The 55301-nt window shown below is 71.7% G+C and carries 59 protein-coding genes (2 of these 59 running past the window's edge); 17 read left to right on the plus strand and 42 right to left on the minus strand.

Annotated features, from left to right (window positions below):
* Positions 1–414: the 3' portion of a PH domain-containing protein gene (locus FHP06_RS06915; RefSeq protein WP_147685201.1), read on the plus strand. It extends 912 nt beyond the left edge of the window; only the last 414 of its 1326 coding nucleotides appear in the window; its start codon lies off the left edge, out of view; it ends in the stop codon at positions 412–414.
* Between the two features lie 5 nt (positions 415–419).
* A complete protein-coding gene (locus FHP06_RS06920) occupies positions 420–908 on the plus strand; it encodes an SRPBCC family protein (protein ID WP_147685202.1) in 489 nt (162 codons plus the stop codon).
* On the opposite strand, the gene dusB is transcribed toward FHP06_RS06920, so the two are convergent.
* From dusB to FHP06_RS06935, 3 genes are read right to left on the minus strand one after another with little or no spacing between them, the layout of a single operon-like run.
* A complete protein-coding gene (gene dusB, locus FHP06_RS06925) occupies positions 905–2095 on the minus strand; it encodes a tRNA dihydrouridine synthase DusB (RefSeq protein WP_147685204.1) in 1191 nt (396 codons plus the stop codon). The genes FHP06_RS06920 and dusB overlap by 4 nt on opposite strands.
* 40 nt (positions 2096–2135) lie before the next feature.
* On the minus strand, positions 2136–2513 hold the full coding sequence (locus tag FHP06_RS06930; protein WP_147685206.1) for a VOC family protein: 378 nt from the start codon (positions 2511–2513) through the stop codon (positions 2136–2138).
* A 5-nt stretch (positions 2514–2518) separates the two neighbouring features.
* A complete protein-coding gene (locus tag FHP06_RS06935) occupies positions 2519–3928 on the minus strand; it encodes an MFS transporter (RefSeq protein WP_147685208.1) in 1410 nt (469 codons plus the stop codon).
* 117 nt (positions 3929–4045) lie between these two features.
* On the opposite strand from FHP06_RS06935, the gene FHP06_RS06940 reads away from it, so the two are divergent.
* Complete coding sequence (locus FHP06_RS06940) at positions 4046–4672, plus strand: TetR/AcrR family transcriptional regulator (RefSeq protein ID WP_147685210.1); 627 nt, start codon at positions 4046–4048, stop codon at positions 4670–4672.
* Positions 4673–4675: 3 nt separating this feature from the next.
* On the opposite strand, the gene FHP06_RS06945 is transcribed toward FHP06_RS06940, so the two are convergent.
* The 6 genes from FHP06_RS06945 to FHP06_RS06970 all read right to left on the minus strand — a co-directional run bounded on the left by FHP06_RS06945 (position 4676) and on the right by FHP06_RS06970 (position 10204).
* Entirely contained in the window at positions 4676–5290 is a 615-nt protein-coding gene (locus FHP06_RS06945) for a response regulator transcription factor (RefSeq protein WP_147685212.1), read from the minus strand.
* A complete protein-coding gene (locus FHP06_RS06950; RefSeq protein ID WP_222706401.1) occupies positions 5287–6396 on the minus strand; it encodes a sensor histidine kinase in 1110 nt (369 codons plus the stop codon). The genes FHP06_RS06945 and FHP06_RS06950 overlap by 4 nt, the downstream gene beginning before the upstream one ends.
* A 17-nt stretch (positions 6397–6413) precedes the next feature.
* On the minus strand, positions 6414–7205 hold the full coding sequence (locus FHP06_RS06955; protein WP_147685214.1) for an ABC transporter permease: 792 nt from the start codon (positions 7203–7205) through the stop codon (positions 6414–6416).
* Positions 7202–8113, minus strand: coding sequence for an ABC transporter ATP-binding protein (locus tag FHP06_RS06960; protein ID WP_147685216.1), 912 nt, complete (start codon positions 8111–8113; stop codon positions 7202–7204). The genes FHP06_RS06955 and FHP06_RS06960 overlap by 4 nt, the downstream gene beginning before the upstream one ends.
* A gap of 86 nt (positions 8114–8199) precedes the next feature.
* A complete protein-coding gene (locus FHP06_RS06965) occupies positions 8200–8793 on the minus strand; it encodes a hypothetical protein (protein WP_147685218.1) in 594 nt (197 codons plus the stop codon).
* 25 nt (positions 8794–8818) lie between these two features.
* Positions 8819–10204, minus strand: a complete 1386-nt coding sequence (locus tag FHP06_RS06970; protein WP_147685220.1) for a glycine--tRNA ligase — start codon at positions 10202–10204, stop codon at positions 8819–8821.
* Between the two features lie 85 nt (positions 10205–10289).
* Between FHP06_RS06970 and FHP06_RS06975 the strand changes: the two genes are divergently transcribed.
* The 5 genes from FHP06_RS06975 to FHP06_RS06995 are packed head-to-tail and all read left to right on the plus strand — an operon-like array spanning position 10290 to position 13588.
* On the plus strand, positions 10290–11135 hold the full coding sequence (locus FHP06_RS06975) for a metal ABC transporter substrate-binding protein (protein ID WP_222706402.1): 846 nt from the start codon (positions 10290–10292) through the stop codon (positions 11133–11135).
* Complete coding sequence (locus FHP06_RS06980; protein ID WP_147685223.1) at positions 11132–11914, plus strand: metal ABC transporter ATP-binding protein; 783 nt, start codon at positions 11132–11134, stop codon at positions 11912–11914. Before FHP06_RS06975 ends, FHP06_RS06980 begins: the two co-directional genes overlap by 4 nt.
* The gene (locus FHP06_RS06985; protein ID WP_147685225.1) at positions 11914–12750 is read left to right on the plus strand and encodes a metal ABC transporter permease; all 837 of its coding nucleotides are present in this window, start codon (positions 11914–11916) and stop codon (positions 12748–12750) included. Before FHP06_RS06980 ends, FHP06_RS06985 begins: the two co-directional genes overlap by 1 nt.
* 8 nt (positions 12751–12758) lie before the next feature.
* The gene (locus FHP06_RS06990) at positions 12759–13148 is read left to right on the plus strand and encodes a Fur family transcriptional regulator (protein ID WP_147685227.1); all 390 of its coding nucleotides are present in this window, start codon (positions 12759–12761) and stop codon (positions 13146–13148) included.
* Positions 13145–13588: a GNAT family N-acetyltransferase gene (locus tag FHP06_RS06995; RefSeq protein WP_147685229.1), complete on the plus strand. Its 444-nt coding sequence runs from the start codon at positions 13145–13147 to the stop codon at positions 13586–13588. Before FHP06_RS06990 ends, FHP06_RS06995 begins: the two co-directional genes overlap by 4 nt.
* A 55-nt stretch (positions 13589–13643) precedes the next feature.
* On the opposite strand, the gene FHP06_RS07000 is transcribed toward FHP06_RS06995, so the two are convergent.
* Entirely contained in the window at positions 13644–14402 is a 759-nt protein-coding gene (locus tag FHP06_RS07000) for a hypothetical protein (protein WP_147685231.1), read from the minus strand.
* An 18-nt stretch (positions 14403–14420) separates the two neighbouring features.
* Positions 14421–16004, minus strand: a complete 1584-nt coding sequence (cimA, locus tag FHP06_RS07005; protein WP_147685233.1) for a citramalate synthase — start codon at positions 16002–16004, stop codon at positions 14421–14423.
* Between the two features lie 176 nt (positions 16005–16180).
* On the opposite strand from cimA, the gene FHP06_RS07010 reads away from it, so the two are divergent.
* Positions 16181–16885 (plus strand): hypothetical protein, encoded by a 705-nt coding sequence (locus tag FHP06_RS07010; protein WP_147685235.1) that lies wholly within the window; start codon positions 16181–16183, stop codon positions 16883–16885.
* Here the strand turns inward: FHP06_RS07010 and aspA are convergent.
* The 3 genes from aspA to FHP06_RS07025 form a co-directional block, all read right to left on the minus strand.
* A complete protein-coding gene (gene aspA, locus FHP06_RS07015; protein ID WP_147685237.1) occupies positions 16876–18285 on the minus strand; it encodes an aspartate ammonia-lyase in 1410 nt (469 codons plus the stop codon). The genes FHP06_RS07010 and aspA overlap by 10 nt on opposite strands.
* A 63-nt stretch (positions 18286–18348) precedes the next feature.
* Positions 18349–19452 carry a branched-chain amino acid aminotransferase gene (locus FHP06_RS07020; protein ID WP_147685239.1) on the minus strand — a complete coding sequence of 368 codons (1104 nt, stop codon included), beginning with the start codon at positions 19450–19452 and terminating at the stop codon, positions 18349–18351.
* A gap of 43 nt (positions 19453–19495) precedes the next feature.
* Positions 19496–20566 (minus strand): 3-isopropylmalate dehydrogenase, encoded by a 1071-nt coding sequence (locus tag FHP06_RS07025; protein ID WP_147685241.1) that lies wholly within the window; start codon positions 20564–20566, stop codon positions 19496–19498.
* A 494-nt stretch (positions 20567–21060) separates the two neighbouring features.
* On the opposite strand from FHP06_RS07025, the gene FHP06_RS07030 reads away from it, so the two are divergent.
* Positions 21061–21624, plus strand: coding sequence for an O-methyltransferase (locus FHP06_RS07030; RefSeq protein WP_147685243.1), 564 nt, complete (start codon positions 21061–21063; stop codon positions 21622–21624).
* Here FHP06_RS07030 and yczE read toward each other — a convergent pair.
* Both yczE and FHP06_RS15950 read right to left on the minus strand, forming a co-directional pair.
* Complete coding sequence (gene yczE / locus FHP06_RS07035; RefSeq protein WP_147685245.1) at positions 21605–22267, minus strand: membrane protein YczE; 663 nt, start codon at positions 22265–22267, stop codon at positions 21605–21607. The two genes, FHP06_RS07030 and yczE, sit on opposite strands and share 20 nt — an antisense overlap.
* Positions 22267–22416 carry a hypothetical protein gene (locus tag FHP06_RS15950; RefSeq protein WP_187271826.1) on the minus strand — a complete coding sequence of 50 codons (150 nt, stop codon included), beginning with the start codon at positions 22414–22416 and terminating at the stop codon, positions 22267–22269. Before FHP06_RS15950 ends, yczE begins: the two co-directional genes overlap by 1 nt.
* A 60-nt stretch (positions 22417–22476) precedes the next feature.
* Between FHP06_RS15950 and yczR the strand changes: the two genes are divergently transcribed.
* The gene (gene yczR / locus FHP06_RS07040) at positions 22477–23904 is read left to right on the plus strand and encodes a MocR-like transcription factor YczR (protein WP_147685247.1); all 1428 of its coding nucleotides are present in this window, start codon (positions 22477–22479) and stop codon (positions 23902–23904) included.
* Here the strand turns inward: yczR and FHP06_RS07045 are convergent.
* The 11 genes from FHP06_RS07045 to FHP06_RS07095 all read right to left on the minus strand — a co-directional run bounded on the left by FHP06_RS07045 (position 23894) and on the right by FHP06_RS07095 (position 34593).
* Positions 23894–24667 carry a putative protein N(5)-glutamine methyltransferase gene (locus tag FHP06_RS07045; RefSeq protein ID WP_147685249.1) on the minus strand — a complete coding sequence of 258 codons (774 nt, stop codon included), beginning with the start codon at positions 24665–24667 and terminating at the stop codon, positions 23894–23896. The genes yczR and FHP06_RS07045 overlap by 11 nt on opposite strands.
* The gene (ilvC, locus tag FHP06_RS07050; RefSeq protein WP_147685251.1) at positions 24654–25682 is read right to left on the minus strand and encodes a ketol-acid reductoisomerase; all 1029 of its coding nucleotides are present in this window, start codon (positions 25680–25682) and stop codon (positions 24654–24656) included. Before ilvC ends, FHP06_RS07045 begins: the two co-directional genes overlap by 14 nt.
* A 13-nt stretch (positions 25683–25695) precedes the next feature.
* Positions 25696–26235 (minus strand): acetolactate synthase small subunit, encoded by a 540-nt coding sequence (ilvN, locus tag FHP06_RS07055; RefSeq protein WP_147685253.1) that lies wholly within the window; start codon positions 26233–26235, stop codon positions 25696–25698.
* On the minus strand, positions 26232–28034 hold the full coding sequence (locus FHP06_RS07060; RefSeq protein ID WP_407921280.1) for an acetolactate synthase large subunit: 1803 nt from the start codon (positions 28032–28034) through the stop codon (positions 26232–26234). The genes ilvN and FHP06_RS07060 overlap by 4 nt, the downstream gene beginning before the upstream one ends.
* A 160-nt stretch (positions 28035–28194) precedes the next feature.
* Positions 28195–30042, minus strand: a complete 1848-nt coding sequence (locus FHP06_RS07065; protein ID WP_147685257.1) for a hypothetical protein — start codon at positions 30040–30042, stop codon at positions 28195–28197.
* A gap of 39 nt (positions 30043–30081) precedes the next feature.
* Positions 30082–30498, minus strand: coding sequence for a hypothetical protein (locus FHP06_RS07070; RefSeq protein ID WP_147685259.1), 417 nt, complete (start codon positions 30496–30498; stop codon positions 30082–30084).
* Positions 30495–30869, minus strand: coding sequence for a cupin domain-containing protein (locus FHP06_RS07075; protein WP_147685260.1), 375 nt, complete (start codon positions 30867–30869; stop codon positions 30495–30497). Before FHP06_RS07075 ends, FHP06_RS07070 begins: the two co-directional genes overlap by 4 nt.
* A 71-nt stretch (positions 30870–30940) precedes the next feature.
* On the minus strand, positions 30941–31444 hold the full coding sequence (locus FHP06_RS07080) for an OsmC family protein (RefSeq protein ID WP_147685262.1): 504 nt from the start codon (positions 31442–31444) through the stop codon (positions 30941–30943).
* A gap of 44 nt (positions 31445–31488) precedes the next feature.
* Entirely contained in the window at positions 31489–33183 is a 1695-nt protein-coding gene (ilvD, locus tag FHP06_RS07085; protein WP_147685264.1) for a dihydroxy-acid dehydratase, read from the minus strand.
* Between the two features lie 34 nt (positions 33184–33217).
* The gene (locus tag FHP06_RS07090) at positions 33218–33928 is read right to left on the minus strand and encodes a hypothetical protein (RefSeq protein WP_147685266.1); all 711 of its coding nucleotides are present in this window, start codon (positions 33926–33928) and stop codon (positions 33218–33220) included.
* Entirely contained in the window at positions 33925–34593 is a 669-nt protein-coding gene (locus FHP06_RS07095; protein ID WP_230973455.1) for a SatD family protein, read from the minus strand. Before FHP06_RS07095 ends, FHP06_RS07090 begins: the two co-directional genes overlap by 4 nt.
* A 91-nt stretch (positions 34594–34684) precedes the next feature.
* Here FHP06_RS07095 and FHP06_RS07100 point away from each other — a divergent pair, with 91 nt between their 5' ends.
* Genes FHP06_RS07100 through FHP06_RS07110 form a run of 3 tightly spaced genes read left to right on the plus strand, consistent with a single transcriptional unit; the run spans position 34685 to position 37423 of the window.
* Positions 34685–35536, plus strand: coding sequence for an ATP-grasp domain-containing protein (locus FHP06_RS07100; RefSeq protein WP_147685269.1), 852 nt, complete (start codon positions 34685–34687; stop codon positions 35534–35536).
* 53 nt (positions 35537–35589) lie between these two features.
* A complete protein-coding gene (locus tag FHP06_RS07105; protein ID WP_187271827.1) occupies positions 35590–36480 on the plus strand; it encodes an alpha/beta fold hydrolase in 891 nt (296 codons plus the stop codon).
* Positions 36481–36511: 31 nt separating this feature from the next.
* Positions 36512–37423 carry a DUF5995 family protein gene (locus FHP06_RS07110; protein ID WP_147685273.1) on the plus strand — a complete coding sequence of 304 codons (912 nt, stop codon included), beginning with the start codon at positions 36512–36514 and terminating at the stop codon, positions 37421–37423.
* A gap of 3 nt (positions 37424–37426) precedes the next feature.
* Here the strand turns inward: FHP06_RS07110 and gatB are convergent, their stop codons facing one another.
* From gatB to gatC, 3 genes are read right to left on the minus strand one after another with little or no spacing between them, the layout of a single operon-like run.
* The gene (gatB, locus tag FHP06_RS07115) at positions 37427–38932 is read right to left on the minus strand and encodes an Asp-tRNA(Asn)/Glu-tRNA(Gln) amidotransferase subunit GatB (RefSeq protein ID WP_147685275.1); all 1506 of its coding nucleotides are present in this window, start codon (positions 38930–38932) and stop codon (positions 37427–37429) included.
* A complete protein-coding gene (gatA, locus tag FHP06_RS07120) occupies positions 38929–40437 on the minus strand; it encodes an Asp-tRNA(Asn)/Glu-tRNA(Gln) amidotransferase subunit GatA (RefSeq protein ID WP_147685276.1) in 1509 nt (502 codons plus the stop codon). The genes gatB and gatA overlap by 4 nt, the downstream gene beginning before the upstream one ends.
* Positions 40434–40745 carry an Asp-tRNA(Asn)/Glu-tRNA(Gln) amidotransferase subunit GatC gene (gene gatC, locus FHP06_RS07125; RefSeq protein ID WP_147685278.1) on the minus strand — a complete coding sequence of 104 codons (312 nt, stop codon included), beginning with the start codon at positions 40743–40745 and terminating at the stop codon, positions 40434–40436. Before gatC ends, gatA begins: the two co-directional genes overlap by 4 nt.
* A gap of 62 nt (positions 40746–40807) precedes the next feature.
* On the opposite strand from gatC, the gene FHP06_RS07130 reads away from it, so the two are divergent.
* Together FHP06_RS07130 and FHP06_RS07135 are read left to right on the plus strand one after the other, a co-directional pair.
* Entirely contained in the window at positions 40808–41557 is a 750-nt protein-coding gene (locus FHP06_RS07130) for a cutinase family protein (RefSeq protein WP_187271828.1), read from the plus strand.
* A 23-nt stretch (positions 41558–41580) separates the two neighbouring features.
* Positions 41581–42414: an alpha/beta fold hydrolase gene (locus FHP06_RS07135; RefSeq protein WP_147685282.1), complete on the plus strand. Its 834-nt coding sequence runs from the start codon at positions 41581–41583 to the stop codon at positions 42412–42414.
* Here the strand turns inward: FHP06_RS07135 and FHP06_RS07140 are convergent.
* Both FHP06_RS07140 and ligA read right to left on the minus strand, forming a co-directional pair.
* A complete protein-coding gene (locus tag FHP06_RS07140) occupies positions 42392–42952 on the minus strand; it encodes a dihydrofolate reductase family protein (protein WP_147685284.1) in 561 nt (186 codons plus the stop codon). The genes FHP06_RS07135 and FHP06_RS07140 overlap by 23 nt on opposite strands.
* 29 nt (positions 42953–42981) lie before the next feature.
* Entirely contained in the window at positions 42982–45093 is a 2112-nt protein-coding gene (ligA, locus tag FHP06_RS07145) for an NAD-dependent DNA ligase LigA (RefSeq protein ID WP_147685286.1), read from the minus strand.
* Positions 45094–45150: 57 nt separating this feature from the next.
* Here ligA and FHP06_RS15955 point away from each other — a divergent pair, with 57 nt between their 5' ends.
* Positions 45151–45327 carry a hypothetical protein gene (locus tag FHP06_RS15955; RefSeq protein ID WP_187271829.1) on the plus strand — a complete coding sequence of 59 codons (177 nt, stop codon included), beginning with the start codon at positions 45151–45153 and terminating at the stop codon, positions 45325–45327.
* On the opposite strand, the gene FHP06_RS07150 is transcribed toward FHP06_RS15955, so the two are convergent.
* The 10 genes in view from FHP06_RS07150 to FHP06_RS07195 are tightly spaced (at most 29 nt apart) and all read right to left on the minus strand, a layout consistent with a single transcriptional unit that may run on beyond the window.
* Positions 45296–46255, minus strand: coding sequence for a uroporphyrinogen decarboxylase/cobalamine-independent methonine synthase family protein (locus FHP06_RS07150; protein ID WP_230973436.1), 960 nt, complete (start codon positions 46253–46255; stop codon positions 45296–45298). The genes FHP06_RS15955 and FHP06_RS07150 overlap by 32 nt on opposite strands.
* Positions 46252–47349, minus strand: coding sequence for a tRNA 2-thiouridine(34) synthase MnmA (gene mnmA / locus FHP06_RS07155; protein WP_147685288.1), 1098 nt, complete (start codon positions 47347–47349; stop codon positions 46252–46254). Before mnmA ends, FHP06_RS07150 begins: the two co-directional genes overlap by 4 nt.
* On the minus strand, positions 47346–48551 hold the full coding sequence (locus FHP06_RS07160) for a cysteine desulfurase family protein (protein WP_147685290.1): 1206 nt from the start codon (positions 48549–48551) through the stop codon (positions 47346–47348). Before FHP06_RS07160 ends, mnmA begins: the two co-directional genes overlap by 4 nt.
* 16 nt (positions 48552–48567) lie before the next feature.
* Positions 48568–49812 (minus strand): ankyrin repeat domain-containing protein, encoded by a 1245-nt coding sequence (locus tag FHP06_RS07165; protein WP_147685292.1) that lies wholly within the window; start codon positions 49810–49812, stop codon positions 48568–48570.
* Positions 49809–50441, minus strand: a complete 633-nt coding sequence (locus FHP06_RS07170) for a GntR family transcriptional regulator (RefSeq protein WP_187271830.1) — start codon at positions 50439–50441, stop codon at positions 49809–49811. The genes FHP06_RS07165 and FHP06_RS07170 overlap by 4 nt, the downstream gene beginning before the upstream one ends.
* A gap of 29 nt (positions 50442–50470) precedes the next feature.
* Positions 50471–51577 (minus strand): cysteine desulfurase family protein, encoded by a 1107-nt coding sequence (locus tag FHP06_RS07175; RefSeq protein WP_147685295.1) that lies wholly within the window; start codon positions 51575–51577, stop codon positions 50471–50473.
* The gene (gene nadC, locus FHP06_RS07180; RefSeq protein ID WP_147685297.1) at positions 51574–52422 is read right to left on the minus strand and encodes a carboxylating nicotinate-nucleotide diphosphorylase; all 849 of its coding nucleotides are present in this window, start codon (positions 52420–52422) and stop codon (positions 51574–51576) included. Before nadC ends, FHP06_RS07175 begins: the two co-directional genes overlap by 4 nt.
* Positions 52419–53951, minus strand: coding sequence for an L-aspartate oxidase (nadB, locus tag FHP06_RS07185; RefSeq protein WP_147685299.1), 1533 nt, complete (start codon positions 53949–53951; stop codon positions 52419–52421). Before nadB ends, nadC begins: the two co-directional genes overlap by 4 nt.
* The gene (gene nadA, locus FHP06_RS07190) at positions 53948–55210 is read right to left on the minus strand and encodes a quinolinate synthase NadA (RefSeq protein WP_147685301.1); all 1263 of its coding nucleotides are present in this window, start codon (positions 55208–55210) and stop codon (positions 53948–53950) included. Before nadA ends, nadB begins: the two co-directional genes overlap by 4 nt.
* On the minus strand, positions 55207–55301 hold the 3' portion of the coding sequence (locus tag FHP06_RS07195) for an NUDIX hydrolase (RefSeq protein WP_147685303.1). Its footprint extends 580 nt past the window's final position; 95 of the gene's 675 nt are visible here — the last part of the coding sequence; the start codon falls outside the window, past its right edge; its stop codon occupies positions 55207–55209. Before FHP06_RS07195 ends, nadA begins: the two co-directional genes overlap by 4 nt.

Consider the following 55301-nt stretch of genomic DNA (forward strand, 5'->3'; position numbering starts at 1 on the left):
GACATCAGCTCCACGCTGCTGCCCATCGCGGACCCTGCGCTCGCCGCGGCGGTGCTCGAGGAGATGGTGCCCGGGGCACGGGCGGACGCCGACGACCCGGTGCGGGTGCCGCGCCGCTCCTGGCCGTTCGCGCCGATCGGCTGGCGCTACCGCTGGGTGACCGCCGACGGCGTCGCGTTCGTGGCCCGGTCCGGCTGGCTGACCCGGACCACCGACGTCGTCCCGCACGCCCGCACGCAGTCGGTGGAGCTGCGGCAAGGTCCCCTGCAGCGCCGGCTCGGGGTGGCGACGATCGAGGTGCACACGCCCAAGGGGCCGGTCGATGCCGACGGCCCGCACCTGGACGCGCCCCGGGCCCGGGAGCTGGCCTTCGCCCAGCTCGAGCACGCCCGCCGGGCCCGCCTGCCACACTGACGCGCATGGTCCGCAGGCTCCGCAAGGGCGACACCGCGACGAGCAGCATCGAGGTCGACCGTCCGCCGGAGGACGTGTGGGCGCTGGTGGGCGATCCGCTGCGATATCCCGAGCTGAGTCCCGAGACGTTCCGCGTGAGCTGGCTCCGCGGCGCGACGGCCCCCGTAGTCGGGGCCCGGTTCCGGGGGTGGAACCGGAAGCGCGCCGCCGTCTGGGCGACCACCTGTCACGTCGACGCCTACGAGCCGGGGCGGATGCTGTCGTTCACCCCGGTGACCGCCGGTAGCCTCACCCGGTGGACCTGGCAGGTCGAGCCTGGTGCCGCCCCGGGCGCGACGCGGCTCACCGAGACGGTCGAGCTCGCGAAGGACATGCCGGTGCTCCTCGTCGGGTACGAGCTGCTCGTGATGGGCGACAGCGACCGCCTTGCCGCGCTGCAGGACAACGTGGCCACGAGCGTCGCCCGGGTGAAGGAGCACCTGGAGGCGGGCTAACCGCCGCTGGTGGCGTCCTCGGCGTCGGCGGAGAGCGGCGCGGCCAGCTCGCGGGACCCGAGCCACCCGTCGGGCAGCACGACCTTGCGCGGTGAGCCCTGCCGTCCGCGCGGGGTGCCGAGCTGGTCGACCGGGTACGGCTCGCTCGGGTCGAGCTCGTCGAGCAACGCGTCGAGGGCGGCGTAGGACGAGACCGTGCCCAGGCGCGAGCGCACGGACGGGCCGGCGCGGAACCCCTTGAGGTACCAGGCGACGTGCTTGCGGAACTCGACGCAACCGCGCTCCTCGCCCAGCCAGTCGCCGAGGAGGACAGCGTGCCGTCGCATGATCGTCGAGACCTCACCCAGCGTGGGAAGAGTCCTTTCGACAGGCTCAAGGACCGATCCTTGAGCCTGTCGAAAGGACTCCGCGAGGTCGCGGAAGAGCCAGGGGCGCCCGAGGCAGCCGCGGCCGACGACGACGCCGTCGCAGCCGGTCTCCTCGACCATGCGGATCGCGTCGGCGGCCTCCCAGATGTCGCCGTTGCCGAGCACGGGGATACCGACGGCGGCCTTGAGCTCGCCGATCGCGGACCAGTCGGCGGAGCCGGAGTAGTGCTGGGCCGCGGTCCGGCCGTGCAGCGCGATCGCCGCGCAGCCGGCGTCCTCCGCGATGTGGCCGGCGTCGAGGTAGGTGAGGTGGTCGTCGTCGATGCCTTTCCGGGTCTTCATCGTCACCGGCACGCCGTAGGGCTCGGCCGCCTCCACCGCGGCGGTGAGGATCTCGCCGAGCAGGGTGGCCTTCCACGGCAGCGCCGCTCCTCCGCCCTTGCGCGTGACCTTGGGGACCGGGCAGCCGAAGTTCAGGTCGACGTGCGCGACGCCGTGGTCGGCACAGAGGATCTCGACCGCCTTGCCGATGTAGACGGGGTCGATGCCGTACAGCTGCACCGAGCGCACGGACTCGTCGTCGGCGAACGTCAGCATCGACAGGCTCGTGCGGTCGCCCTCCACGATGCCGCGCGACGTGATCATCTCGCAGACGTAGAGTCCAGCCGGTCCTGAATCAGCCGCCCGGGGCCCGGCACCCCCGCCGTGCTCCGCGCACAGCTGGCGGAACGCGACGTTCGTGACGCCCGCCATCGGCGCGAGCACGACCGGCACGGGGACCTGGAGGTCACCGAGGCGCAGCGGCTGGGTCACGGGCATCTCCCCAGTGTCCCAGCCGCCCCGTCACCGACAAAAACGATCACCCTCCGTAGGGCACCGTGATGATCTCCAGGTTGTGGCCGTCCGGGTCGTCCCAGTAGAGGCCGCGACCCCCGTCGTTCGTGTTGACCTCGTTCGGGATCCGGTGGAACGGGTCAGCCCAGTAGGGCAGGCCGCGCGCGACGATCCGCGCGTGGATGGCGTCGAACTCGTCGTCGGAGACCATGAACGCGTAGTGCTGCGGGTGCACGCGGCCGTGGTCGTCGGCGTAGTCGAGCGAGACGCCGTTGGCGACCTCGACGACCACGAACGGGCCGTAGGTGGCCGGCTCGGGCAGGCCCAGGATGTCGACCAGGAACTGCGCCGAGGCGTGCTTGTCCGTGGACCGGACGATCGTGTGGTTCAGGGTGACGCTCATGGTGCTCATTCTCCCTTGGTGATCAGGGCGGCGGCGGCGGTCGCCGCAGCCACCAGCAGGACGGCGGCGCAGGTGGTGGCGGTCGCGAAACCCTCGACGACGGCCGCGGCACCCACCCCGGCCGACGCGGTGACCGAGACCGCGACGCTGTTCAGCACCGCCGTGCCGACCGAGCCGCCGACCTGCATGAAGGTGTTCGCGGTGGCCGCCGCGACGCCCGCGTACCGCATGTCGATGGCGCTGGTCGCGACGCTGATGGCGGGCGTGAAGACGCAGCCCATGCCGATGCCGAGCAGCACCTCTGCCGGCAGGATCCTGGCGAGGTAGCTGCTCTCCGGGCTGAGACCGGACAGCAGGAACAGGCCGGTCGCGGCGACGAGCAGGCCGGGCACGACCAGCGTGCGCGGCGCGACCTTCGGCAGCAACCGGCTGCCCAACCCGAAGGATCCGACCGACACCGCCACGGACAGGGGCAGGAACGCCAGACCGGTCCGCACCGGGCTCCAGCCGAGGACCGCCTGGAAGTGGTAGGTCAGCATCAGGAACATCCCGAACGACCCGACGACCGCGCAGGCGACCGACAGGTAGGCGCCGATCCGGGCGCGGTCGGTGAGGATGAACAGCGGCAGCAGCGGCTGGGCCATCCGGGCCTGGCGCGCCAGGAAGGCCGCCACGCCGGCAAGACCTCCGACGATCGGCAGGACGACCGAGATCGACGCCCAGCCGTCCGCGGCCTGGGCGCAGCCGAACACGATCGCCGCGAGGCCGCCGGTGACCAGCGCACCGGACAGCACGTCGATCCCGCCGCCCTGCTGGCCGTCGCCCTTCGGCAGCACCCGGCTGCCGACGGCGAACGCGGCGAACGCGATCGCGACGTTGATGTACAGGCACCAGCGCCAGCCGGCGTACTCGGTCATCGCTCCCCCGACCAGGAGACCGACCGCCGCGCCGGACGACGCGACCGCGCCGTAGACGCCGAAGGCCTTGGCGCGCTCCTTGCCGTCCGTGAAGGTAACGGCGATCAGCGAGAGCGCCGTGGGCGCGAGGACCGCTGCGAACGCACCCTGGAGGGCCCGGCCGGCGATCAGCAGCCCGAGGCTCGGGGCGGCGCCGGCGAGCGCCGACGCTCCGGCGAACCCGGCGAGGCCGACGAGGAAGCTGCGACGCCGGCCGAACCGATCGGCCACGCGTCCGCCGAGCAGCAGCAGGCCGGCGACCGAGCAGGTGTAGGCGGTGACGACCCAGGCGCGCTCGGCGTCGGAGAAGTCGAGCGCCGACTGCGCCGACGGCAGGGCGATGTTCACGACGGTCGCGTCCAGCGCGACCATCAGCTGGGCCACGGCGATGACGACCAGCGCGGTCCAGCGGCTGTCGCGTGCCGGTGGAGCGTCCTGGGTCTCGAGCTGGGTGTTCATGATGACTCCCGATGATCTGATGTGGAGGATTTCTCTCCGTTTCACCGTAGGCACGCCGCGGACGTGCCGTCAAGGGATACGGAGGAATTTTCTCCGGTTGTTTGCTAGCCTCGAGTCATGAGCTCTCCGGACGGCCTCCGTTCCGACGCCCGCCGCAACCGCCACCAGGTGCTCGACGCCGCACGCCGGGTCGTACTGCAGCACGGCCCGACCGTCGCGCTGGACGAGATCGCGAAGGAGGCCGGCGTCGGCATCGGCACCCTCTACCGCCGCTTCGGCGACCGCGACGGCCTGTTCAAGGCGCTCGTCCTCGACGCGCTCGCGCAGGCGCAGGAGGCCGCCGAGAAGGCCGACGCCGACCACGAGGTCGGCTTCGACGCCATCGAGGCATACGCGCTCGCCGCCCTCGACCTCCGGACGTCGGCCCTGATCCCGATGCTCATGGACCGCCTCGACCTGCACGACGCCGAGCTCGGGCCGCAGCGAGAGACGGGCGCCGCCGTGCTCCAGGGTCTGATCGACCGGGCCCACGAGGACGGGTCGCTCCCCCGCACCGTGACGTTCGCCGACCTCGGCACGCTGCTCGTCCGCCTGTCCCGGCCGCTCCCCGGCGCCGTGCCCGCCGAGGCCGACGCCGACCTGGCCCGCCGTCAGCTCCGCCTGGCGCTGCTGGGGATGCGCCATGCCGACGAGAGCACGCTCGACCGCGTCGGCATGAGCCGCGAGGAGCTCAGCAGCGACTGACGCTCAGCGCGGGACGAGCCAGCCGTTGTCGACGGCCACCCGCACCGCCTCGGCGCGCGTCCGGGCGCCGGTCTTCCCGATCGCATTCGACAGGTGGTTGCGCACGGTCCCCTCGGACAGGACCAGCTCGCGGGCGATGTCGGCCACCGTCCCGCCGTCGCTGGCGGCGCGCAGCACGTCCGTCTCACGCTCGGTCAGCGGCGACGCCCCCTGGGTCAGCGACTCTGCCGCCAGTGCGGGGTCGACGACGCGGAGCCCGCTGTGCACCCGCCGCACGGCGTCGGCCAGCTGGCGCGCGGGCGTGTCCTTGACGACGAAGCCGCTCGCCCCGGCCTCCATCGCTTGCTTGAGGTAGCCGGGGCGCCCGAACGTGGTGACCATCAGGACGCGGCAGGCCGGCACCCGGGCGACCACCTCGCGGGCGGCGCTGAGACCGTCGAGGCCCGGCATCTCCACGTCCAGCAGGGCGACGTCGGGCCGGTGCTCGAGGACTGCGGGCAGCACCTCGTCGCCGCGGGCGACCTCGGCCACGACCTCCAGGTCGTCCTCGAGCTGCAGCAGCGCCGCGAGGGCTCCGCGGACGAGGGCCTGGTCGTCGGCCAGCAGCAACCGGATCACAGCGGCACCTCGACGGTGAGCTCGAAGCCGCGCCCGTCTCGACCCGGGCCGGTGATGACCGTGGCCCCGACCAGTCGGGCACGCTGCCGCAGGCCCTCGAGTCCGCTGCCGTCACCCTCGGTGACCGGTCCGACCCCGTCGTCGCGCACGATCACGCTGATCGCGTCGACCTCGACCTCGCACCACGAGGCGCCGCTGTGCCGGATGACGTTCGTGACGCCCTCGCGCACCGTCCAGGCGTAGAGCTCGCGCCACCGCGACGGCACCTCGTCCGCGACGGTCGGCAGATGTGGCTCGATCCCGGCGGACTCCAGGGCGGAGCGGGCCGATGCGATCTCGCCGGGCAACGAGATGCCGCGGATCCCCTGCGCCGTCGCGCGGACGTCGGCGAGGGCATCACGCGACAGGCGTTGCAGGTCGTCGATCTCGGCCCGGGCGCGCTCGGGGTCGACGTCCATCATCCGGCCGGCGAGCTCGGCCTTCACCGAGATGACGGTGAGCGAGTGGCCGAGGATGTCGTGCAGGTCGCGGGCGATGCGGGAGCGCTCGTCCTCGACCGCCATCTCCGACAGCTCTCGCTCGGCGGCGATCAGCCGGGCGTTGCGCTGCCAGGCGAGGCGGAAGGAGAACGTCGCCGCGGTGGCGAGCACGACGGCGAAGTTGTTGCCGTGGGTCTCCCACCCGTCGACCGTCAGTCCGGTCACGGTCGTGACCACGAACATCGCGAAGGCCACGGCGAGCCCGTGCCACTGCGGCAGGATCGACGTCGCGAGGGCGGCCACGAAGACCAGGCAGGTCAGCGACTGGTCCTGTGCTCCAGGAACGACGGCGACCCAGGCGACCAGCGTCGTCAGCACCAGCGTCCAGGCGAGGACGTAGTGGTGCTCGATGTGGATCGTCCGGATCAGGCTCAACCCGTACAGGTAGGTCAGGAGCAGCAGGACGAGGCCCGCGATGCCGAGGTCCTGGCGCCAGCCGCCGGCGTCGAGGACGGCACCGAGCGGGCTGCCCAGGAACACCAGCCAGATCCCGGCCCCGAGGAGCCGTCCCCAGCGGAACGGCTCCTCGGCGGTCGGCAGCATGACCAGGCTTGCGGGGCTCCTCACCGGCCCGAGCGTAGTCATCAGACCCGCTGGGTGTCCTTGCTCATCCGCCAGGCGGCCCCGGCGGCGAACAGGGCCAGCCAGACGACCACGTTCACCACAGCGATCGCGAGGTTCCCCTGGTCGGTGTCGATGGGCCAGCGCGCGATGACCCCGACGCCATACGCCGGGCTGAGCTTGGCGATCGACGCGAACACGTCGCTCATCTCGCTGAGGGGCAGGAACAGGCCGCCGGCGAAGGACAGCAGCGCGAGCACCGGACCCAGCACCTGCATGACGTTCTCGCTCGGCAGCAGGTACCCGACGAACAGGCCCAGCGCGGCGAACACCGCGCTGCACAGCCAGCCGAGCAGCGCGCACAGGACGAGCCGCCAGGTCGGGGCGTCGGCACCGAAGAACTGGCCGATGACCATGACCACGATGATCGCGACGGCAGCCATCGACATCGCGACCGCCGTCTTGATCGCGACGTAGGCGACGGGGTGCAGCGGGGTGAGCCGCAGCTGACGGCTCCAGCCCAGCGCCCGCTCCGTGGCGACCATCGCACCGCCCGACGTGGTCGCGATCATGGCGCCGTAGACCGCCATGCTCACCATGATGTACGCGGTCACGTTGCCGTGGCTGGTGGCCTGCGTCTTGTAGTCGCCGTCCGTGCCGAACAGCAGGAAGAACGCGCTCGGCATGATCAGGGTGAAGATCACGGCGCGGCGGTTGCGCAGCAGTCGCTGCAGCTCCAGCCGCAGGAACGGCCAGGAGAAGCCGCCCAGGGGCGGGGTCCGGCGAGCGAGGCCGGCGGTGGTGGTCGTGCTCATGCGTGGGCTCCTTCGGGCTCGGGATCCCCGGTGAGCGCCATGAAGGCGTCCTCGAGGTTGCGCGACGTGACCTCGAGGTCGCGGGCGTCGGTGTGGTTCAGCAGGTAGCGGGCGACGGCGTCGCTGTCGGACCCGTGGACGATGACGGAGTCGCCGCGGACGTCGACCGAGTCGACGCCGGGGACGGTGGTGATGGCCTCGACGTCCGGGGCACGGAGCGTCGCGCGGACGGTGCGGCCGGCGGCCAGCGACTTGATCTCGGCGGCCGTGCCGTCGGCGACGACGCGGCCGCGGCGTACCAGGACGATCCGGTCAGCGTAGGCGTCGGCCTCCTCGAGGTAGTGCGTGGCGAACACGGTGGTCCGGCCCCGCGCAGCGTCGGTCCGGATGGCGTCCCAGAAGTCGCGGCGGCCCTGCACGTCCATGCCCGTGGTGGGCTCGTCGAGGATCAGCAGGTCCGGGTCCGGCACGAGGGCGAGCGCGAACCGCAGCCGCTGCTGCTGCCCACCGGACGCCTTGCCGACCAGCCGGTCCGCGACGTCGGCGATGCCCGCGCGCTCCAGGACTTCGTCGACCGACCGGGCCGGCCGGAACAGCGAGGCGGTCAGCTCGACCGTCTCGCGGACGGTGAAGTCCTTCAGCAGGCCGCCGGTCTGCATGACCGCCGAGACGCGGCCGAGCGCCACGGCGCGTCGCGCGTCGCCGCCGAACACCTTCACGGTCCCCGACGTCGGATGCGAGAGGCCGAGCAGCATGTCGATCGTGGTGGTCTTGCCGGCCCCGTTCGGGCCCAGGAACGCGACGACCTCACCGGGGTTGATCCGCAGGTCGAGACCGTCGACGGCCCGGACCGGGCCGAACGTCTTCGTGATGCCGTCGAGCTCGACGGCCGCAGTGGATTCGATCATGACGCCAGCCTGTCCGCGACGGACGGCCGAGACCTCGGCCCTGCGTCACGACCTGGCCATGACACCTGTCACGGCCGGGCCGGCGGTCAGGGGCGCCAGTGGATGGCGTCGGCCTCCGAGCCGGTCTGCAGGTCCACCGTGCTGAGGGTCTCGCCCTTCGGCAGCAGGAAGATCATGCAGAGCTGCGCCGTCGCACCCTTGAGGAAGCTCTTGGGCAGCGCCGACGACGGGCACGGCTTGAACGTGCCGACCAGCTCGTTCGGCGGGTAGACCGTGTTCGACGCCGTGTGGGCGAGCACCGGGAGCGTGACGCCGCCGAGGCCCGCCGGTCCCTCGTTCCGCACCGCGACGTCGACGTAGTACGGGGTGGACGCCCGGCCGGCCGCGTCGAGGGAGAAGAACCGGAAGTCCTTCATCGTGCCCTTCCGCACCGCCTTGACGCGGACGGTGATCGCGCTGGCCGCGTCGTCGACCTCGTACACGACGCTGGCGGACTCGCCGGCCTTGACCGTGCTGCCCGCCGCCGTCAGCGTGACGCCCGCGGGCACGTCGAAGCCCTTGGGCACGTCCGCCTTCGGCTCGTCGTCGCCGCCGCTCCCCGACGAGCACCCGGCCACGAGCAGGGCCGCGGCCAGGGCGGCTGCGACGAGCGGACGACGGGAGCTCGGTACGGGCTTCACGCGCCGATTGTCACCCACGGGCGTGTCAGCACCCGGGGAGACGCGCCGCGAGCCACTCACGGACCTGGGCGAGCGAGACGCGCTCCTGGGCCATCGAGTCGCGGTCGCGGATCGTGACGGCCTGGTCGTCGAGGGTGTCGAAGTCGACCGTGATGCAGAACGGCGTGCCGATCTCGTCCTGGCGGCGGTAGCGCTTGCCGATGGCCCCGGCGTCGTCGAAGTCGACGTTCCAGAACCCGCGCAGCTCGGCGGCCAGGTCGCGCGCGGCGGGCGAGAGCTTCTCGTTGCGCGACAGTGGCAGCACGGCCGCCTTGCACGGCGCGAGCCGCGGGTCGAGCCGCAGCACGACGCGCGTGTCGACGCCGCCCTTGGTGTTGGGGGCCTCGTCCTCGGCGTACGCGTCGACGAGGAACGCCATCATCGACCGGTTCACGCCGGCTGCCGGCTCGATCACGTACGGCGTGTAGCGCTCGCCGCTGGCCTGGTCGAAGTACGACAGGTCCTGCCCGGAGTGCTTGCTGTGCGTGGTCAGGTCGAAGTCGGTGCGGTTGGCGATGCCCTCGAGCTCGCCCCACTCCGAACCGGCGAACTGGAAGCGGTACTCGATGTCGACCGTGCGCTTGGAGTAGTGCGAGAGCTTCTCCTGCGGGTGCTCGTACAGTCGCAGGTTCTCCGCGTCGATGCCCAGGCCGGTGTACCAGGCCATCCGGGTGTCGATCCAGGTCTGGTGCCACTCCTCGTCGGTGCCGGGCTCGACGAAGAACTCCATCTCCATCTGCTCGAACTCGCGGGTGCGGAAGATGAAGTTGCCCGGCGTGATCTCGTTGCGGAAGCTCTTGCCGATCTGGCCGATGCCGAACGGCGGCTTCTTGCGCGACGTGGTGAGCACCTGGGCGAAGTTGATGAAGATGCCCTGCGCGGTCTCGGGGCGCAGGTAGTGCAGCCCCTCCTCGGACTCGACCGGGCCGAGGTACGTCTTCAGCAGGCCGTTGAACATGCGCGGCTCGGTCCACTGCCCCTTGGTGCCGCAGTGCGGGCACGCGATCAGCGTCATCTCGACGGCGTCGGGGTCGTCCAGGCCCTTCTTCTCGGCGAACTCCTCCTGCAGGTGGTCCTGCCGGAAGCGGCGGTGACAGCTCTGGCACTCCACCAGCGGGTCGACGAACGCGGCCAGGTGGCCGGACGCCTCCCACACCGGGGTGGGCAGGATGACCGAGGAGTCGAGGCCGACGACGTCGTCACGGCCCTGCACCATCGAGCGCCACCACTGCCGCTTGATGTTGTCCTTGAGCTCCACGCCGAGCGGCCCGTAGTCCCACGCGGACTTGGTACCGCCGTAGATCTCCCCGCACTGGTAGACGAACCCTCGCCGCTTGGCGAGGGAGATGACGGTGTCGGTGCGTGAAGCCATTCCTCAACTCTATCGACGGACGCAGGCGCTCCTCGCGCCGGAACCGAGTTGACAACGGTTCCCATCTTTGATGAGAATCATTCCCATGAAGGTCTTGGCCCTGCTGCTCCTCGCCCCGCTCCTGGTCGCCTGCGGCGGGAGCGACTCGGGCACCATCCGCGTGGAGACGGCCTTCTACCCCTTCGCCTACGTCGCCGAGCAGGTCGGCGGCGCGGACGTGGAGGTCGACAGCCTCACCTCCCCCGGCGTCGAGCCGCACGACCTCGAGCTGCGGCCCAAGCAGGTCGGGGCCGTGCAGACCGCCGACCTCGTCGTCTACCAGCGCCACTTCCAGGCCGCCGTCGACGACGCGGTAGACCAGGCGGGTCGCAAGCCGGGAACGACGATCGACGTCGCGAAGCTCGTCGACGCCCGCGACCCGCACACCTGGCTCGACCCGGCCACGATGGTGGCCCTCACGGCGGCGGTGCGCGACCGGCTCGTCGAGCTCGACCCCGACCACGCGGCGACGTACCGCGCGAACGCGGACAAGCTGACCGCCGCCCTGATGACGCTCGACCACGACCTGCGTGCCGGCCTCGCACACTGCGAGCGGGACACGATCGTCACCAGCCACGAGGCGTTCGGACACCTGGCGAAGCGGTACGGGCTGACGCAGGTGCCGATCGCCGGAGTCGACCCGTCGGCGGAGCCCTCACCGGCTCAGCTGGCGTCCATCAGCCGCCTCGTCGAGAAGCAGCACGTGACCACGATCTTCACCGAGGAGCTGGTGAGCCCGGCGATCGCGGATGCCATCGCCCGGGAGACCGGCGCGCACACGGCTACGCTCGACCCGATCGAGGGCCTGTCCGACGACACCAGCGACCAGACGTACCTGACGCTGATGCGCCAGAACCTCGAGGCGATCCGGAAGGCGAACGCCTGCTCATGACCCAGCCCACCTCGTCCGACCAGCCGGTGCTGCGCGTCACCGGCGCCACGGTCACGCTCGACGGTCGCCGGGTGCTCACCGGCGTCGACCTCGACGTGGCTCCGGGCGAGTTCGTGACGCTGCTCGGCGCGAACGGCTCGGGGAAGTCCACCCTCGTGCGCGCCGCGGTGGGCCTGGTGCCGCTCGACTCCGGCTCGGTCGAGCTGTTCGGCACCCCGCTCGCCCGGTTCCGGGACCGTCGCCGGATCGGGTACGTGCCGCAGCGCTCCCGCGCCGTCGCCGGCGTGCCGGCCACCGTCCACGAGGTCGTCATGAGCGGACGGCTCCCCCGCCGTCCCTACCTGGGGTTCGGCGGCCGGGCCGACCGCGAGGCCGTCGAGGCGGCCGTCGACCGCGTCGGTCTCGGCGACCGGCTCCGGTCGTCGCTCGCCGACCTCTCCGGCGGCCAGCAGCAGCGCGTCCTCATCGCACGGGCGCTCGTCACCGGCGCCGACCTGCTCGTCATGGACGAGCCGACCGCCGGCGTCGACCACCGTCACCAGGAGTCGCTGGCCGAGCTCCTCGGCGACCTGTCCCGCGACGGCGTCTCGGTGCTCCTCGTGGCGCACGAGCTCGGCCCCATGCGCGTCCTGATCGACCGCGCCGTCGTCCTGCACGACGGCGTGGTCCGGTACGACGGGCCGGTCTCCGGCGTCACCGGCGAGGAGCACGAGCACGTGCACCACCACGCCACCCGGGAGACGCGCATCGACGTGCCCGGCGCCGAGGGGGTGTGGTGATGCTCGAGCTGCTCGACTTCGACTTCATGCGGCGCGCGCTCGTGGCCGCCACGTTCACCGGTCTGGCCGCGCCGGCGATCGGCACGTTCCTCGTGCAGCGCCGGCTGGCCCTGCTCGGCGACGGCATCGGGCACGTCGCCCTGACCGGCGTCGCCCTCGGCCTGCTCACCGGCGTCACGCCGCTGATCACCGCCGTCCTCGTGGCGGGGCTTGGCGCGATCGTCATCGAGCTGCTCCGGATGTACGGCCGCACCAGTGGCGACGTCGCGCTCGCGATGCTCTTCTACGGCGGGATCGCCGGCGGCGTGTTGCTCACCAACCTCGCCGGCGACAGTGCCGCCACGCTCAACCGCTACCTCTTCGGCTCCATCACCACCGTCTCGACCGCCGACCTGTGGCTCATCGGCGGGCTCGGGATCGTCGTGATCGCGATCGCCACCGTTCTGTCGCCCCAGCTCTTCGCGGTCTGCCAGGACGAGGACCACGCCCGCGTGAGCGGCGTGCCGGTTCGCGCCTACAGCATCCTGATCGCCGTGATGGCCGCCGTGACCATCACGGTGGCCATGCGCACCGTGGGTCTCCTCCTGGTGTCCGCGCTGATGGTGGTCCCGGTCGCCGCGGCGCAGCAGCTGACCCGCAGCTTCCGCACCACGCACGTCGCCGCGATGCTCATCGGCCTGCTGGCGGCGCTCGGCGGCGTCGTCACCAGCTACGAGATCGACGCCCAGCCGGGGCCCACCATCGTCCTGCTGGCCCTCGCCGGATTCGGGGTGGCCGCCCTGGTCGGCGCCCTGGTCCGCCGCCGCCCGGCCCTGATCACCCCGGAATCGACGTAGGAGGAGCCATGGTCGAGACCGCCCGCAACACCCGCCAACGCCGAGCCGTCGGAGCCATCCTCGACGACCTCGACGGGTTCGCCAGCGCGCAGGAGATCCACGACATCCTGGTCCGGCGCGGCGACAAGGTCGGCCTGTCCACCGTCTACCGCAACTTGCAGTACCTGGTCGACGCGGCCGAGGTCGACTCGCTGCGCGGCGACGACGGCGAGGTCCTCTACCGCCGCTGCAGCGCCGGTCATCACCATCACCTGGTGTGCCGCGACTGCGGCCGCACCGTCGAGGTCGAGGGGCCGGCCGTGGAGAAGTGGGCCGATCGCGTGGCCGCCGAGCACGGCTTCTCCGACGTCGCCCACACGCTCGAGGTCTTCGGGACGTGCAGCGAGTGCGGCGCATGAGCGACGTCCGCCGCGTCGACGGCGACCGGCTCACCGCCCAGGACGTCTACGACATCTGGAAGATCCGGGACGCCGTGTTCAGCGTCGAGCAGCGGTGCGAGGTCGAGGACGTCGACGGCAAGGACCTGCTGCCCGAGACGACGCACTTCTGGACCGAGGACGAGGACGGGCCCACGAGCTACCTCCGTGTCTACGTCGCCGACGACGGTGAGCGACGCATCGGCCGGGTCTGCACGCGCCGCGACCAGCGCGGCCGCGGTCTGTCCACCGCTCTGATGGAGGAGGTCCATCGGCTCTGGGGCGACGGCCGCCTCGGCCTGAACGCCCAGGCGTATCTCGAGCGCTGGTACGAGGGCTTCGGCTACGAGCGGTGCGGCGAGAACTTCATGGAGGCCGGGATCCCCCACGTCCCCATGCGCCGCCGACTTCCCGAAATGTGACGCTCACGGCGTCATTCGGCTCGGATGACGCCTTGAGCGTCACATTTCGCGGAGACTAGGTCGTGCGCTCCCCCGCGACGCGGTCGACGGCCTCCGCGAGGTCCGCGTCGACCTTGATCGCGTAGTTCTTGACCGCCTGGAGGGCGGCGTCGTACTCGTCGCCGTAGTCGAACTCGTAGGACTTCCCGTCCTCGGCGCGGTCGGCCATCACCCCGACCTGGCCGATCGCGAACGTGATCGCTCCGTCGACCTTGACCGCGACGTCCTCCGCGCCCTTGGGCACCTTCGTGCTCCGGAACGCGTCCCGGGCGCGGACGAGCTCGGGGATCACCTCGGTGCGCAGCGGCGCGCTCTCGAACACGAGGAATCCCGCCAGCGCGGCCGGGTCCTTGTGGAGTGCCGCGTCCGCCGCCTTCACGAACGGTTCCGCCGCGATGGACCGGCCCAACGCCTTGCTGAGCCGCCGGTACGGGTCCAGCACGGTCTTGCTCGCCTTCAGCGCCTCGCGGTAGGTGCGCGACCGGCTGGCGCCCTCTGGGGGCGGGCCGAGCCGTGGCGGGTCCTTCAGGGCGGCGTCGACGAACCGCTTGAGGTCAGCGGGCTTCCGCTTCTTCCCGTCGGTCATGACACGCCGGATCTTCAGCTGGAAGTCGGCGACGTCGCTGAAGTAGGTGGCGCCGACCCGCTCGGCCTCCTTGAGCTGGTCGGACCGGTCCTGACGCTCGGTGAGCAGCACGGTCCCGGCCGCCGCGACCACTGCCAGGAGGATGAGCGACGGCAGCACCACCATCGTCCTGCGGAACGGTCCGCTCACCCGAGCATCGTAGGGCGGTCAGACGGTCTGCGGCGTCACCGCGTGCAGCCGGAGACCGTACGTGACGGCGTCGACCAGCGCCTGCCACGACGCCTCGATGATGTTCGGGCCGACGCCGACGGTGACCCAGGAGTCCTTGCCGTCCGTGGTCTCGATCAGCACGCGCGTGATGGCGTCGGTGCCGTGCCCCTGGTCGAGGATCCGCACGCGGAAGTCGATCAGGTGGAACCGGGCGACGTCCGGGTAGAGCTGCTCGATGGCCTGTCGCAGTGCGTGGTCGAGCGCGTTCACCGGGCCGTTGCCCTCGCCGATGACGGCGAGCCGCTGTCCGCCGGCCCGCAGCTTCACGGTGGCCTCGGAGATCGCGTCGAGCGAGCCCGGAAGAGATTCCGCCAGGACCCGCCAGGACTCGATGTCGAAGTACTGCGGGCGGGTGCCCATCTCCTCGGCGAGCAGCAGCTCGAACGACGCGTCGGCCGCCTCGAACGTGTAGCCCTGCTGCTCCATCGACTTCACCCGGTCGGTGAGGCGGGCGAGCCGCTCCGGGTCGCCGGTCAGGTCGTAGCCCAGCTCCTTGCCCTTGAGCTCGATCGTGGCGCGGCCCGCCATCTCCGAGACCAGCAGGCGCATGTCGTTGCCCACGAGCGCGGGATCGATGTGCTGGTACAGGTTCGGGTCGACCCGGATCGCACTCGCGTGCAGGCCGGCCTTGTGCGCGAACGACGAGACGCCGGTGTACGGCTGGCGGGCCGACGGCGGGTAGTTGGTGATCTCCGAGATGGCGTGCGAGATGCGCGTGGCCTCGGCCAGGCGGCCCTCGGGCAGCACGGACATGCCGAGCTTGAGCTCGAGGTTGGCGACGGACGTCACGAGGTCGGCGTTGCCGGTCCGCTCGCCGTAGCCGTTGATGCAGCCCTGGAGGTGCGTCGCGCCGGCCAGCACGGCGGCCATCGAGTTGGCGACGGCGCAGCCGGTGTCGTTGTGCGCGTGGATGCCCAGCCGCGCGCCGGTGGCCATCACGTTGGCGACGATCTCGCCGACCTGGTGCGGGAGCATGCCGCCGTTGGTGTCGCAGAGCACGACGACCTCGGCCCCCGCCTCCGCGGCGGTGCGGACGACCTCGAGCGCGTAGTCGCGGTTGTCGAGGTAGCCGTTGAAGAAGTGCTCGCAGTCGACGAAGACCCGTTGGCCCTCCTCGCGCAGGTGCTGCACGGTGTCGCGCACCATCGCGAGGTTCTCCTCCAGCGTGGTGCGCAGGGCCAGCTCGACGTGCTTGTCGTGGCTCTTGGCCACCAGGGTCACGACCGACGCGCCGGACTCGCGCAGCGCGGCGACCAGGCCGTCGTCGGCCGCGGAGGCGTCCGGGCGCCGGGTGGCGCCGAACGCCGCGAGGGTCGCGTGCTCGAGGTCGAGCTCCTTGGCCGCGAGCGCGAAGAACTCGGTGTCCTTGGGGTTGGAGCCGGGCCAGCCGCCCTCGATGTAGCCGACGCCGAGGTCGTCGAGGTGGCGCGCGATGTGCAGCTTGTCCTGCACGGAGAGGTTGAGCCCCTCCTGCTGCGCGCCGTCGCGCATCGTCGTGTCGTACACGTGGAAGTCGCTCACGTCGTGGCGTCCTGCGTTCACTGGTCCGGTTCCTTCGCGTCTCGTGCAACAGCTGTGCCAATAAAAAATGCCCCCCAAGCATGGGAGGCGCGCGGCGGGTGGTGGTGCTTACCCGTCGCGCCTGTCAATGATGATGACGATGTGCTGCATGGCCGAGAGTCTAGACTGGCCGCTCTATGAGCACCAGACCCGTCCCGGTGCCTGAGCGGCTGACCATCGCGTTCGTGGTGCTCACCGCCGATCCGCTGGACCGCGACGACCTCGTTCCCCTGCCCGAACGGACGCTGCTGCGCCTGCGCGGGAGCAGCGTGGCCGACCTCGATCGGATGACGGAGCTGCCGCACCAGCGGCTGGTCTCGGCGACGCTCGAGCCGGACCAGGTCCGCGACGTCTGGCACGAGCTGCGCCGCGAGGCCCTGGCTCTCGCGGCCGAGCACGACGGTCTGGCCCTCGACCTGCAGATCCCGCGCGTCGTGACCGGCAGCCCCGGCGACCCGGCCCCGAACGCGGTCGACTGGTTCTCCTTCGAGTACGACCCCGAGCGACCCGAGGACATCCGCACCCACGGCCTGACCGTGCTCGGCCTGCCGGAGATCGTCGTGCACGGCGTGCCGGAGGACCGGCGCCCGATGTACGACATGGTCGTCGTCGGCCTGGTGCAGCGGCTGCTCGAGGAGTGGCCGGAGAACGACCCGGTGGGCCCGGCTCACGTGACGCTCGCCGACATCGCCGCCGGCTACGAGGGCGACCTCTCCCCCGCGCCGGGCGCCCAGCCGGGCGTGGGCGTGCTCATCGACTACGACGCCGACGAGCACGTCCTCGTGGCCGAGGTCGTGGACGACCCCCGCTCGGCCCTCTTCGGCGGCGGCCCTCAGGCCTGAGGCGGCGCCAAGTTGGCGAGCGTCTCCGGCCGCAGGATCGCCGCGAGCTCCTCCGGCGGCAGCAGGCCCTTCTCCAGCACCAGCTCGGCGACGCCGCGCCCCGTGGCGAGCGCCTCCTTGGCCACTTCGGTGGCGGCCGCGTAGCCGATGAACGGGTTCAGCGCGGTGACGAGACCGATGGAGTTCTCCACCTCGCTGCGCAGCAGCTCGCGGTTGGCGGTGATGCCGTCGACGCACCGCGTGGCCAGCACCAGGATCGCCTCGCGCAGCCGGTAGATGCCGGCCGACAGCGAGTAGCAGATGACCGGCTCGAACGCGTTGAGCTGCAGCTGGCCGCCCTCCGCCGCCATCGAGACGGTCACGTCGTTGCCGATGACCTGGAAGGCCACCTGGTTGACGACCTCCGGGATGACCGGGTTCACCTTGCCCGGCATGATGCTTGACCCGGCCTGGACCGCCGGCAGGTTGATCTCGTTGAGCCCGGCGCGTGGCCCGGACGACAGGAGCCGCAGGTCGTTGCAGATCTTGGAGAGCTTCACGGCGACGCGCTTGAGCACACCGGACAGCTGGACGAAGGCACCGCAGTCCTGCGTGGCCTCGATCAGGTCGACGGCGCTGACCAGCGGCAGGCCGGTGAGCTTGGCCAGGTGCTCGCACGCGATGGGCACGTAGCCGACCGGGGCGTTGAGCTGGGTGCCGATGGCCGTGGCGCCGAGGTTGATCTCGTGCAGCATCATCACGGCCTCGGACAGCCGGCTGTGGTCCTCGCCGAGCATGACGCCGTACGTGGCGAACTCCTGGCCCAGCGTCATGGGCACGGCGTCCTGCAGCTGCGTGCGGCCCATCTTGAGGACGTCGCGGAACTCCTCGGCCTTACGCATGAACGACGCCTGCAGGATCTCCATCGCCGACAGCAGCGAGTGCGTGGCGAGGATGATCGCGATCTTGATGGCCGTCGGGTAGACGTCGTTCGTGGACTGGCTGAGGTTCACGTGCTCATTCGGGTGCACGTGGTGGTAGTCGCCCTTCTTGTGCCCGAGCAGCTCGAGCGCGCGGTTGGCGATCACCTCGTTGGCGTTCATGTTCGTGCTCGTGCCGGCCCCGCCCTGCATGACGTCGACGACGAACTCGTCGTGGAGCTCGCCGGAGCGGATCTCCTCGCACGCCTGGCGGATGGCCGCGAACCGCTCGTCGTCGAGCAGGCCGAGCTGGTGGTTGGTGGTGGCAGCGGCCTCCTTGACCGCCGCCAACGCCTCCACCAGGAACGGGCTCACCCCGATCGGGATGCCCGTGATGGGAAAGTTCTCCAGCGCCCGCAGGGTGTGGATGCCCCAGTAGGCGTCGAGCGGAACCTCGCGCTCACCGATCAGATCGTGCTCGGTGCGGGTCGCGACGGTCATGCAGCCTCCTTCGTGGTGTGAAAGTGACTCACGTCACCTCATCCAACCACGCCGGAGTGCCGCCTACGGACCGAGGACCCGTGTCATCCAGTTGTGCCGGTCGGCGGCGCGCCCGTACTGGATGTCCACCAGTGCGGACCGCAGGTCCATCGTGACCTTGCCGGCCTCGCCGTCGGCCGCGACGGCCTCTCCGCCGTCCCACTTCAGCGACTTGACCGGAGTGACCACGGCGGCCGTGCCGCACGCGAAGACCTCGGTGATGGAGCCGTCGGCCGTGCCCTCGCGCCACTCGTCGATGCTCACGCGGCGCTCGACGACGTCGTGGCCGAGGTCGCGGGCCAGCGCGATGATCGAGTCGCGCGTGATGCCCTCGAGGATCGAGCCGGACAGCGACGGCGTGACGATGGAGCCGTCGGCGTGGACGAAGTACAGGTTCATCCCTCCGAGCTCCTCGACCCACTTGTGCTCCGCGGCGTCGAGGAACGCCACCTGGGCGCAGCCGTGCTCGGTGGCCTCCTGCTGCGGGAGCAGGCTGGAGGCGTAGTTGCCGCCGCACTTGGCGGCACCGGTGCCGCCCGGGCCCGCCCGGTTGAACTCGGTGGAGAGCCAGATGGAGACCGGCTTCACGCCGCTCGGGAAGTAGGCGCCGGCCGGCGACGCGATCAGCCCGTAGGTAACGTGCTGGGCCGGGCGCACGCCGAGGAACCGCTCGGACGCGAACATGAACGGACGGAGGTAGAGGCTGCGCTCCTCGCCGCGCGGGACCCAGCGGCCGTCGACCTCGAGCAGGGACCGGATGGAGCCGATGAACCACTCGGTCGGGAGCTCGGGGAGCGCCAGCCGGTGCGACGAGCGCTGCATGCGCTCGGCGTTGGCCTCGGGCCGGAACAGCCAGGTGGAGCCGTCGTCGTGGGCGTACGCCTTGAGGCCCTCGAAGACCTCCTGCGCGTAGTGCAGGACGGCGGTGGCCGGGTCGAGCGACAGCGGGCCGTACGGGACGATCCGCGGGTACGCCCAGCCCTCGTCCGGCGTCCACTTGGCCAGGAACATGTGGTCGGTGAAGTGGTTGCCGAACCCCGGGTCGGCGAGGATCGCGTCGAGCTCACCGGCGGTCCGCGGGTGCGGGTTGCGTTCGACGGTGGGCTCGAACGGTGGGGCAGAAGTCATAGCAGTCACGGTAGTACTTTCTGGGTCGAAGGGTAAACGGTTGTTAACCAACCGCTACGCCTCCGGCCACGCGCGCTGCGATGGCCTCGCCCACCTCCTCGGTGCGCCGTGCGGTGGTGCCACGGTCGGCGATGTCGGCCTCGACGGCCGTGGTGATCCGGGCCGCCGCCTCGGGCAGGCCGAGGTGCTCCAGCAGCAGGGCGCCGGAGAGGATCGCGGCCGTCGGGTCGGCCTTGCTCTGGCCGGCGATGTCGGGGGCCGAGCCGTGGACCGGCTCGAACATGCTCGGCGCGGTGCGGTCGGGGTTGACGTTGCCGCTGGCGGCGAGGCCGATGCCGCCGGTGACCGCCGCGGCGAGGTCGGTGAGGATGTCGCCGAACAGGTTGTCGGTGACGATCACGTCGAAGCGCGCCGGGTCCGTGGCCAGGAAGATCGTGGCCGCGTCGACGTGCAGGTAGTCGGTGGTGACGTCCGGGAACTCGGTCGCGACGGCGTCAACCGTGCGCTTCCAGAGGTGGCCGGCGTGCACGAGGACGTTGTTCTTGTGCACCAGCGTGAGCTTCTTGCGCGGGCGCGCCTGGGCCCGGGCGAAGGCGTCGCGGACGACGCGCTCGACGCCGAAGGCGGTGTTCACGCTGACCTCGGTGGCCATCTCGTGCGGCGTGCCGACGCGGATCGCGCCGCCGTTGCCGACGTACGGGCCCTCGGTGCCCTCGCGGACGACCACGAAGTCGATGTCTCCCCGATCCGTGACGCTGCCGGCCAGCGGCGTCGGGACGCCGGGGTACAGCTTCGACGGCCGCAGGTTGACGTAGTGGTCCAGCTCGAACCGCAGCCGGAGGAGCAGACCACGCTCGAGCACGCCGGACGGCACACTCGGGTCGCCGATGGCGCCGAGCAGGATCGCGTCGTGGCCGCGGATCTCCTCGAGGACCGTCTCGGGCAGCGTCTCGCCGGTCGCGTGCCAGCGCCGCGCGCCGAGGTCGTACTCGGTGCGCTCGAAGGCGACGTCGTGGTCGGCGGCGACAGCGTCGAGCACCGTGAGGGCCTGCGAGGTCACCTCGGGGCCGATGCCGTCTCCGGGCACGACGGCGAGCGAGAAGCGGGTGGTCATGGCGTCATCCTAGGCAGCGAGTCTCAGGATCTGAAACTCGCGTCCGAATTCTGGACGATCAGTTGTCGTCAGGTCGGTCGAGGGGCTCGACGTCGAGGACCGGTGCCTCGTCGCGCAGATGAGCGGGGCCCCATTCGATCAGCTGGGGGTCCATGGTGAGTCTCCTTGGTCTCGGGATACGGGTGATGTGGGGTCCGGACGGACCGACGATTCCGTCGGGGCCACTTGCCCGGTGATCAACCGAGAGTTCAGGAGAGTGAGATCAGGTCGTGATCATCGATCCCTGCGGCGGAAACGTCGGGCCAACGCCGGAACTCCGCGGCAGGGAGCGGCCCTATGAGGCCCTGCCGCGGCAAGCGATGACTACGAGCTGCTTCCGCACGAGCCCAGCATAACCGCTGAAAGGCCCGCTGTCGGGCACTTCGGGTCGGCGCGTCTCATCGAGCGAGACGTGATCGGGCTGCGCCGCGGCGCCAGCGTGCGAGACTGACGCCGTGAGCGCACCAGCCGACGTCCCAGCCCTCGTGGCGAGCACGCTCGACCTCTCCCGGCAGCGAGGTTTCATCACCTCGACCCGGCACGAGACCGGTCGCCTGCTCGCGGCGCTCGCCGCGTCCCGTGAGGGCACGCTGGCCGAGCTGGGCACCGGCTGCGGCGTCGGGTCGGCGTGGCTGTCGAGCGGTGCGCGCAAGGGCGCCCGCATCGTGACGGCCGAGGTCGACCCCGCGTTGGCCGAGGAGGTGCAGAAGCTGTTTGCCGACGTCGAGAACGTCGACGTCGTCGCCGGCGACTGGACCACGCTGGAGCAGTACGCCCCGTTCTCGCTGCTGTTCGTCGACGTGCGCGAGGTCATGGAGAGCATCGACGTGCTGGCCGACCTGCTCGAGACCGGCGGTATCGCGGTGCTAGACGACTTCGAGCCGTCCACGTCCTGGCCGCCGATCGTCGACGGTCAGGTCGACGGCGTGCGCGAGCAGTGGCTGACCGACGACCGTTTCACCGCCGTCGAGATGCTCATCGATCCCGACGCCTCGCTGCTCATCGCGACGCGTCGCTGACCGGGTCCCTCAGCCTCACCTGCACCAGCGGCAGGAACAGCTGCACGGTCGGGCCGATCGCGATCGCGTAGAGCACGGTGCCGAGGCCGACGGTGCCGCCGAGGAGGAAGCCCACGGCGAGCACGGTCAGCTCGATGAGCGTGCGCCACAGCCGGATGCTGCGGCCGGTGCGGCGGACGAGGCCGAGCCACAGGCCGTCGCGGGGACCGGTGCCGAGGTGCGCCCCGATGTAGAGCGCGCCGGCCAGGCCGTTGCCGGCGATGCCGACGACCATCAGGGCGATGCGCGCCCAGAGCTCGTCCGGACGGTCCACCAGGGCCAGACCCGCGTCCGCGGCGAGGCCGATGAAGATGACGTTCAGGATCGTGCCCAGGCCGGGCACCTGGCGCAGCGGGATCCAGAGCAGGAGCACGAGCGCGCCGACCACGTTGACCACCTGGCCGAACGTCAGCGGCACGTGCTCGGCGACGCCCTGGTGGAACACGTCCCACGGGTCGAGGCCGAGGTCGCCGCGCACCATCAGGGCCATCGTGAAGCCGTAGAGCACCAGGCCGACGACGAGCTGGACGAGGCGCCGTGGCATCCGGCCGGCCCGGAGCTGGCCGATCGGGCTCAGCACGTTCGGCTCGTAGGACGCGGCCATCAGTGGCCGACCGTCCAGGGGTCGTCCTCGGTCTCGTGCCGGTGGCTGCGCGGCGGCGGCCGGTGCCCGTACCCGTCCAGACGCACCGTCTCGACCAGTGCGGCGAGGATGCCGACCAGTCCGACGACGAGGAGCACGAGCAGGAGCATGAGGCCAGTCTGGTGACAATTGGCCCTTTTCTACAGGTCCAATCGTGAGAGAGTGGCCTCATGGCCATGACCCTGTCCGCGGCCCGGCTCGCCGGCATGCTGACCGCCCCCACGGCGCCCGCCTACCGCGACCTTGCCGAGCAGATCCGCATGCTGATCGTCGACGGCCGGATCCTCGACGGCGCCCGGCTGCCGAGCGAGCGCGAGCTCGCCGCCGCCACGGGCCTGAGCCGCACCACCACCACCCGCGTGTACGCCGAGCTCCGCGACGCCGGCCTGATCCAGTCGCGTCGTGGCTCCGGCAGCGTGGTCCATGTGCCGTTCGCGACCTCGAGCGCCAGCAGCCTCATCGTCGAGGCGGACGACGACTCCACGATCGCGCTCACCTATTCGGCGCCGGTGGCGCCCGCCGGTCTCGGGCGGGCCTACGAGACCGCGATCGACCGCCTGCCGGGCCTCCTCTCCACCACCGGCTACCTGCCCGACGGGCTGCCCGTGCTGCGCGAGCTGATCGCCGAGCGGTACACCGCGCGTGGACTGCCGACCACCCCCGACCAGATCGTCGTGACGAACGGCGCGCTGGGCGCGATCTCGCTCGTCGCGCGGGCGTTCGTCGGCGCCGGGGACCGCGTGCTGGTCGAGCCGGTCAGCTACCCGCACGCCCACGAGGCCCTCGTGTCTGCGGGCGCGCGACTGACCACGATGCCCGTGGGCGAGACGCCCTGGGACCTCGAGTCGGCCACCGCGACCCTGCGTGGCGCGCGGCACCGGGCGGCCTACCTGATCCCGGACTTCCACAACCCGACGGCCGCGGTGATGGACGGCGGTACGCGCGAGCGGCTCGCCCACGAGCTCCGTCGCGGCGAGACCCTGGCCGTCGTCGACGAGTCGCTGCGCGACGTCAATCTCGACGGCGTCGACCTGCCGCCGTCCTTCGCAGGGAACGGGCGCACCACGCTCTTGGTGGACTCGGCGTCGAAGACCTTCTGGGGCGGGCTGCGGATCGGCTGGATCCGGGCGCCGCACGACCTGGTGATGCCGCTGATCCAGGCGCGCATGACGCACGACCTCGGCACGGCGCCGTTCGAACAGCTCGTGCTGGCCGAGCTGCTGCAGGACCCCGAGCCGGTGATCGCCAGCGCGATGGCGTCATTGCGGACGCAGCGGGACCACCTGCTCGCCGCCCTGGCGACGCACCTGCCGGACGTCGGCGTCCGCTCCCCTGCCGGCGGGCTGTCGCTGTGGGTGACGCTGCCCGAGCGGACGTCGACGCACCTGGTCGCTGCTGCGCGGGACCACGGGCTGCTGCTGACGCCCGGTCCGCGGTTCTTCACCTCGTCCCCGGCGGCGGGCGAGGGCTACCTGCGCCTGCCGTTCACCCAGGAGCCGGACGTGATGGACGAGGCCGTCCGCCGGCTCGCCCTGGCAGCCGCGGGCCGCCCGGCCGACGACTCCCCCGTCGGCCCCCGCCTCGACCTCATCGCCTGACGCCCACCACGGCGGTGGCGTCGCGGTCGTCGTCGGTGACGACCTCAGCCGTCAGGCCGGCCTGCTCCATCGCCGCGACGGTGAGGGCCGACTGCTCGCGTCCGGTCTCGATGACGAGGTGGCCGGCCGGTCGAAGCCAGGCGTGGACGCCGTCGATCACGCGGCGGTGGACGTCGACGCCGTCCGCCCCACCGTCCAGGGCGACCCGCGGCTCGTGGTCGCGGGCCTCGGGCGGCATCGCGGCGATGGCGTAGGTGGGCACGTACGGCGCGTTCACGACGACCACGTCGACCCGGCCGCGCAGGTCGTCGGGCAGCGCGTCGAACAGGTCGCCCTCGTGGACGGTGCCGAGTCCGTCGAGGTTCGCCCGGGCGCAGCGCACGGCCGCGGCGTCGACGTCCGCGGCGTGCAGCTCCACGCCGGCACGACGGGCGACCGCCCGGCCGATGGCGCCGCACCCGCAGCAGAGGTCGACGAGGACCACCCGCTCCCCCTCGAGCAGCCCCACCGTGACGTCCACGAGCAGCTCCGAGCGGCGCCGTGGCACGAAGACGCCCGGCTCCACAGCGACGCGCTCGCCGCAGAACTCCGCCCAGCCCAGGATCTGCTCGAGCGGCTCACCGGCAACGCGCCGGGACACCAGTGCCTCGACCTCGTCCGGGGACGACGAAGCGCCTGCCAGCAACCGGGCCTCGTCCTCGGCGAAGACGCACCCGGCCGCCCGCAGGCGCTCCGTGATGTCGCTGACGTCAGCGGGCAGCAGAGCCCTCGACGTAGTCGGAGTCGTCGCTCTTGACCCAGGCCATCAGGCCGCGCAGCTCCTTGCCGACGGACTCGATCGGGTGCTGCGCACCCTTCTCGCGCAGCTGCTTGAACTCCGGCGCGCCGGCGTCCTGGTCGTCGATGAAGCGCTGGGCGAACGTGCCGTCCTGGATGTCGGCGAGCACGGCGCGCATGTTCTCCTTGACGCGCTCGTCGATGACCCGCGGGCCGGACACGTAGTCGCCGTACTCGGCGGTGTCGGACACGGACCAGCGCTGCTTGGCGATGCCGCCCTCGTACATGAGGTCGACGATCAGCTTGAGCTCGTGCAGGCACTCGAAGTACGCGACCTCGGGCTGGTAGCCGGCCTCGGTCAGCGTCTCGAAGCCGTACATGACCAGCTGGGAGACGCCGCCGCACAGCACGGCCTGCTCGCCGAAGAGGTCGGTCTCGGTCTCCTCGGTGAACGTGGTCTTGATGACGCCGGCGCGCGTGCCGCCGATCGCCTTCGCGTACGACAGCGCGAGGTCCCAGGCCTTGCCGGTGGCGTCCTGCTCGACGGCCACGATGTCCGGGACGCCGCGACCCTCGACGAACTCACGGCGCACGAGGTGGCCGGGGCCCTTGGGGGCGACCATGCAGACGTCGACGCCGGCCGGCGGCTTGATGTAGCCGAAGCGGATGTTGAAGCCGTGCCCGAAGAAGAGCGCGTCGCCGTCGACGAGGTGCGGCTCGATGGACTCGGTGTAGAGCTGGCGCTGCTTGTGGTCGGGGGCGAGCACGACGATCAGGTCGGCCTCCTCCACGGCCTCGGCGGGCGTCAGGACGCGCAGGCCCTCGGCCTCGGCCTTGGCGCGGCTGCGCGAGCCCTCCGGCAGGCCGACGCGGACGTCGACACCGGAGTCGCGCAGCGACAACGCGTGGGCGTGGCCCTGGCTGCCGTACCCGATGACGGCGACGTGCCGGCCCTGGATGATGCTCAGATCTGCGTCGTCGTCGTAGAACAACTCGGCCACGGGGGTTCTCTCCTCAGATTGCAGTGGACTGCTGGCCCGGAACGGCCCGCAGCGTGCGGTCGGTGATGGACCTGGCGCCGCGGCCGATGGCCACGCGCCCGGACTGGGCGATCTCGCGGATGCCGAACGGTTCCAGCACGTTCAGCATGGCAGTGAGCTTGCCGGAGTCGCCGGTCGCCTCGATGGTGACGGCGTCGGTGGCGACGTCGACCACCTTCGCGCGGAACAGCTGGACGGTCTCGAGCACCTGCCCGCGGGTCTGCGGGTCGGTCTTGACCTTGATGAGCATCAGCTCGCGCTCCACGGCGGCCGTGGAGTCGAGCTCGACGATCTTCAGGACGTTGACCAGCTTGTTGAGCTGCTTGGTGACCTGCTCCAGCGGGAGCTCGTCGACGTTCACGACGATGGTCATGCGGGAGATCTCGGGGATCTCGGTGGGACCGACGGCCAGCGACTCGATGTTGAAGCCCCGCCGCATGAACAGGCCGGCGACGCGCGCGAGCGCGCCGGGGGTGTTCTCCACCAGGACGCTCAGGGTGTGTTGGGTGGTCACAATTCGTCGTCCTCCCAGGATGGCGCGAGGTCGCGCGCGATCTTGATGTCGTCGTTGCTCGTGCCGGCGGCCACCATCGGCCACACCATGGCGTCGCGCTCGACCACGAAGTCGATGACGACGGGGGCGTCGTTGATGCTGAGCGCCTTCTGGATGGTCTCGTCGAGGTCGGCCTCGTCGTCGCAGCGCAGGCCGATGCAGCCGTACGCCTCGGCGAGCTTGACGAAGTCCGGGATGCGGCGCGCGCCGATGTCCTCGCCGCCCGTGTTCAGGTCGGTGTTGGAGTAGCGGCCCTCGTAGAAGAGCGTCTGCCACTGGCGCACCATGCCGAGCGAGGAGTTGTTGATGACGGCCACCTTGACCGGGATCCCCTCGATCGCGCAGGTGGCGAGCTCCTGGTTGGTCATCTGGAAGCAGCCGTCGCCGTCGATGGCCCAGATGACGTTGTCGGGCTCCCCCACCTGGGCGCCCATGGCCGCGGGCACGCAGTAGCCCATCGTGCCGGCGCCGCCGGAGTTCAGCCACTGCCGCGGACGCTCGAAGTCGATGAAGTGCGCCGCCCACATCTGGTGCTGGCCGACGCCGGCCACGTAGGTGGCCTCCGGGCCGGTGAGCTCGCTGATCCGCTCGATCACGCGCTGCGGCGACAGGCCCTTCTCCGGGCGGTCGTAGCCGACCGGGAACTTCGCCTTCACGCCGAGCATCTGCTGCTTCCACGCGGTGTAGTCGCCGACGAGGCCGTCCTCCTCGGCGATCTTGCGAAGCATCACGACGAGGTCGGAGATGACCTCCTTGCAGTCGCCGACGATCGGGACGTCGGCGGTGCGGTTCTTGGAGATCTCGGCCGGGTCGATGTCGGCGTGGATGATCTTGGCCTCGGGCGCGAACGTCGACAGCAGGCCGGTGACGCGGTCGTCGAAGCGGGCGCCGAGCGAGATCAGCAGGTCGGACTTCTGCAGCGCCGTCACCGCGGCGACGGACCCGTGCATGCCCGGCATGCCGAGGTGCAGCTCGTGCGAGTCGGGGAACGCACCGCGCGCCATCAGCGTGGTGACCACGGGGATCTGCGTGAGGTCGGCGAGGACGGCGAGCTCCGCCGCCGCCTCGGCCTTGATGACGCCGCCGCCGACGTACAGCACGGGGCGCTTCGCCGCGACCATCAGGCGCGCGGCTTCGCGGACCTGCTTGCCGTGCGGGCGTGTGGTGGGCCGGTAGCCCGGGAGGGCCAGCTCGTTGGGCCAGCTGAACGTGGTGGCGTTCTGGAGGGCGTCCTTGGAGATGTCGACGAGCACCGGGCCCGGGCGGCCGGTCAGGGCGATGTGGAACGCCTCAGCGATCGTGCGCGGGATCTCGTCCGGGTCGGTCACCAGGTAGCTGTGCTTGGTGATCGGCATCGTGATGCCGCGGATGTCGGCCTCCTGGAACGCGTCCGTGCCGATGGCGCCGCTGGGCACCTGGCCGGTGATCGCGACGATCGGGACGGAGTCCATGTGCGCGTCGGCCAGCGCGGTGACCAAGTTGGTGGCGCCGGGTCCGGACGTGGCCATGCAGACGCCGACCTTGCCGGTGACCATCGCGTAGCCCTGGGCGGCGTGACCGGCGCCCTGCTCATGGCGCACGAGGATGTGGCGGATCGCCTCGGAGTCGAACAGCGGGTCGTAGGCGGGGAGGATCGCACCGCCCGGGATGCCGAAGATGACGTCGACGCCGGCGTGCTCGAGGGACCGCACGAGGCTCTGTGCGCCCGTCATCGTCTCGAGTGCGGTGGCCTGCTCCGGGGCCGTTCCGGTCATGTCCATCTCCTGGTGTCGTCCTGCAGGTCCATGGTGGACCCTCGCTTCTGCATGAAAAAACCCCCCGGCCCTGAGGCATGCGGAGGGTGACGCGACAAGGTCGCGTCAGTCGGTTACGAGAAGCTGGTCGTGCACAGCGCCAGTCTCGTCTGTAGAGACAGCGTGGTCAAGTCGTGAGACGCGTCGTTCCAGCATGTGGATGACCGTCGGGCGACGTCCCGACGAGCGTCCAGGCCACCGGACGGTCCGGGTCCGGGTCGTACCGGCACGCCGAACCCGTCCGGACGCGTTCACGCAGGTGACGGGCAAGCACCGGGTCCACGGCCTCGAGCTTGTCGATCGCCGAGACGATCGCCTTCCGCACGGTGACCCGGGCGCGCTCCTGGCTCGACCCGACGACGCGGCGACGGCCGGCGAGCCCGGTCGCGGCGACGAGCTCGGTGAGGAGGGCGTCCCGCTCGTCCCGCAGCAGTGCCAGCCGCCCGGCGTCGGACCAGTCCTCCGCCTCCGCGATCTCGGCCTCGAGCTCGTCGAGACGACGTTTGTAGGCGGTCCGCGCCTGGTCGTCGAGCACCGGGCCGAGGTCGCCGGCATCGACCGAGCCGCTCGTCCCACCCGCGAGGTCCAGGGCTGCCACGTCGATTCCCGGTCGGCGCAGCAGCTCGTGGAGGTGCGCCAGTCCGCGCGTTGCCGGCACGGCCGCGGTCCGCCCCTCGGCGCCGACCAGCCAGGTGCCGCCGGCCTGCGGTGCCAGCGTCCAGGCGGTGCCGGCCGACGACGCCGGCCCGCTCGTGGCGGCGAGCCGGTCGTGCCACCACGACGCTCCGATCCGCTGGTAGGTCCGCAACGCGCGCTCGCGGCACGTGCGAGCGTCGTCGGCTTCCCCGAGCACGTCGTAGGCCCGGGACAAGGTGTCGTCGGTGACGCCGTGGAACATCACCGCGCCGGCATTCAGCACGGCGCGGCCGGCGTACGGCCCGAGCAGCTCCGCCACCTGGGCGACGGTGTCGGTGTCCCCCACGGCGAGCGCCACCTCGAGGGCCAGCTGCATCGTCTGCAGCCAGTTGACGTCGCGGGCCAGGTCGGCCAGGGCGGGTCCAGTGACGGCCGCCAGCAGCGGGGCTGCACGGTCGGGACGGCCTGCGCCGAGCCAGATGAGTGCCGCCTCGGTGTGGACGCCGGGAAGGCCCTCGTCGATCGCGAACTCCTCGACCACCGTCGCCACGGCCGTGCACGTGTCGGCGTCGCCACGCATCCAGGCGGAGAAGCCGTCCATCCCCGCGATGACCATCCAGCCGTCGGCCAGTCCCGCCTCGGCGACGGCGTCCTCGGCGATCGCCCGGAGCGTGGGCAGCGTGTCGAGCCGTCCGCGGAGGGCGTCGAGCATCGCCCGGCGGGTGGCCCCGAAGAACCGGGCGCGGGCGGAGTCCGCGCCGAGCCGCTCCACGGCGCGGAGGTGGCGGTGCATGGCGGGAAGGTCGAGCACCTCGCAGGCCACCTGGAACGCCCAGAGGTGAGCCCGGAGGCGCTGGTCCGGGTCCTCGACGTGGGCCGCGACGTCCCCGAGTCGCAGCGCCAGCTCACGCCGATCGTCGAGCTCGTCGGGTCCCCAGCGCGTCACGAGGGCCGCGTCGAGGCAGTCGACGAGCAGCAGGGGGTCGCCGGAGTCCTCCGCCAGCCGGGCGGCCTCCTCACCGAACGGCCTCGCCCGGGCCGGCTCCCCGGCGTACGACCAGCTCCGCGCCAGGGCGGCGGCCAACCGGGCACGGAGCGTCGGATCGGTGGTCCGGTCGTAGACCTGGTGGAGGTGGACGGGGACGGTCCCCGGCTCGGAGCCGAAGACCTGGGACTCGGCCGCCCGGAGCGCGGCGCGCGCCCACAGCTCGAGGTCGTCCTCAGCGCGCGCCAGGGCGATCGCCTCGTCGTACAACGCGCTCGCGTCGTCTCCCCGGCCGGCGGCGCGGGCCGCGTCGGCCCGATCGAGGAGATCGTCGACAGCCGGTGCGGGTGCCACGGCCACATCGTAGGACCGCGGCACCCGCCAGGGCTGAGATCACGGGCGGATCAGGGTGACCTGCTCGGCGTGCCTCCGGACGGCCTCCTCGTCCCAGTCGCCGGTGCAGTAGATCTTCAGCTCCTGGATCCGGCCGTCGACGAGGTCGGCCCGGAACGCCTCGTGGGCGCACCAGCTCTGGCCCTCGTGCTGCCAGCGCTCCTCGACCTCGAGCGCGAAGCCGCGGCTGGTCGGCTCCAGGCGCTCGACTCGCACCTCCCCCGGGTACGGGTGCTCGGTGCTGCGGATGGCGAGGGCATCGGTCACGTTGCCCGCCTGCAGCCGCCAGTGCGGGAACAGGACGTCGGCGAAGACGTCGTCGGCGAAGAGCCCGTCCGGAGCCGTCCCGGACTCCAGCCAGCGGATGAGCTTCTGCGCGACGGCCGGAGCTTCCACGAGATCGGCCGTGGTGCTCATGACGACACCGCCTCGAGGTTCTTCTCGACGACCGCCATGGTGGCCTCGAGCTCGTCGGTCGGGCTGAACTCGACCAGCGTCGTGCCGGCCGTCATCAGGGGCAGGTGACCCGGAGGGGCGTAGTAGGCGTCACCCTCGACGTACGTCTCCTCGTGGTCGGCCCAGCGGAACGTGATCTGGCCGCTGGTCACGACGCCCCAGTGACGGGACTGGCAGCGGTCGTCAGGCAGCCCGGCGAACAGCGGCGCGGGATCGACGTCCTGCTTGTGGGACTCGAACCCGACGGTGTAGCCGTCGAGCTCGGCGTAGCGGCCCTCGATGACGTCCTCGTCGACGGAGACCGGGGTGGTGGCGGGGTTGGCGCTCGGCATGATTCCTCCTGGTGGATGGGTGCTGACACCCAGGAGGCGTGAGGTCCGGCGTCACATCGTGACGCGACGCGTCACGACCGTGTGACCTCGAACGACGGCTGTGCGCCCAGCGACTGGGCGACCACGCAGTAGCGCTCGGTCAGCTCGCCGAGCTTGGCGAGCGTCGCGTCGTCGGCGTCGGTGTCGAGCTCGGCCCTGAGTCGCACGTCCTGCACGCCGACCGGCACCTCGCGGGAGACGCCCAGGGTGCCGCGGGCGTCGAAGCTGCCCTCGACGGTGAGCCGCGCTCCCCTGATCTCCACGTTCATCGCCGTGGCGACGCTGCGCATCGTGACGCCGGCACAGGCCAGCAGGGCCTGCAGCAGCATGTCGGCCGAGCACGCCTCGCTCCCGTCGCCGCCGGTGGCCGGGTGCAGCCCGGCGCGGACGGGACCGGCCCAGGTGTCGACGACACAGCTGACGCCCGGCGACTCGAAGGACCCGAGCGCCCGCAGCGGCGTCGCCGCGGTCGACGGGTCGTCCCGGTACTTCTGCTTCAGCGGCGCCTGGATCGCGCGCAGCGTGGATGCGTCCATGGCGTCAGCGTGGCACCGATGGACCCGGCCGACCAGGACTTGCCCTAGCCGCAGACGGCGCCGTCGGCCGCGGAGCTGACCAGCTTGCGGTACTTCGCGAGCACGCCGGACGTGTAGCGCGTGGGCAGCGGCTTCCAGCCCTCCTTGCGGCGAGCCAGCTCGTCGTCGTCGATCTCCACCTCGAGCGTCCGGTTGGCCATGTCGAGCGTGATCGGATCGCCGTCCGCCACGAACGCGATCGGGCCGCCGTCGACCGCCTCGGGCGCGACGTGCCCGACGCACAGACCGGTGGTGCCGCCGGAGAAGCGTCCGTCGGTGAGGAGCAGGACGTCCTTGCCGAGCCCCGCGCCCTTGATGGCGCCGGTGATCGCGAGCATCTCGCGCATGCCCGGGCCGCCCTTGGGGCCCTCGTACCGGATGACCACGACGTCGTTGGCGACGATCGTGCCGTCCTCCAACGCGTCCATGGCCGCCCGCTCGCCGTCGAAGACGCGGGCGGTGCCGCGGAAGACGTCGGAGTCGAACCCGGCGCTCTTGACGACCGCGCCGTCGGGCGCGAGCGAGCCGCGCAGGATGGTCAGGCCGCCGGTGCGGTGGATGGGGGCGTCGAGCGGACGAATGATGTCGCCGTCGAGGCCGAGGTCGATCTCGGCGAGGTTCTCGGCCATCGTGCGGCCGGTGACGGTGAGGCAGTCGCCGTGCATCAGGCCCGCGTCGAGCAGGGCCTTCATCACCACCGGGATGCCGCCGACGCGGTCGACGTCGTTCATCACGTAGCGGCCGAACGGCTTGAGGTCGCCGAGGTGCGGCACCTTGTCGCCGACCCGGTTGAAGTCGTCGAGGGTCAGGTCGACCTCGGCCTCGCGGGCGATGGCCAGCAGGTGCAGCACCGCGTTGGTGGATCCCCCGAGCGCCATGACGACGGTGATGGCGTTCTCGAACGCCTCCTTCGTCATGATGTCGCGCGCGGTGATGCCCTGGCGCAGCAGGCCTACGACGGCCTCGCCGGACTTCCGGGCGTACTCGTCGCGACGACGGTCGGGGGCGGGCGGTGCGGCCGAGCCGGGCAGGCTCATCCCGAGCGCCTCGGCGGCCGAGGCCATCGTGTTGGCGGTGTACATGCCGCCGCACGCGCCCTCGCCCGGGCAGATCGCTCGCTCGATCTTGTCGACCTCCTCACGCGTGATGAGGCCCTTGATGCAGGCGCCGACGGCCTCGAAGGCGTCGATGATCGTGACGTCCTTGCCGTCGACGTTGCCGGGCATGATCGAGCCGGCGTAGAGGAACACGCTGGCGAGGTCGAGACGGGCGGCGGCCATCAGCATGCCGGGCAGGCTCTTGTCGCAGCCCGCGAGCAGCACGGAGCCGTCGAGCCGCTCGGCCATCATCACGGTCTCGACGGAGTCGGCGATGATCTCGCGGCTGACCAGCGAGAAGTGCATGCCCTCGTGGCCCATCGAGATGCCGTCGGAGACGGAGATGGTGCCGAACTCCAGCGGGTAGCCGCCGGCGCCGTGGACGCCCTCCTTGGACGCCTTGGCGAGCCGGTCGAGCGAGAGGTTGCACGGCGTGATCTCGTTCCAGCTCGACGCCACGCCGATCTGCGGCTTCTCCCAGTCGTCGTCGCCCATGCCGACGGCGCGGAGCATGCCGCGAGCGGCGGCGCGCTCGAGGCCGTCGGTGACGTCGCGACTGCGCGGCTTGATGTCGACGGGCTGATCAGGGGTCTCACTCGCCATGCGCCAAGAGTACGACCGGCCCGGCGGAGCCCTCTCAGAGGAGCGGTACGAACACCAGCGCGGTGGCCCAGCTGACGAAGCTGCCGACCAGCACGTACTCGGCCCGGCTGCCGCCCGGGGTGTCGCGGGAGATCTCCGGGAACCGGAGGATGCCCTTGGCGGCGACGACGGCGCTCAGGGCTCCGTAGTGGCCGCCGAGGGCCATGGCCAGGATGAAGATCCGCTCGATCGGACCGAGGATGCGGCCGCCCTGCAGCGTCTTCTCGGTGGCGATGACGCTGGGCCCGGTGCCGATGAGCATCAGCCGCACGATGATGTTCGCGGACTCGACGAGGAAGACGAAGCAGGCCGCCGCGAGGACGAAGTGCTCGACGTCGACGCCCTGCAGCGCGGCGAGCTCGAGGTCGTCGTACCAGCGCACCAGCCAGCCGTCGTCGCCGATCCCGGGCTGGGGCACGGCCAGGGCGGCGAGGGCGACGGCGATGAGGCCGGCGACGGGCCACGGCCGGTCGGTGCGCACGATGCCGACGGGCGTGAGCGCCATCCACGCGGCGAGCACGACGAGCCCGATCGGCACGAGGGCCCAGGAGGCCGCGCCGAGGTCGAGGCCCCAGACCAGCAGCACGAGGGTGAGGACGCCGGCCACGGCCCCGCGGGCCGCCTCGGCGCGCGTGGACGCGCGGTCCTCCGGCCGCACGAGGTCGGCGGTGCCGAGGGTGGCCAGCAGCAGGGTCAGGAGGATCACGACGTGCTCCCGGCGAGAAGCTCGTCCGCGGCCAGGACGGAGAACGCGCCCGCGCGACGCAGGCTCTGCGAGACGGCCGACGCCGAGATCCGCTCCTCGGCAGCGAGGTCCTTCTGCGTGCGACCGCGCAGGAGCCCGAGCACGAGGCGGCGCTGGCGCGCGTCGAAGCGGGTCACGAGATCGTCCCGGCAGAGCAGGAACGCGTTGACCAGCGGGACGTCGATCTCAGGTGTGTCATCGCGGTCCCCCGGTTCGTGCACCTCGAGCCACGTGCGCAGGCGCTTGGTCTGACCGCCCTCGCGGCGCTTGGCCTCGACGATGGCGTCACGGGCCGCCCACCAGGCCGGCCCGTCCTGGGTCAGACCGTAGTCGCTGCTGCCGACGATCTCGAGGCTCCCGACGCCGATCCCGCAGCGCGTGTCGAGGTCGCCCGCGAGCGCCAGCCGGACCACCAGGGCGGCCCGGGCGGCCGTCGCGACGTCGGGGTACACGCCCTGGAACTCGTCGCCGACCGTGGGCGCCAGGGGCTGGACCGCGGGGACGACCTCGTTGGCGACGCCGAGCGCCGCGATCAGCTGCTCCTGGGCGACCGCCCGCGACGGGTGACGTCGGGAGCCCACCAGGTCGCCGATCAGCGCCACCTGGAGTGAAGTCTCTGCCTTCATCGCCACGTAGTGAAGAATATAGCTTTATTTAAGTCTGATCAAGCCCTGGGCTTCATGTGGCGCGGCCCGCGGCGCCTCCTACAGTGACCGTGTGACCATCGCACTCGCCACCGGACGCCCCTACGCCGCGGTCGACACCGACCTCCCCCTGCTGCTCGACGCGGCCCGACGCCACGACGTTCCCGCCGAGGTCGCCGTCTGGGACGATCCCGCTGTCGACTGGGACGGCTACGACCTGGTGCTGGTGCGGTCGTGCTGGGACTACGTGCTGCGCCGCGACGACTTCCTGACCTGGGCCGCCGGCCTGGGACCCAAGATCGCGAACCCGCCCGAGGTGCTGCGCTGGAACACCGACAAGACCTACCTGCGCCAGCTGGCCGAGTCCGGCGTCCCGGTGATCGACACCCGGTGGGACGTCCGCACCGGCGACCCCCTGCCGGACGCCGCCGAGTGGGTGGTCAAGCCGTCCATCTCGGCCGGCTCGCGCGACACCGCCCGGTGGAGCGACCCCGCCGACGTCTACGCCCACAGCGAGGAGCTCCAGGCGGCCGGGCGCACGGTCATGGTGCAGCCGTACATCGAGTCGGTCGACACCGAGGGTGAGACCGCGATGCTGTTCCTCGGCGGCCGGTTCTCGCACGCGATCCGCAAGGGGCCGCTGCTCGAGCGCGGCGAGGGCGTGCGTCAGGACCGCGACAGCCGGGAGGTCATCACGCCGCGCGCCCCGACGGCCGTCCAGCACGAGGTCGCGGACCAGGTGCTGGCCGCGCTGCCGCCCGAGCTCGGGTCGGCCGCCGACCTCGCCTACGCCCGCGTCGACCTGGTGACCGGGCCCGACGGGCCCGTGCTGATCGAGCTGGAGCTCACCGAGCCGAGCCTGTTCCTCGACCACGCCGAGAACGGCGCGGACCTGCTGATCACGGCAGTGGCCGGCGCCGCCTGACCCGGCAGGGGCGCATTGCGGCGCTCTCCCGGCACCGTGGACAATCTGCGCTTGTGACCAGCGACCGCACCCCGCTCATCCGGTACCACGACGTGGAGAGCGCCGACGGCACCCGCATCCGCGCGTGGACGAACGACGCGGAGGGCCCCACGGTGCTGCTGAGCAACGGCCTCGGCACCAACCCGCACGCCTGGCCGTCGCTGCTGCGTCCCGACTGCGGTGTCCGGGTCGTCGGCTGGAACCATCGCGGCGTCAGCGGATCGGAACGACCGCGCAGCCGTCGCGTCGACCTCGACTCCTACGTCGAGGACGCGCTCGCCGTGATGGACGACGCCGGCATCACCTCGGCCGTGGTCCCTGCGTGGTCAGCCGGAGTGACCGTGGCGTTCGAGCTGGCCAACCGTCACCCGGAGCGCGTCGACGGGATCCTGGCCGTGGCCGGCGTCCCCGGCAACACGTTCGGCACGATGCTGGCCCCGCTGCACGTCCCCGGGCCGATCGCCAAGCGGATCATGGTCGGGCTCTCGTACACGGGCCTGGTCGGCGGCCGGGCCATCGGCCTCGTCTCACGGAACATCCCGTGGACGAACGCCGTCACGAACATGCTGCGCCGCACCCGGCTGATCAATCCGAACGCCGACACCGAGGAGCTCCGCGCGCTCATGCAGGAGTTCTGCACCACGGACCCGCGCTGGTACGCCCACCTCGCGATGGACGTCTCGCGCCACTCCCGCGTCTCGCTGTCGAAGATCGACGTGCCGGTGACGTTCGTGGCCGGCCGCTGGGACGTGCTCACCGGATCCGGGGCCATGCGCACGGCGTCGGAGCGGATCGAGGGGTCGCGGTTCGTCGAGCTCGACGCCACGCACTTCATCCCCGTGGAGTTCCCCGACACCGTGCTCGAGGAGCTCCACCTGCTGCTCGAGCGGGTCGGCGCCTCGTAACCAGGCCGCGCACGGTCTCGTTACACGTTCCATGCGTCGTCTCGTCGCCGTCCTGTCCGTCACTACCGCGCTGACCCTGGCCGGGCTGGCACCCGCCGCGGCCGACAACATCCTGGCTCCGCTGGAGGACCCGGTCATCGGGCTGCTGCCACCGCGGCCGGCGCCCTACACGCCGTACTCGGGCGACGTCTGCGTCGACGGCTCGCCGACGTGCATCGACGACACCATCGACGAGATGCAGCAGCGGCTGGACGTCTTCGCCGCCCAGTGCGACCACGACGCGATCTTCTCGCTGGCGTACCTGCGGGTGACCGAGAACGTGAAGGACGCGATCGCCACCGGCGTCTTCACCGACCGGGTGTGGCTGCGCCAGCTCGACGCCGACTTCGCCGAGTACTACTTCGACACCATGGACGCCTGGAACTCCGGCGACCCGGCCCGCCAGGCCACCGTGCCCGAGGCGTGGCGGATCGCGCTGAAGGCGTCGGACGACCAGTCCATGACGGCCCTCGGCGACTTCCTGCTGAACATGAACGCGCACATCAACCGCGACTTCTCCTTCGCCCTGGCCGACGCCGGCCTGACCGGCCAGGACGGCGTCTCGCACAAGCGGGACCACAACGCGTACAACCGCCGGCTCGACGGCATCTACGAAGGGTTCTTCGCCGAGGTGGCCGCCCGGTTCGACCCGCACTTCGACGACATCGACGTCGGTCCGGTCGACGAGACCGCCGCCGGAGCGATCATGCGCGGCTGGCGCGAGATGGTCTGGCGCAACGCCGAGAAGCTGGTGCTCGCCAGGACGCCGGCCCAGCGCGCCCGCGCCGCGAAGACGATCGAGAACTACGCGACGGCGCAGGCACGCGTCATCCGGCGCATCTTCATCGCCGGGCCGGTGATGAAGCAGACGCGCGCCGACTGGTGCGCGACGCACCACGGCTGACGATCAGGCCAGCTTCTCCAGGATCAGCTCGCGGACGCGGGCGGCGTCGGCCTGGCCGCGCATGTCCTTCATGACGGCGCCGATGAGCGCGCCGGCCGCCTGCACCTTGCCGTCGCGGATCTTCTGGGCGACGTCGGGGTTGGCCTCGATCGCGCGGTCGACGGCCTCGCCGAGCGCGCCCTCGTCGGACACGACCTCCAGTCCGCGGGCGGAGACGACCTCCTCCGGCGTGCCCTCGCCGGCGAGGACACCCTCGAAGACGTCGCGGGCCAGCTTGTCGTTGATCCGGCCGGCGTCGATCAGAGCCTGGATGCCGGCGACCTGCTCGGGCGAGATGGCGAGCGCGTCGAGGTCGACGCCCTGCTCGTTGGCGCGCCGGGCGAGCTCGCCGAGCCACCACTTGCGGGCCACCTGCGGCGACGCGCCGGCATCGATCGTGGCGGCGACGAGCTCGAGCGCGCCGGCGCCGACGGTGTCGCGCATGTCGAGGTCGCTGAACTCCCACTCCTGCTGGAGCCGCTTGCGGCGGGCGGACGGCTGCTCGGGCAGCGTGCCCCGCAGCTCCTCCACCCAGTCGCGCGGCGGCGCGACAGGCGCGAGGTCCGGCTCCGGGAAGTAGCGGTAGTCCTCGGCGTCGGACTTCTCCCGACCAGGCGACGTGGTGCCGTCGCTCTCGTGGAAGTGCCGGGTCTCCTGCACGACCTTCTTGCCGGCGTCGAGGATGCCGGCGTGCCGGCTGATCTCGTAGCGCACGGCGCGCTCGACCGACCGGAACGAGTTGACGTTCTTGGTCTCCGAGCGGGTGCCGAGCTCGTGGCTGCCCAGCGGCTTGAGGGACAGGTTCACGTCGCAGCGCAGCGAGCCCTGGTCCATGCGGACGTCGGAGACGCCGAGACCACCGATCAGGTCGCGCAGGTGAGCGACGTAGGCGCGGGCGACGGACGCGGCCTTCTCCCCCGGTACCTCGATGGTCTTGGTGACGATCTCGATGAGCGGGATGCCGGCGCGGTTGAAGTCGACCAGCGAGTGGTCGGCGCCGTGGATGCGGCCGGTGGCGCCGCCGACGTGCAGCGACTTGCCGGTGTCCTCCTCCATGTGCGCGCGCTCGATCTCGATGCGGTACGTCTCGCCGTCTTGCCCCTCGTCGGACAGAGTGACCTCGGTCCAGCCGTCGTACGCGATGGGCTCGTCGTACTGCGACGTCTGGAAGTTCTTCGGCATGTCCGGGTAGAAGTAGTTCTTCCGCGCGAAGCGGCACCACGCGGCGATCTGGCAGTTCAGCGCCAGGCCGATGCGGATCGCGGACTCGACGGCCTTGCCGTTGACGACCGGCAGGGCGCCGGGAAGGCCGAGGCACACCGGGCAGACCTGCGTGTTGGGCTCGGCACCGAACGTGGTGGCGCAGCCGCAGAACATCTTGGAGACGGTGTTCAGCTCGACGTGCACCTCCAGGCCCATCACGGGCTGGTAGCGAGTCAAGGCCTCGTCGACGTCGACCAGTGTGCTCATCGGGCCACCTCCAGCTCGGGTGCGCGGTCGAGGATGGGGCCACCCCACTGCTCGTGCAGCAGCCGCTCCAGCGCGGCACCGACGTTGTAGAGCCGCTCGTCAGCCATCGCGGGGGCCAGGAACTGGATGCCGGTGGGCAGCCCGTCCGAGGCCAGGCCCGACGGCAGCGAGAGTCCCGGCACACCGGCGAGGTTGGCCGGGATGGTGGCGACGTCCTGCAGGTACATCGCGAGCGGGTCGTCGAGCTTGTCGCCCAACGGGAACGCCGTGGTGGGCGACGTGGGCGACACCAGGACGTCGACCTGCTGGAACGCGGTCTCGAAGTCGCGCGCGATCAGCGTCCGCACCTTCTGCGCGGAGCCGTAGTACGCGTCGTAGTAGCCGCTGGACAGCGCGTACGTGCCCAGGATGATGCGGCGCTTGACCTCGTCGCCGAAGCCGGCGTCGCGGGTGGCGGCCATGACCTGCTCGGCGCTCGGGTCGTCGACGCCGTCGGGCCGGACCCGGATGCCATAGCGCATCGCGTCGAAGCGGGCGAGGTTGCTGCTCGCCTCGCTCGGCAGGATCAGGTAGTACGCCGCGAGGGCGTGCTCGAAGCTCGGGCAGGAGACCTCGACGACCTCGGCACCGGCGCCCTCGAGCAGGGCGAGCGCCTCGGTGAACCGGGCGCTGACGTCGGCCTGGAAACCTTCGCCGCCGAGCTCACGGACCACGCCGATGCGCAGTCCCTGCACGTCGGCGCGACGCGCCGCGTCGACCACCGCGGGGACCGGGCCCTCGATGCTGGTGGAGTCGCACGGGTCGTGACCGGCGATGACCTCGTGCAGGAGGGCCGCGTCGAGCACGGAGCGGGTGACCGGGCCGGCCTGGTCGAGACTGCTGGCCAGGGCGATGAGGCCGTAGCGGGAGACGCCGCCGTACGTGGGCTTCACGCCGACGGAGCCGGTCATGGCGGCGGGCTGACGGATGGAGCCGCCGGTGTCGGTGCCGACGGCCAGCGGCGCCTGGAACGCGGCGACCGCCGCCGCCGAGCCGCCGCCGGAGCCGCCGGGGATGCGCGCGGTGTCCCACGGGTTGCGGGTGGGGCCGTAGCCGGAGTGCTCGGTGGACGAGCCCATGGCGAACTCGTCCATGTTGGTCTTGCCGAGGATCGGCAGGCCGGCCGCCTTCAGCCTCTTGGTGACGGTGGCGTCGTACGGCGGGACCCAGCCCTCGAGGATGCGGGAGCCGGCCGTGGTGGGCAGGCCCTTGGTGGTGATGACGTCCTTGACCGCGACGGGGACGCCGGCGAGCGGGTGCACCTCGTCGCCGGCCGCACGCCGGGTGTCGGCCTCGCGGGCGGTGGCCAGGGCCCCGTCCGCGTCGACGTGCAGGAACGCGTGGATGGCGTCGTCCGTCGCACCGATCCGGTCGAGGTGCGCCTGGGTGACCTCGACGGAGGAGATCTCGCCGGCGGCCAGACGGTCGGCCAGCTCGGCGGCGGTGCTGCGCAGCACGTCGGTCATGACTCCTCCCCCAGGATCTTCGGGACGAGGAACCGCTGCTCCTCGCGCTCCGGGGCTCCCGCGAGCGCCTCCTCGGGAGCCAGGCTCGGCACGACCTCGTCGGCACGGAACACGTTGCTCACCGGGATGGGGTGACTCATGGGCGTGACGTCGTCACCGGCGGCCTGCTGCACGACGGCGACGTGCTCGAGGATCGCCGGGAGCTCGGTGGCCAGGTGGTCGAGCTCGTCGTCGCTCAGGGAGATGCGCGCGAGGTCGGCCAGGTGGGCGACGTCGGCGCGCGTGATACCCGATACGGGTTCAGTCATGCAGGTTCCTTGCCAGGTGGACGGCGGACCGCACAAGTCTAGTAACCAGGGATGATGGGCCGGTGCCCTCCTCCCTCCGGTCCCTCGCGGCCCTCCTGCTCACCGCGGGACTGCTCGCGGGGTGCGACCGCGCGACCTCCTCGCCGGAGCAGAAGGCCGCCCACCTCACCTCCGAGCGCTGTGCCGACCTCGTGGTGATCGGCGCCCGCGGTCAGGCGCAGACCGCGAAGAACGTCGGCGGCGAGATCATCGCGACCACCACGGCGCTCGTCGACGCACTGCCCGACGGGACCTCGGTCCGGCTCGAGGGCCTCCGGTACGACGCCTCGATCACCGAGTCCGACGCCGAGTACGAGCGCCACGAGGTCGACGGCGCGCGCCGGCTGGTGGACCGGATCGACGAGCTGGCCGACGCCTGCCCGCGCTCACGGCTCGTGCTGATCGGCTTCAGCGCCGGCGCCGAGGTGGTGCACCGCGCCGTTGCCGACCTCACCGAGGCCGGACCGGTCGCCGTCGCCGCGATGATCGGCGACCCGCTCCGCAACCCGGACGACCGGATCACGGACGAGTCCTACGGCACCGGCCGCCCCGAGTACCCGGGCTACGTCGGCCGCGGCGAGCCGGTCTCCCCCGCTCTGCGCGACCGGACGATCACGTTCTGTGTCATGGGCGACGAGGTGTGCTCCTCCCCCGAGCCGGCGCGGTCGGTCGAGCAGTCCCGCCGTCACAAGGAGTTCTACGAGCAGCCCGAGCACGCGAGGGAGACCGCGCGGGTCATGGTCGATGTGCTGGATCACACCCTGAAGCCCTAGGGATCTTCTGCCAGAGTGCTGGCATGACCCGACTGACCGAGTACAGCCGTGGACCGCACACGTTCGACGTCATCGACGCCGGGCCCGAGGACGGGACGCCCGTCGTGCTGCTGCACGGCTTCCCGCAGCGCGCCACCTGCTGGGACGCCGTGGCGCCGTTGCTGCACCAGGCCGGTGCCCGGACCTACGCACCGGACCAGCGCGGGTACTCGCCCCGGGCCCGGCCGAGGAGCCGGTTCTCCTACCGCGTCGGCGAAGTCATCGACGACGCGAAGGCGCTGATCGACCAGGTCGGGCAGCCCGTGCACGTCGTCGCCCACGACTGGGGGGCCATGGTCGGGTGGGGACTCGCCGCGCGCTACCCGGAGGTGGTCCGCTCGCTGACGGCCGTGTCCGTCGGACACCCCGCCGCCTTCATGCGCTCGATGCTGCGCAGCACCCAGGGTCTGAAGTCGTACTACATGGCGCTGTTCCAGCTCCCGTTCGTCACCGAGTGGCTGCTCAGCCGTCGTGGTGGTCTCGGCGAGCGGCTGCTCCGCAACGCGGGGATGTCCCGCGAGATGCTCGACACCTACTTCACGGAGATCGTCGAGGACGGCGCGCTGCGCGGCGGACTGGGCTGGTACCGGTCCCTGCCGATCTCCCTGCGAGGCGACTACTTCCGCCGCGTCTCCGTGCCGACGACGCTGCTGTGGAGCACGAACGACGTCGCGCTCGGCCGCAAGCAGGCCGAGCTGACCCGCGACTTCGTCACCGGGCCGTACGAGCTCGTCGAGATGGACGGCGCGAGCCACTGGATCCCGGACCAGGAGCCGAAGCAGCTCGCCGAGGTGATCATCGCCCGGGCGGCCCTGTGAGCACGGTCGGCACGTACTCGACCATCTGGGTGCCGCCGTCGAACGTGCGGTGGTCCACCATCTCGAGCGCGACATCGGGATAGCCGTCATAGATCCGCTCGCTCCCGGTGGCGCCGGTGATCACCGGGAAGATCACGACGCGGAACCGGTCGGCGAGGCCGGCGCTCAGGAACGACCGGGACAGCGCCACGCTGCCGATCGTGGAGTAGGACTCGGAGCCCTCGGCCTTCAGCGCGCGCATCGCCTCGACGGCGTCGCCGCGGACCAGTCGGGTGTTCGGCCAGGTCAGCGGCTCTTTCAGGCTGTTCGAGAAGGCGATCTTCTGCATGTCGGCGAGGACGTCCGTGCCGGGCTCGCCGTCCGCGGCGAACCCGGACATCACCCGATAGGTCGTCGCGCCCATCACCAGCGTGCGCTCGGGCTGCTCCTCGAGCCACGCGAAGTACTCCGGGCCTTCCAGTCCCCACCAGCCGGGCCAGCCCTCGGCGGCTCCGTACCCGTCGAGCGACGTGATGAAGTCGATGATCAGCTCGGACATGTTCGGTCCCCCTCCGACTGGTCCCGACCTTACGGCCCGTTCTCCAGGAGGTCCACGAAGCCGGCCTCGTCGAGGATCGGCACGCCGAGCTGCTCGGCCTTGTCGGCCTTCGAGCCGGGCGAGTCGCCGACGACGACGTAGTCGGTCTTCTTCGACACCGACCCGGACGCCTTGCCGCCACGGGTGATGATCGCCTCCTTGACCGAGTCGCGGGTGAAGTCCTGCAGCGAGCCGGTGACGACGAGAGTCAGCCCCTCGAGCGTCCGTGGCGTGGACTCGTCGCGCTCGTCCTCCATCCGGACGCCCGCGGCCGCCCAGGCGTCGACGATGTCGCGGTGCCAGTCGACGGTGAACCACTCGACGACGGCCTCGGCGATGGTGGGCCCGACGCCGTCGACGTCGGCCAGCTGCTCGACCGTGGCGTTGCGGATCAGCTCCATGGAGGCGAAGTGCGTGGCCAGGGCTCGGGCCGCGGTGGGGCCGACGTGCCGGATCGAGAGGCCGACGAGCACGCGCCACAATGGCTGCGCCTTGGCCTTCTGGAGGTTGTCGAGCAGCGCCCGGCCGTTGGTGCTGAGCACCCGGTCGCCCGCTGCGCTGATCTGCCGCCCACGGCCCGGCGCCCCCGCCGCTGCCTCCTTCTCGGCCTTCTTCGCGGCGCGCGTGTAGAGCGGGACGGTGAGCAGCTGCTCCTCGGTGAGCGCGAACAGTCCGCCCTCGTCGGTGAGCACGCCCGCGTCGAGCAGCGCCGTGGCGCCCTCCCAGCCGAAGACCTCGATGTCGAACGCGCCGCGCCCGCCGACGTGGGTGAGCCGCTCGCGCAGCTGCGACGGGCACGAACGGGTGTTGGGGCAGCGGATGTCCGCGTCGCCCTCGCGGGACGGGGCGAGCGTGGTGCCGCACGACGGGCACTCGGTGGGCATGACGAACTCGCGCTCGCTGCCGTCGCGCAGGGCGACCACCGGCCCGACGATCTCCGGGATGACGTCGCCGGCCTTGCGCAGCACGACCATGTCGCCGATCAGGACGCCCTTGCGCTTGACCTCGTGCTGGTTGTGCAGCGTGGCCATCTCGACCGTGGACCCGGCGACGCGGATGGGCTCCATGACGCCGTACGGCGTGACGCGACCGGTGCGGCCGACGTTGACCCGGATGTCGAGCAGCCGGGTGTTGACCTCCTCCGGCGGGTACTTCCAGGCGATGGCCCAGCGTGGGGCCCGGGACGTGGAGCCCAGACGACGTTGGAGATCGACCTCGTCGACCTTGACGACGACGCCGTCGATCTCGTGGATGACGTCGTGCCGGTGCTCGCCGTAGTACTCGATGAACTCCTCGACGGCCTTGAGGTCGGGCACGACCTTGGCGCGGTCGCTGGTGGGCAGGCCCCAGGCCTTGAGCGCGTCGTACGCCTCCGACTGCCGGGTCGGGCTGAAGCCCTCGCGGTAGCCGATGCCGTGACAGACCATCGACAACGGCCGGCTCGCAGTGACCGACGCGTCCTTCATGCGCAGCGACCCGGCGGCGGCGTTGCGCGGGTTGGAGAACGGCGTCTTGCCGGACTCCGCCCAGGCCGTGTTGAACTCCTCGAACGCCTCGGTGGGGAAGAACACCTCGCCGCGGATCTCGACGTACGCGGGGACCGGGTACTTCTTCGAGGCCTTGAGGCGCTCGGGGATCGCGTCGATGGTGCGGACGTTGTTGGTGACGTCCTCGCCGACGCGTCCGTCGCCGCGCGTGACCCCGCGCGTGAGCCGGCCGTCCTCGTAGGTGAGGGAGATGGCGAGACCGTCGACCTTCAGCTCGCACAGGAAGTCGGCCTTCTCGGCGCCGTCGCGGACGAGGCGGGCGTGCCAGGACTCGAGCTCCTCGGTGCTGAACGCGTTGTCCAGGCTCATCATCCGCTCGCGGTGCTCGTACGGCTCGAACGTGGACGAGAGGGCGCCACCGACCTGCTGGGAGGGCGAGTCGGGCGTGCGCAGCTCGGGGAGCTGCTCCTCCAGGTCCTGCAGCTCGCGCATGAGCGCGTCGTACTCACCGTCGGAGATCGTGGGCGCGTCGTCGCGGTGGTAGCGCTGCCGGTGCTCGTCGATCTCCTCCGCCAGCTCCTTGTGCCGCTGCCGGATCTCGTCCTCTCCCGCCATGCGTCGACCTTATCGGCGTGCTACGACGTTGGTGCGAGTCGACGAAGGGAGATGTCCGTGCGTGACTTCTGGGCCGAGGCCGTCGGGGTGGTCCTGATCGCCGTCGGGGTGGCGATCGGCGCTGTCACGTACGGCGATGCGTGGAAGACGCTGGTCGCGGCCGTCGTGATCGTGGTCGGGGTCGGCTGCTTCCGCTACGGGATCACGCGGCGGAGGCGCGCTCGGCGAGCGTGAGCGCGGTCCGGGCCCAGGCCGGCGAGGCGCCGGCCAGCCCGCAGGACGGAGTGACGACGAGGCGGTCGGCCAGGCCCTCGGCGTCGAAGCCGAGCCGTGCGAAGAACGCCTCGACGCGCTGACGCACGTCGCGCTCCGACGCCTGACCGTCGACGGACGGCACCGCTCCAGGCCACAGGTCGACCCCGGCCTCCAGCGCCTCGGCCCAGACGTCGGCCGGGGCGGCGAGGGTGAGGTCGAACGAGAGCGCCGTGAAGCCTGCGCCGGCGAGCAGCGCGACCGGGACGTCGGGGGCGCAGCAGTGGGTGACGGGCCGGGCGCCGCCATCGGTGATCGCGGTGGTGAGGAGCCGCAGCAAGGCGTCGGCCTCGGGGGCGTCGACGCTGCGGTGCCGCCCGAACCCGCTCGCGGTGGGGACGGCGGCGGCGAGCACCGACGGGAGCATCGGCTCGTCGACCTGGACGACCAGCTCGGCGTGGGGCACGCGTCGGTGCAGGTCAGCGACGTGCGCGCGAAGACCTTCGGCCAGGGACTCCGCGAGCTCGCGGCGGGCGCCGTGGTCGCCGAGGACCTTGTCGCCGCGCGGGCGCTCGACCAGCGCGGCGAGCGTCCAGGGTCCGGCGACCTGCTGCTTCACGACGCCGTCGTGCTCCTGCAGCTGCTCCTCGACGACGTCGAGGTCCTGCGCGAGCAGCGACCGGGCGCGGCGCTGGTCGCGGCCCTCATGATCGACGAGCCGCCACCCCGCGGGCTGCAGGTCGGCGCCGAGCGAGTCCAGCAGGCCGAGGGACCGGCCGACCATGGCGGCGTGCGCTCCCCGCGCCGGCAGCTCGGGGATCGCGACCAGGCCACCGGTCTCCCCGACGACCACGCGCAACGACTCGGCGTAGTCCTCGCCGGGCATCGACCCGACGCCGGCGCCGGTCACGCGGTCGTCAGCCGGCGGGTGCGGGCGATGGTGGCGGAGCCGACGACCCGGGTGCCGTCGTAGATCACGCAGGCCTGGCCGGGGGCGATGCCGAACGCCGGGTCGCGCAGCTCGACCTGGACCGTTCCGGTGGCTTCGACAAGCTCAACCACCGCCACGTGCTCGTCGCCGTGGGCACGGAGCTGGACCGTGCCCTCCAGGCGGCCGTCCGGTGCGGCTCCGGCCCACAGCGGGCGGATGCACTCCAGCGCGTCGACGCGGAGCTGCTCGCGCGGGCCGACGGTCACCGTTCCGCTCACCGGCTCGATGTCGAGGACGAAGCGGGGCTTGCCGTCGTCGGCCGGGACGCCGAGCCGCAGGCCGCGACGCTGGCCGATGGTGAACGCGTACGCGCCGTCGTGCTCCCGCAGCACCTCGCCGTCCTCGTCGACGACGGTGCCCGGACGCGGGCCGAGCTTGTCGCGCAGCCAGCCGGCGTTGTCACCGTCGGCGACGAAGCAGATGTCGTGGCTGTCCGGCTTGTGCGCGACGGTCAGGCCGCGGCGCTCCGCCTCGGCGCGCACGGCCGGCTTGTCGGTGTCACCGAGCGGGAAGTGCGAGTGCGCCAGCTGCTCCTGGGTGAGCACGCCGAGCACGTACGACTGGTCCTTGCCTGCGTCGATCGCTCGATGCATCTCGACCTCGCCGGACGCACCCTCGCGCAGCTGGGCGTAGTGCCCGGTGACGACGCCGTCGAACCCGAGCGCGAGTGCCCGGTCGAGCACCGCGGCGAACTTGATCTTCTCGTTGCAGCGCAGGCACGGGTTCGGCGTGCGGCCGGCCTCGTACTCGGCGACGAAGTCGTCCACGACGGCGTCGGCGAACTCGTCGCTCATGTCCCAGACGTAGAACGGGATGCCGAGCACGTCGGCGGCGCGCCGGGCGTCGCCGGCGTCCTCGATCGAGCAGCAGCCGCGGGCCCCGGACCGGTACGAGCGGGGGTTGCGGCTCAGGGCCAGGTGGACGCCGGTGACGTCGTGGCCGGCGTCGACGGCACGCGCCGCGGCCACGGCGGAGTCGACCCCGCCGGACATCGCCGCGATCAAGCGACTCATGAGGCGTCCCGGACGAGCGAGGCCGCCCGAGCGCGGGCGTGCACGCCGGGCAGCGCGGCGATCAGGGCGTCCACGTCGGCCTCGGTGGACGAGTGGCCCAGGCTGAACCGGAGCGACCCGCGCGCCGCCACGTCGTCGTAGCCCATGGCCAGCAGCACGTGGCTGGGCTGGGGCACGCCGGCGGCGCACGCGGAGCCGGTGGAGCACTCGATGCCCTGCGCGTCGAGGAGCATCAGCATCGCGTCACCCTCGCAGCCGGGGAAGGTGATGTGCGCGATGTTCGGCAGGCGGTGGTCCGGACCGGGCTCGGGGTCGCCGTTGACGATCGCGTCCGGGACGACGCGACGCACGCCGTCGACCAGGCGCTGGCGGAGCCGCTCGATCCGCTCGACGTCCTGGGCCTGCCGCCGGACGGTGATCTGCAACGCCGTGGCGAACGCGGCGATGAGCGGGACGCCGATGGTGCCGGAGCGGAGGTCGCGCTCCTGGCCGCCACCGTGCATGAGCGGCGTGGGCTCGATCTCGCGCTTGATGACGAGGGCGCCGATGCCGACGGGCCCGCCGAGCTTGTGCGCGGTGACGGTCATGGCGTCGAGGCCGGACGCGGCGAAGTCGAGCGGGACGTAGCCCGCGGCCTGCACGGCGTCGCTGTGCACCGGGATGCCGTGGGCCTGCGCGATGGCGACGACCTCGTCGATCGGCTGGATCGTGCCGAGCTCGTTGTTGGCCCACATGGTCGTGACGGCGGCGACGGACGCGGGGTCGCGGTCGACCGCCTCGCGCAGCGCGTCGATGACGATGCGGCCCTCCCGGCAGACCGGCGTGGTGTCGATGCGCGCGCCCTCGTGGGTGGCGAGCCAGGTGACCGGGTCGAGCAGCGCGTGGTGCTCGATCGCGCTGAACACGATGCGGTCGCGTGCCGGGTCGGCGGCGCGACGCGACCAGAACAGGCCCTTGATGGCCAGGTTGTTGGCCTCCGTGCCGCCGGAGCAGAACACGACCTCGCTCGGCCGGGCACCCAGGCACTCGGCGATGACCTCGCGCGACTCCTCGACGGTGCGCCGCGCGGCGCGTCCGGAGGTGTGCAGGCTGGAGGCGTTGCCGATGCGGCCGAGCTCCTCGGTCATCACGGCGATCGCCTCGGGCCACATCGGCGTCGTGGCCGCGTGGTCGAGGTAGACGGTGGTGCCCGAGTCGTTCATCGCTCAACCAGCGTACTCACGCCCGGCTGAGCAGCCTCACGATCTCCCGGTGACTCCGCCGCTTCGCGTGCTCGAGCGCCGTCACGCCGTCCTTGTCGGCGATCGACGGGTCCACGCCGGCCTCCAGCAGCGTCGTCACGATGCGCTGCCAGCGCGCGGTGCCCTCGCCGAGGACCACCGCCTCCAGCAGGGCCGTCCAGCCGAGGTCGTTGACGTGGTCGAGGTCGATCGAGGTGTGCTCGACGACCCAGGCGACGTACTCGTCGTGGCCGCGCTCGCTCGCCGGGATCGCCGACGTGCCACCGAACCGGTTGAGGATCGCGTAGTCCGGCTTCGCGGCAGCGACGATCCGCGCCATCGGCACGCTGCCGTTCACGCCGGTGACCAGCCACGGGGTGTCGTGACGGTCGTCGAGCGCGTCCGGGTCGGCGCCGAGGTCGACGAGCAGTCGCGCCGCGGCGCGGTGGTCCGCCGCGGCCGCGAGCAGCAGTGGCGTCCGCTTCCGGCCGTCGCGGGTCTCCAGGTCGGCCCCCTGCCGGATCGCGACGGCCGCGGCGTCGGCGTCCCCGCTGCCCGCGGCGCGCAGCAGGGCGGCGTTCGCCTGGCTCTTGGTCATCCGGTCCGCCTCCAGGGCACGGTCGAGGGTGGTGGCGATGCGGCCGAAGCCGAGCCGCCGAGCATGGTTCCGCGGGCTGATGCCGTCCCGCTTCGGCGCGACCCTGACGTCGGCACCGCCGGCCACGAGCGCACGCACGGTGTCGACGTACCGGCTGCTGCCGTCGCCCAGCACGATCGCCTCGTGCAGCGCGACCCAGCCGAGGTTGTTGACGTGGTCGACGTCGATGTCGGTCTGCAGCAGCCGCCCCACGACGTCGTGGTGGCCGCGCTCCGCGGCACGAATGAGGCCCGTGCCGTTCCACTTGTCCAGGCTGTCGACGTCGGCGCCGTGGTCGAGGGTCAGCTCGAGCAGGCCGAGATACCCCTCGCTGGTGGAGATCAGGTACGCGCTCTGCCGCGTCTCGTCCTTGGCGTTCACGTCGGCCCCGGCCGCGACGAGCCGGCGCGCCGTGCGCACGTCGTTCTTCCAGGACGCCGCGATCAGCCGGCGGTCCAGCTCGTCCTGCGAGAGGTTCGCGAACGGTTCGTCCGACGCCGCCGGCGACGGTGATGCCGACGGCCGAGGCCTCGGCTCCTCCTCCGCGGACCCGCCGCACCCGGCAAGCACCAGCGTGGCCGCCGTCGCGGCGACGACGGCCCTCATCCGGGCTGCTCCGCGTCGAAGGCCTGCCGGCTGGTCGCGAGGTGCCGACGGTTGACCGCGTGCACCCGCCTGGCGTCGCCGGACTCCATCGCCTCGACGAGCTCGCGGTGCTCGGCATGGATGGCGGCCGGGTCGGAGTGCTGGCTCAAGAGCCACCGCATGCGGGCGTCGAGGTCGACGAGCAGCCCGCGCACCATCGGACCGTGGCCGATGCGCGCCATGATCGCGTGGAACTCGGCGTTGGCGGCCACGGCGGCGTCGACGTCGCCGGCGTCGAGGTGCCGTTTGACGTCCTCCAGGTTGTCGCGCAGCGGCGTCAGCTCGTCGGTCGCCTGGGTCAGGTGGTCGACGATCACGCCCTCCAGTGCGGCGCGGACCTCGAAGAGCTCGTCGATCTCGTGCGGCTCGTAGGTGCGGACGGCGGTGCCGCCGGTGTCGCGCTCGACGGCGAACCCGTCGCGCACGAGCGTGTGCAGCGCCTCCCGCACCGGCACGCGCGAGACGCCCAGCTCGGCGGCGATGGTCCGCTCGACGAGCCGGGAACCCGCGGGATATGTGCCGTCGACGATCCGCTCACGGATGCGCGCGGAGACGTCACCGCGCAGCGGCTGGTACTCGGTGGACTTCACCCAGAAATGGTATACCAACGAGTCAAAGCTCAACCGACCACGTCGGCGAGGGCCTGCGCGGCCTGCTCGAGATCCTCCTCCGAGGTGGAGCGCCCGAACGTGAAGCGCACCGCCGTCTGGGCCACCTCGCGGTCGTAGCCCATGGCGGTGAGGACGTGCGAGGGCTCGTCGCTGCCGGCGGCGCACGCCGAGCCGCTCGAGCAGACGATCCCGCGACGCTCGAGGTCGAGCAGGATCGACTCGCCACTGCGGCCAGGGAAGACGAACGACGCACTGCCCGGCAGCCGACGGGTCGGGTGGCCGGTGAGCTGGGCGCTGGGGACGTCGGCGAGGACGCGCTCGATGAACGCGTCCCGGCGCTTCGCGACGTCGTCGGACGGCCCGGACGCCAGTGACAGGGCCGCGGCCATGCCCACGGCGCCGGCGACGTTCTCGGTGCCCGAGCGGCGGCCGGACTCCTGTCCCCCGCCGTGGATCAGCGGCTCGAACGGCGTTCGCCGGTCGACGTGGAGGACGCCGACACCCTTCGGTGCGCCCAGCTTGTGCCCGGAGATGCTCATGGCCTGGACGCCGAGGCGTCCGACGTCGAGGTCGAGCCAGCCGGCGGCCTGGACGGCATCGGTGTGGAACGGCACGCCGCGCTCCGCTGCCAGGGCGGCGAGGTCGGCGACAGGCTGGATCGTGCCGACCTCGTTGTTGGCGAGCTGGACGCTGACCAGCGTGGTGTCGTCGCGCAGGACGCCGGCGAGGTCGTCGGCCGACACGAGGCCGTCGTGGTCCACGCCCAGCACCGTGACCTCGAAGCCGGTGCGGCTGAGGAACTCGGCGGACTCCAGCACGGCCGGGTGCTCGATCGCGCTGACGACCACGTGCCGCCCGCGCGGCTGTGCGAGGGCGATGCCCTTGACCGCCGCGTTGTCCGACTCCGTGCCCCCGGACGTGAACGTGACCTCCGACGACCGGCAGCCCAGCACGGCGGCGACGTCGGCGCGGGCCTGCTCGAGGGCGTGTCGTGCCGCCTCCCCCACCTCGTGATGGCTCGACGGGTTGCCGAACGCCGGGCCGAGGTACGGGCCCATGGCGGCGAGGACGTCGCGCTTCAGCGGCGTCGTGGCGGCCTCGTCGAGATAGATCATGTGAGGGAGACGTCGAGTCCGAGGTCGAGCGACCGCACGCTGTGCGTGAGCGCGCCGACACTGATGACGTCGACGCCGGTGCGCGCGACCTCGCCGACGGTCTCGAGGGTGATGCCCCCGCTGGCCTCGACGATCGCGCGGCCGGCGACGAGCTCGACGCCCTTCACGAGGTCGGGGACGTCGAAGTTGTCGAGCATGATCGTGCCGACGACCCCTGACTCGAGGACGGGCACGATCTGGTCGAGCCGGTCGACCTCCACCTCGATGTGCGTGGTGTGCGGCAGCTGGTCCGCAGCGCGTCGGAGTGCCTCGGTGACGTCCTCGACGACGGCGAGGTGGTTGTCCTTGGCCATCACGGCGTCGGACAACGAGTACCGGTGGTTGTGTCCGCCGCCGCACCGCACGGCGTAGCGCTCGAGGGAGCGCAGGCCGGGCGTCGTCTTGCGGGTGTCGACGATGCGCGCGGAGGTGTCGGAGACGGCCGAGACGTACCGCGCCGTCAGGGTGGCGATGCCGCTCATCCGCTGGACGAGGTTCAGCGCGACGCGCTCGGCCTGCAGCACGGACCGCGCCGGACCCTCGACCGTGGCCAGCACGCTGGTGCTCGGGAACGCCTCGCCGTCGGCGACGAGCGGCTTGACCAGCACCTCGTCGTCCAGGGCGGTCATCGCGACCACGAGGACCTCGGCACCGGAGAACACCCCGTGCTCGCGCGCGACGAGCTCGGCCCGCGCCACCGCGTCGGCCGGCACCAGCGTCTGCGACGTGAGGTCGCCGAACGGGGCGTCCTCGGCCAGCGCGAGGTCGACGACGCGCTGGATCTCCCGGCGGTCCAGTCCGATCATCGTGCGACTACTCCCGAGTGGCGTGCCTGCGCCGGATCCGTCTCCGGGAAGTCGGTCCGGAAATGACCACCGCGCGACTCGCGACGGGCGAGGGCGCTGGCCACCACGGCCCGCGCGACGACGAGCAGGTTGGCGTCCTCCGCGGACTTGGCGTCGGTGACGTCGGGGGTGCTCCACGCGGCAAGAACAGCCGCCGCCTTGGCGAGCGTCTCGCCGTCGCGTGAGAGCCCCGCCGCGTCCCACATCAGCTGCTGGAGCTCGTCGCGGGTGAACGACCGGCCGTCGTCCGTGGCGTCGCCGAGGTCGACGGACTCCGGTGCGGACCAGTCCGCGTCGGACGGGAACGCCTCCCACGGCTGGTCGAGCACCTCGACCACGCGGGTGCCGTAGACCGCTCCTTCGAGGAGCGAGTTCGACGCGAGCCGGTTGGCTCCGTGCAGCCCGTTGCAGGCGGCCTCGCCGACGGCGAACAGCCCCGGCAACGAGGTGCGGCCCCACGCGTCGGTGCGGATGCCGCCCATGTAGTAGTGCGCGGCCGGGGTGACCGGGATCGGCGTCGTGCCCCAGTCGAAGCCCTGGGCGCGGCAGGCCGCGTCGATGTTGGGGAACCGCTTGGCCAGGAACTCGCTCCCCAGCGCCGTGGCGTCGAGCCGGACCGGGGCTCCGTGCTGACGAGCCATCTGTGCGGCGATGCCGCGGGCGACGACGTCGCGCGGCGCCAGCTCGGCGTCCGGGTGGACGTCGGTCATGAACCGCCGGCCGTCGATGTCGATGAGCACCGCGCCCTCGCCGCGGACGGCCTCCGAGATCAGGAAGTTGCCCGGAGCCGCGAGCGACGTGGGATGGAACTGGTAGAACTCCAGGTCGGCCGCGACGACGCCGGCCCGCAGCGCCATGGCGAGGCCGTCGGCCGTGGCCACCTCGGGGTTCGTCGTGTACGGGAACAGCTGGCCGGCACCGCCGGTGGCCAGCACGATCGCGTCGGCCGTCAGCTCGGTGCCGTCGAGCAGACGCACGCCCACGACCCTTGAGCGCGTCGAAAGGTTTGCTTCGACGGGCTCGACCACCAGGTCGACGACCGTGGTGTTCTCCAGCACGGTGGCCGCACTCTCGCGCAGCCGGTCGATCAGCGCGTACGCGATGCCGGCACCGGTGGCGTCCCCGCCCGCGTGCAGGATCCGCGCGTGCGAGTGCGCGGCCTCCAGCCCGTGCGCCAGGACCCCGTCGTGCTGGTCGAAGGCCACGCCGCGGTCGATCAGCTCGCGCACGGCGTCAGGGCCCTCGGAGACGAGCACCTCGACGGTGTCCTCGTCGCTCAGGCCCGCGCCGGCGACCAGCGTGTCCTGCACGTGCGACGCCACCGAGTCCTCGGACGTCATGACCACGGCCACGCCGCCCTGCGCGTACCGGGTGTTGCTCTCGGCCAGGCCGGACTTCGTCACCAGCGTGACGTCGTGACCGGCGTCCAGGGACTCCAGCGCGGCAGTCATCCCCGCCACGCCGCTCCCCACCACGAGGACGTGCATCATGCCCCCTTCGGCCGCGCGGCCAGCATGCGGTCGAGCGCGATCTTCGCGTCCGTGGCGATCTCGTCGGGCACGACGATCTCGTTGCGCACCTCGCCCTCGACGAGTCCGTCGAGCGTCCAGGCCAGATAGCCCGGGTGGATGCGGTACATCGTGGAGCACGGGCAGACGACCGGGTCGAGGCAGAAGATCGTGCGATCCGGGTACTCGGCGGCCAGCCGGTTGACCATGTTGACCTCGGTGCCGATCGCGATGACGTCGCCCGGCGACGAGGCCGCGACGAACCTCCGGATGGCGTCGGTGGAGCCGGACGCGTCGGCGGCGTCGACCACCGGCATCGGGCACTCCGGGTGCACGATGACCTTCACGCCCGGGTGGTCCGCGCGGGCCTGCTCCACCTGCGCGACCGTGAAGCGCTTGTGCACCGAGCAGAAGCCCGGCCACAGCAGGACCTTGGCGTCGAGCAGCGTCTGTGGGTCCTGGCCCAGGCCCGGCTTGCGGGCGTTGACCATCGGCATGAGCTCCTCCGGCACGCCCATGGCCTTGCCGGTGTTGCGACCGAGATGCTGATCCGGGAAGAACAGGACGCGGCGGCCGCGCTCGAACGCCCACTCCAGCACTGTCGACGCGTTGGACGACGTGCAGACGATGCCGCCGTGCCGTCCGCAGAACGCCTTCAGCGCCGCCGAGGAGTTCATGTACGTCACCGGGATGACCGACGCGAGCTCGCTCTGGTCCTCGTCCGCATAGAGCTCCATCAGCTCCTCCCACGCCGCCTCGACGGAGTCCTCGTCGGCCATGTCGGCCATCGAGCACCCGGCGGCCAGGTTCGGCAGGATCACGTGCTGCTCGGGGCGGGCGAGGATGTCGGCCGTCTCGGCCATGAAGTGCACGCCGCAGAACACGATGGTCTCGGCGTCCGGCTTGGTGAGCGCGGCGTTGGCGAGCTGGAACGAGTCACCCACGAAGTCGGCGTACTGGACGACCTCGTCCCGCTGGTAGAAGTGGCCGAGGATCACGAGACGGTCGCCCAGGGTCTCCTTGGCGGCGCGGATGCGGGCGTGCAGCTCGTCGTCGCTCATCTGTTGGTATGCGACCGGCAGCTGGCCGGGCCGCACGACCGGCGTGGGGATGACGTCGTCCTCGGACGCGCCCGGACCGTAGCCCGGCACGAGGTCGAAGACCCATGGGCCCTCGGCGAGCTCCGCGTCGCAGGACGCCGCCGGCGCGGCGGTGATGGTCTCGTGGACGGACGTGCTCATCGAGCGATCTCCTCTGGGCGGGCGGCGGCTCGGTAGAGCGCCGGCGGTCGGTGGCTGGTGCCGGTCAGACACGTGCCGGTGGGCTCGATCG

It is taken from the genome of Aeromicrobium terrae (assembly GCF_008039565.1).
In the GTDB taxonomy this organism is placed as follows: Bacteria; Actinomycetota; Actinomycetes; order Propionibacteriales; family Nocardioidaceae; genus Aeromicrobium; species Aeromicrobium terrae.

Bases quoted from the DNA above. Each gene is read 5' to 3' on its own strand.
- FHP06_RS06970 (WP_147685220.1), bottom strand. From the start codon at position 10,204: ATGGCTTCACGCACCGACACCGTCATCTCCCTCGCCAAGCGGCGAGGG.
- FHP06_RS15950 (WP_187271826.1), bottom strand. From the start codon at position 22,416: ATGCTCCTGCTCGTGCTCCTCGTCGTCGGACTGGTCGGCATCCTCGCC.
- FHP06_RS07110 (WP_147685273.1), top strand. From the start codon at position 36,512: ATGCGTCGTCTCGTCGCCGTCCTGTCCGTCACTACCGCGCTGACCCTG.
- FHP06_RS06920 (WP_147685202.1), top strand. From the start codon at position 420: ATGGTCCGCAGGCTCCGCAAGGGCGACACCGCGACGAGCAGCATCGAG.
- aspA (WP_147685237.1), bottom strand. From the start codon at position 18,285: ATGACCGTCGCGACCCGCACCGAGCACGATCTGATCGGTGAGCGCGAG.
- FHP06_RS07095 (WP_230973455.1), bottom strand. From the start codon at position 34,593: ATGAAGGCAGAGACTTCACTCCAGGTGGCGCTGATCGGCGACCTGGTG.
- FHP06_RS07025 (WP_147685241.1), bottom strand. From the start codon at position 20,566: ATGACCACCCGCTTCTCGCTCGCCGTCGTGCCCGGAGACGGCATCGGC.
- FHP06_RS07080 (WP_147685262.1), bottom strand. From the start codon at position 31,444: ATGGACGCATCCACGCTGCGCGCGATCCAGGCGCCGCTGAAGCAGAAG.
- FHP06_RS06975 (WP_222706402.1), top strand. From the start codon at position 10,290: ATGAAGGTCTTGGCCCTGCTGCTCCTCGCCCCGCTCCTGGTCGCCTGC.
- FHP06_RS06980 (WP_147685223.1), top strand. From the start codon at position 11,132: ATGACCCAGCCCACCTCGTCCGACCAGCCGGTGCTGCGCGTCACCGGC.
- yczE (WP_147685245.1), bottom strand. From the start codon at position 22,267: ATGGCCGCGTCCTACGAGCCGAACGTGCTGAGCCCGATCGGCCAGCTC.
- FHP06_RS06935 (WP_147685208.1), bottom strand. From the start codon at position 3,928: ATGAACACCCAGCTCGAGACCCAGGACGCTCCACCGGCACGCGACAGC.
- FHP06_RS07020 (WP_147685239.1), bottom strand. From the start codon at position 19,452: ATGACTTCTGCCCCACCGTTCGAGCCCACCGTCGAACGCAACCCGCAC.
- FHP06_RS06990 (WP_147685227.1), top strand. From the start codon at position 12,759: ATGGTCGAGACCGCCCGCAACACCCGCCAACGCCGAGCCGTCGGAGCC.
- FHP06_RS06995 (WP_147685229.1), top strand. From the start codon at position 13,145: ATGAGCGACGTCCGCCGCGTCGACGGCGACCGGCTCACCGCCCAGGAC.
- gatB (WP_147685275.1), bottom strand. From the start codon at position 38,932: ATGAGCACACTGGTCGACGTCGACGAGGCCTTGACTCGCTACCAGCCC.
- FHP06_RS07175 (WP_147685295.1), bottom strand. From the start codon at position 51,577: ATGATCTATCTCGACGAGGCCGCCACGACGCCGCTGAAGCGCGACGTC.
- gatA (WP_147685276.1), bottom strand. From the start codon at position 40,437: ATGACCGACGTGCTGCGCAGCACCGCCGCCGAGCTGGCCGACCGTCTG.
- FHP06_RS07075 (WP_147685260.1), bottom strand. From the start codon at position 30,869: ATGCCGAGCGCCAACCCCGCCACCACCCCGGTCTCCGTCGACGAGGAC.
- FHP06_RS07140 (WP_147685284.1), bottom strand. From the start codon at position 42,952: ATGTCCGAGCTGATCATCGACTTCATCACGTCGCTCGACGGGTACGGA.
- FHP06_RS06940 (WP_147685210.1), top strand. From the start codon at position 4,046: ATGAGCTCTCCGGACGGCCTCCGTTCCGACGCCCGCCGCAACCGCCAC.
- nadC (WP_147685297.1), bottom strand. From the start codon at position 52,422: ATGATCGGACTGGACCGCCGGGAGATCCAGCGCGTCGTCGACCTCGCG.
- FHP06_RS07070 (WP_147685259.1), bottom strand. From the start codon at position 30,498: ATGAGCACCACGGCCGATCTCGTGGAAGCTCCGGCCGTCGCGCAGAAG.
- ilvD (WP_147685264.1), bottom strand. From the start codon at position 33,183: ATGGCGAGTGAGACCCCTGATCAGCCCGTCGACATCAAGCCGCGCAGT.
- FHP06_RS06930 (WP_147685206.1), bottom strand. From the start codon at position 2,513: ATGAGCGTCACCCTGAACCACACGATCGTCCGGTCCACGGACAAGCAC.
- FHP06_RS07165 (WP_147685292.1), bottom strand. From the start codon at position 49,812: ATGAGGGCCGTCGTCGCCGCGACGGCGGCCACGCTGGTGCTTGCCGGG.
- FHP06_RS06985 (WP_147685225.1), top strand. From the start codon at position 11,914: ATGCTCGAGCTGCTCGACTTCGACTTCATGCGGCGCGCGCTCGTGGCC.
- yczR (WP_147685247.1), top strand. From the start codon at position 22,477: ATGGCCATGACCCTGTCCGCGGCCCGGCTCGCCGGCATGCTGACCGCC.
- nadB (WP_147685299.1), bottom strand. From the start codon at position 53,951: ATGATGCACGTCCTCGTGGTGGGGAGCGGCGTGGCGGGGATGACTGCC.
- nadA (WP_147685301.1), bottom strand. From the start codon at position 55,210: ATGAGCACGTCCGTCCACGAGACCATCACCGCCGCGCCGGCGGCGTCC.
- FHP06_RS07160 (WP_147685290.1), bottom strand. From the start codon at position 48,551: ATGAACGACTCGGGCACCACCGTCTACCTCGACCACGCGGCCACGACG.
- FHP06_RS07060 (WP_407921280.1), bottom strand. From the start codon at position 28,034: ATGGACATGACCGGAACGGCCCCGGAGCAGGCCACCGCACTCGAGACG.
- mnmA (WP_147685288.1), bottom strand. From the start codon at position 47,349: ATGAGTCGCTTGATCGCGGCGATGTCCGGCGGGGTCGACTCCGCCGTG.
- FHP06_RS06955 (WP_147685214.1), bottom strand. From the start codon at position 7,205: ATGAGCACGACCACCACCGCCGGCCTCGCTCGCCGGACCCCGCCCCTG.
- FHP06_RS07135 (WP_147685282.1), top strand. From the start codon at position 41,581: ATGACCCGACTGACCGAGTACAGCCGTGGACCGCACACGTTCGACGTC.
- gatC (WP_147685278.1), bottom strand. From the start codon at position 40,745: ATGACTGAACCCGTATCGGGTATCACGCGCGCCGACGTCGCCCACCTG.
- FHP06_RS07010 (WP_147685235.1), top strand. From the start codon at position 16,181: ATGAGCACCAGACCCGTCCCGGTGCCTGAGCGGCTGACCATCGCGTTC.
- FHP06_RS06960 (WP_147685216.1), bottom strand. From the start codon at position 8,113: ATGATCGAATCCACTGCGGCCGTCGAGCTCGACGGCATCACGAAGACG.
- dusB (WP_147685204.1), bottom strand. From the start codon at position 2,095: ATGCCCGTGACCCAGCCGCTGCGCCTCGGTGACCTCCAGGTCCCCGTG.
- ligA (WP_147685286.1), bottom strand. From the start codon at position 45,093: ATGGCGGGAGAGGACGAGATCCGGCAGCGGCACAAGGAGCTGGCGGAG.